At 67.8% G+C, this 56347-nt stretch carries 52 protein-coding genes and 1 pseudogene (2 of these 53 only partly in view); 19 read left to right on the forward strand and 34 right to left on the reverse strand.

Annotated features, from left to right (window positions below; genetic code table 11):
• The 3 genes from B2J89_RS00925 to B2J89_RS00935 all read right to left on the reverse strand — a co-directional run.
• Positions 1 to 763 carry the 5' end (the start) of a long-chain fatty acid--CoA ligase gene (locus tag B2J89_RS00925; RefSeq protein ID WP_169167352.1) on the reverse strand. It extends 923 nt beyond the left edge of the window, so the window shows 763 of its 1686 coding nt (coding positions 1–763); the start codon lies at positions 761 to 763; its stop codon lies off the left edge, out of view.
• Positions 764 to 1048: 285 nt separating this feature from the next.
• Positions 1049 to 1636, reverse strand: coding sequence for a 2'-5' RNA ligase family protein (locus B2J89_RS00930; protein WP_169167353.1), 588 nt, complete (start codon positions 1634 to 1636; stop codon positions 1049 to 1051).
• Between the two features lie 93 nt (positions 1637 to 1729).
• Entirely contained in the window at positions 1730 to 2821 is a 1092-nt protein-coding gene (locus B2J89_RS00935) for a LacI family DNA-binding transcriptional regulator (protein ID WP_371809014.1), read from the reverse strand.
• Positions 2822 to 2922: 101 nt separating this feature from the next.
• On the opposite strand from B2J89_RS00935, the gene B2J89_RS00940 reads away from it, so the two are divergent.
• The 10 genes and pseudogenes from B2J89_RS00940 (at position 2923) to B2J89_RS00985 (ending at position 11841) form a co-directional block, all read left to right on the forward strand.
• Positions 2923 to 3912: a tripartite tricarboxylate transporter substrate binding protein gene (locus tag B2J89_RS00940; RefSeq protein ID WP_169167355.1), complete on the forward strand. Its 990-nt coding sequence runs from the start codon at positions 2923 to 2925 to the stop codon at positions 3910 to 3912.
• Between the two features lie 503 nt (positions 3913 to 4415).
• Entirely contained in the window at positions 4416 to 5804 is a 1389-nt protein-coding gene (locus B2J89_RS00945) for an ATP-binding protein (protein WP_169167356.1), read from the forward strand.
• Position 5805: 1 nt separating this feature from the next.
• Positions 5806 to 6165, forward strand: a complete 360-nt coding sequence (locus tag B2J89_RS00950) for a response regulator (protein WP_169167357.1) — start codon at positions 5806 to 5808, stop codon at positions 6163 to 6165.
• Positions 6166 to 6287: 122 nt separating this feature from the next.
• On the forward strand, positions 6288 to 7619 hold the full coding sequence (locus B2J89_RS00955; protein ID WP_169167358.1) for an ATP-binding protein: 1332 nt from the start codon (positions 6288 to 6290) through the stop codon (positions 7617 to 7619).
• Positions 7616 to 8086, forward strand: coding sequence for an ATP-binding protein (locus tag B2J89_RS00960; protein ID WP_169167359.1), 471 nt, complete (start codon positions 7616 to 7618; stop codon positions 8084 to 8086). Before B2J89_RS00955 ends, B2J89_RS00960 begins: the two co-directional genes overlap by 4 nt.
• Positions 8087 to 8102: 16 nt before the next feature.
• Positions 8103 to 8447 carry an STAS domain-containing protein gene (locus B2J89_RS00965; RefSeq protein ID WP_169167360.1) on the forward strand — a complete coding sequence of 115 codons (345 nt, stop codon included), beginning with the start codon at positions 8103 to 8105 and terminating at the stop codon, positions 8445 to 8447.
• Between the two features lie 58 nt (positions 8448 to 8505).
• Positions 8506 to 9330 (forward strand): annotated as a pseudogene (locus tag B2J89_RS00970) (patatin-like phospholipase family protein); the annotation flags it as partial.
• Positions 9331 to 9361: 31 nt separating this feature from the next.
• Positions 9362 to 10555 (forward strand): PP2C family protein-serine/threonine phosphatase, encoded by a 1194-nt coding sequence (locus B2J89_RS00975; protein ID WP_169167362.1) that lies wholly within the window; start codon positions 9362 to 9364, stop codon positions 10553 to 10555.
• 84 nt (positions 10556 to 10639) lie between these two features.
• Positions 10640 to 11080 carry a GNAT family N-acetyltransferase gene (locus B2J89_RS00980; RefSeq protein ID WP_169167363.1) on the forward strand — a complete coding sequence of 147 codons (441 nt, stop codon included), beginning with the start codon at positions 10640 to 10642 and terminating at the stop codon, positions 11078 to 11080.
• Between the two features lie 551 nt (positions 11081 to 11631).
• On the forward strand, positions 11632 to 11841 hold the full coding sequence (locus B2J89_RS00985; protein ID WP_169167300.1) for a hypothetical protein: 210 nt from the start codon (positions 11632 to 11634) through the stop codon (positions 11839 to 11841).
• Positions 11842 to 12698: 857 nt separating this feature from the next.
• Here the strand turns inward: B2J89_RS00985 and B2J89_RS00990 are convergent.
• From B2J89_RS00990 to guaB, 5 genes are all read right to left on the reverse strand, one after another.
• Positions 12699 to 13592, reverse strand: coding sequence for a DUF72 domain-containing protein (locus tag B2J89_RS00990; RefSeq protein WP_169167364.1), 894 nt, complete (start codon positions 13590 to 13592; stop codon positions 12699 to 12701).
• Between the two features lie 27 nt (positions 13593 to 13619).
• Positions 13620 to 13799, reverse strand: a complete 180-nt coding sequence (locus B2J89_RS00995) for a DUF3606 domain-containing protein (RefSeq protein ID WP_169167365.1) — start codon at positions 13797 to 13799, stop codon at positions 13620 to 13622.
• Between the two features lie 293 nt (positions 13800 to 14092).
• Entirely contained in the window at positions 14093 to 14302 is a 210-nt protein-coding gene (locus B2J89_RS01000; protein ID WP_169167366.1) for a hypothetical protein, read from the reverse strand.
• Positions 14303 to 14615: 313 nt separating this feature from the next.
• Entirely contained in the window at positions 14616 to 16229 is a 1614-nt protein-coding gene (gene guaA, locus B2J89_RS01005) for a glutamine-hydrolyzing GMP synthase (RefSeq protein ID WP_169167367.1), read from the reverse strand.
• Positions 16230 to 16295: 66 nt separating this feature from the next.
• Positions 16296 to 17771, reverse strand: coding sequence for an IMP dehydrogenase (gene guaB / locus B2J89_RS01010; RefSeq protein ID WP_169167368.1), 1476 nt, complete (start codon positions 17769 to 17771; stop codon positions 16296 to 16298).
• 77 nt (positions 17772 to 17848) lie between these two features.
• On the opposite strand from guaB, the gene B2J89_RS01015 reads away from it, so the two are divergent.
• On the forward strand, positions 17849 to 18349 hold the full coding sequence (locus B2J89_RS01015) for a DUF4124 domain-containing protein (protein ID WP_169167369.1): 501 nt from the start codon (positions 17849 to 17851) through the stop codon (positions 18347 to 18349).
• 33 nt (positions 18350 to 18382) lie between these two features.
• On the opposite strand, the gene B2J89_RS01020 is transcribed toward B2J89_RS01015, so the two are convergent.
• Both B2J89_RS01020 and B2J89_RS01025 read right to left on the reverse strand, forming a co-directional pair.
• Entirely contained in the window at positions 18383 to 18745 is a 363-nt protein-coding gene (locus B2J89_RS01020; protein ID WP_169167370.1) for an RnfH family protein, read from the reverse strand.
• Positions 18738 to 19178, reverse strand: coding sequence for a type II toxin-antitoxin system RatA family toxin (locus B2J89_RS01025; RefSeq protein ID WP_169167371.1), 441 nt, complete (start codon positions 19176 to 19178; stop codon positions 18738 to 18740). The genes B2J89_RS01020 and B2J89_RS01025 overlap by 8 nt, the downstream gene beginning before the upstream one ends.
• Before the next feature lie 133 nt (positions 19179 to 19311).
• Here B2J89_RS01025 and smpB point away from each other — a divergent pair, with 133 nt between their 5' ends.
• From smpB to B2J89_RS01045, 4 genes are all read left to right on the forward strand, one after another.
• Positions 19312 to 19785, forward strand: a complete 474-nt coding sequence (gene smpB, locus B2J89_RS01030) for an SsrA-binding protein SmpB (RefSeq protein WP_169167372.1) — start codon at positions 19312 to 19314, stop codon at positions 19783 to 19785.
• Between the two features lie 106 nt (positions 19786 to 19891).
• A complete protein-coding gene (locus tag B2J89_RS01035) occupies positions 19892 to 20251 on the forward strand; it encodes a hypothetical protein (protein ID WP_169167373.1) in 360 nt (119 codons plus the stop codon).
• 11 nt (positions 20252 to 20262) lie between these two features.
• Positions 20263 to 20775, forward strand: coding sequence for a sigma-70 family RNA polymerase sigma factor (locus B2J89_RS01040; protein WP_169167374.1), 513 nt, complete (start codon positions 20263 to 20265; stop codon positions 20773 to 20775).
• Between the two features lie 11 nt (positions 20776 to 20786).
• Complete coding sequence (locus tag B2J89_RS01045) at positions 20787 to 21587, forward strand: anti-sigma factor (RefSeq protein WP_169167375.1); 801 nt, start codon at positions 20787 to 20789, stop codon at positions 21585 to 21587.
• Between the two features lie 40 nt (positions 21588 to 21627).
• Here the strand turns inward: B2J89_RS01045 and B2J89_RS01050 are convergent, their stop codons facing one another.
• From B2J89_RS01050 to B2J89_RS01115, 14 genes are all read right to left on the reverse strand, one after another.
• Positions 21628 to 22719, reverse strand: a complete 1092-nt coding sequence (locus B2J89_RS01050; protein ID WP_169167376.1) for an enoyl-CoA hydratase/isomerase family protein — start codon at positions 22717 to 22719, stop codon at positions 21628 to 21630.
• A 161-nt stretch (positions 22720 to 22880) separates the two neighbouring features.
• A complete protein-coding gene (gene typA, locus B2J89_RS01055) occupies positions 22881 to 24701 on the reverse strand; it encodes a translational GTPase TypA (RefSeq protein ID WP_169167377.1) in 1821 nt (606 codons plus the stop codon).
• Entirely contained in the window at positions 24698 to 25690 is a 993-nt protein-coding gene (gene truB / locus B2J89_RS01060; RefSeq protein ID WP_169167378.1) for a tRNA pseudouridine(55) synthase TruB, read from the reverse strand. The genes typA and truB overlap by 4 nt, the downstream gene beginning before the upstream one ends.
• Positions 25691 to 25693: 3 nt before the next feature.
• Positions 25694 to 26065 (reverse strand): 30S ribosome-binding factor RbfA, encoded by a 372-nt coding sequence (gene rbfA, locus B2J89_RS01065; RefSeq protein WP_169167379.1) that lies wholly within the window; start codon positions 26063 to 26065, stop codon positions 25694 to 25696.
• 3 nt (positions 26066 to 26068) lie between these two features.
• Positions 26069 to 28942: a translation initiation factor IF-2 gene (infB, locus tag B2J89_RS01070; protein WP_169167380.1), complete on the reverse strand. Its 2874-nt coding sequence runs from the start codon at positions 28940 to 28942 to the stop codon at positions 26069 to 26071.
• A 23-nt stretch (positions 28943 to 28965) separates the two neighbouring features.
• Complete coding sequence (nusA, locus tag B2J89_RS01075) at positions 28966 to 30453, reverse strand: transcription termination factor NusA (RefSeq protein ID WP_169167381.1); 1488 nt, start codon at positions 30451 to 30453, stop codon at positions 28966 to 28968.
• 73 nt (positions 30454 to 30526) lie between these two features.
• Positions 30527 to 31117: a ribosome maturation factor RimP gene (gene rimP / locus B2J89_RS01080; protein WP_169167382.1), complete on the reverse strand. Its 591-nt coding sequence runs from the start codon at positions 31115 to 31117 to the stop codon at positions 30527 to 30529.
• 250 nt (positions 31118 to 31367) lie between these two features.
• Positions 31368 to 34808, reverse strand: a complete 3441-nt coding sequence (locus tag B2J89_RS01085; RefSeq protein ID WP_169167383.1) for a DEAD/DEAH box helicase — start codon at positions 34806 to 34808, stop codon at positions 31368 to 31370.
• A 114-nt stretch (positions 34809 to 34922) separates the two neighbouring features.
• Positions 34923 to 35315 carry a thioredoxin family protein gene (locus B2J89_RS01090; RefSeq protein WP_169167384.1) on the reverse strand — a complete coding sequence of 131 codons (393 nt, stop codon included), beginning with the start codon at positions 35313 to 35315 and terminating at the stop codon, positions 34923 to 34925.
• A gap of 14 nt (positions 35316 to 35329) precedes the next feature.
• The gene (locus B2J89_RS01095; RefSeq protein WP_169167385.1) at positions 35330 to 36622 is read right to left on the reverse strand and encodes a cytochrome c; all 1293 of its coding nucleotides are present in this window, start codon (positions 36620 to 36622) and stop codon (positions 35330 to 35332) included.
• Positions 36619 to 37383 (reverse strand): c-type cytochrome, encoded by a 765-nt coding sequence (locus B2J89_RS01100; protein ID WP_169167386.1) that lies wholly within the window; start codon positions 37381 to 37383, stop codon positions 36619 to 36621. The genes B2J89_RS01095 and B2J89_RS01100 overlap by 4 nt, the downstream gene beginning before the upstream one ends.
• A 236-nt stretch (positions 37384 to 37619) precedes the next feature.
• Positions 37620 to 38621, reverse strand: a complete 1002-nt coding sequence (locus tag B2J89_RS01105) for a tripartite tricarboxylate transporter substrate binding protein (protein ID WP_169167387.1) — start codon at positions 38619 to 38621, stop codon at positions 37620 to 37622.
• A gap of 55 nt (positions 38622 to 38676) precedes the next feature.
• On the reverse strand, positions 38677 to 39039 hold the full coding sequence (locus B2J89_RS01110; RefSeq protein WP_169167388.1) for a hypothetical protein: 363 nt from the start codon (positions 39037 to 39039) through the stop codon (positions 38677 to 38679).
• Between the two features lie 16 nt (positions 39040 to 39055).
• Positions 39056 to 40405: an acyclic terpene utilization AtuA family protein gene (locus B2J89_RS01115; RefSeq protein ID WP_169167389.1), complete on the reverse strand. Its 1350-nt coding sequence runs from the start codon at positions 40403 to 40405 to the stop codon at positions 39056 to 39058.
• A gap of 79 nt (positions 40406 to 40484) precedes the next feature.
• Here B2J89_RS01115 and B2J89_RS01120 point away from each other — a divergent pair, with 79 nt between their 5' ends.
• Positions 40485 to 41369 (forward strand): LysR family transcriptional regulator, encoded by an 885-nt coding sequence (locus B2J89_RS01120; protein WP_169167390.1) that lies wholly within the window; start codon positions 40485 to 40487, stop codon positions 41367 to 41369.
• A gap of 10 nt (positions 41370 to 41379) precedes the next feature.
• On the opposite strand, the gene B2J89_RS01125 is transcribed toward B2J89_RS01120, so the two are convergent.
• Positions 41380 to 42384, reverse strand: a complete 1005-nt coding sequence (locus B2J89_RS01125) for a cation diffusion facilitator family transporter (RefSeq protein ID WP_169167391.1) — start codon at positions 42382 to 42384, stop codon at positions 41380 to 41382.
• Between the two features lie 317 nt (positions 42385 to 42701).
• On the opposite strand from B2J89_RS01125, the gene B2J89_RS01130 reads away from it, so the two are divergent.
• The gene (locus B2J89_RS01130) at positions 42702 to 43562 is read left to right on the forward strand and encodes a universal stress protein (RefSeq protein WP_169167392.1); all 861 of its coding nucleotides are present in this window, start codon (positions 42702 to 42704) and stop codon (positions 43560 to 43562) included.
• A gap of 19 nt (positions 43563 to 43581) precedes the next feature.
• Here B2J89_RS01130 and arsH read toward each other — a convergent pair whose 3' ends face one another.
• The 7 genes from arsH to B2J89_RS01165 form a co-directional block, all read right to left on the reverse strand.
• Positions 43582 to 44301 (reverse strand): arsenical resistance protein ArsH, encoded by a 720-nt coding sequence (gene arsH, locus B2J89_RS01135; RefSeq protein WP_169167393.1) that lies wholly within the window; start codon positions 44299 to 44301, stop codon positions 43582 to 43584.
• 35 nt (positions 44302 to 44336) lie between these two features.
• Positions 44337 to 45362 carry an ACR3 family arsenite efflux transporter gene (arsB, locus tag B2J89_RS01140; RefSeq protein ID WP_169167394.1) on the reverse strand — a complete coding sequence of 342 codons (1026 nt, stop codon included), beginning with the start codon at positions 45360 to 45362 and terminating at the stop codon, positions 44337 to 44339.
• Between the two features lie 147 nt (positions 45363 to 45509).
• Entirely contained in the window at positions 45510 to 45989 is a 480-nt protein-coding gene (locus tag B2J89_RS01145) for an arsenate reductase ArsC (protein ID WP_169167395.1), read from the reverse strand.
• Positions 45990 to 46049: 60 nt separating this feature from the next.
• A complete protein-coding gene (locus B2J89_RS01150; RefSeq protein WP_169167396.1) occupies positions 46050 to 46406 on the reverse strand; it encodes a helix-turn-helix transcriptional regulator in 357 nt (118 codons plus the stop codon).
• A 121-nt stretch (positions 46407 to 46527) separates the two neighbouring features.
• Positions 46528 to 47097, reverse strand: a complete 570-nt coding sequence (locus B2J89_RS01155) for a hypothetical protein (RefSeq protein WP_169167397.1) — start codon at positions 47095 to 47097, stop codon at positions 46528 to 46530.
• A complete protein-coding gene (locus tag B2J89_RS01160) occupies positions 47094 to 48575 on the reverse strand; it encodes an RNB domain-containing ribonuclease (RefSeq protein WP_169167398.1) in 1482 nt (493 codons plus the stop codon). The genes B2J89_RS01155 and B2J89_RS01160 overlap by 4 nt, the downstream gene beginning before the upstream one ends.
• A gap of 21 nt (positions 48576 to 48596) precedes the next feature.
• Positions 48597 to 49829, reverse strand: coding sequence for an MFS transporter (locus tag B2J89_RS01165; protein ID WP_169167399.1), 1233 nt, complete (start codon positions 49827 to 49829; stop codon positions 48597 to 48599).
• Positions 49830 to 50043: 214 nt separating this feature from the next.
• Between B2J89_RS01165 and B2J89_RS01170 the strand changes: the two genes are divergently transcribed.
• Positions 50044 to 52692, forward strand: a complete 2649-nt coding sequence (locus B2J89_RS01170; protein ID WP_169167400.1) for a cation-translocating P-type ATPase — start codon at positions 50044 to 50046, stop codon at positions 52690 to 52692.
• Here B2J89_RS01170 and B2J89_RS01175 read toward each other — a convergent pair.
• Positions 52643 to 53968 (reverse strand): MFS family transporter, encoded by a 1326-nt coding sequence (locus B2J89_RS01175; RefSeq protein ID WP_169167401.1) that lies wholly within the window; start codon positions 53966 to 53968, stop codon positions 52643 to 52645. The genes B2J89_RS01170 and B2J89_RS01175 overlap by 50 nt on opposite strands.
• A gap of 253 nt (positions 53969 to 54221) precedes the next feature.
• Between B2J89_RS01175 and B2J89_RS01180 the strand changes: the two genes are divergently transcribed.
• Complete coding sequence (locus tag B2J89_RS01180; protein WP_169167402.1) at positions 54222 to 54800, forward strand: lipocalin family protein; 579 nt, start codon at positions 54222 to 54224, stop codon at positions 54798 to 54800.
• Positions 54801 to 54871: 71 nt separating this feature from the next.
• On the opposite strand, the gene B2J89_RS01185 is transcribed toward B2J89_RS01180, so the two are convergent.
• Positions 54872 to 56347, reverse strand: the 3' portion of a protein-coding gene (locus tag B2J89_RS01185) for an ABC transporter ATP-binding protein (RefSeq protein ID WP_240964672.1). The gene runs 261 nt beyond the window's last position; 1476 of the gene's 1737 nt are visible here — the last part of the coding sequence; the start codon falls outside the window, past its right edge — the gene reads right to left on this strand; it ends in the stop codon at positions 54872 to 54874.

The raw sequence follows: 56347 nt of genomic DNA on the forward strand, positions 1-56347 counted from the left end.
GCGCCACGGTTTCGGGCGAGCCGGTGCCCCACAGGCTGCCGGCCACGGCGTTGTGCATGATGCTGCGGTGCGGATGCATGCAGCCCTTGGGCAGGCCGGTGGTGCCGCTGGTATAGGGCAGCAGCGCCAGGTCTTCGGGCCCCACTTCCAGGGGCGGTGGCGCTTGGCCGCATGCGAGCGCATCGGCCCAGCGGTGCACCTGTCCGCCGTCGAGCGCAGGCAGCGCGTGCACCGTGCACAGCCACTCGTGCCAGGCCGGGGGCGGTGCATCGCCGCCCGCAGCGGCGGCATCGAAGGCGTCGGTGAACTGTGTGACCACCAGGTGCGCCAGGCGCTGCCCCGGCGCCAGCGCATTGCTGGCGCGCGCGAGTTCCGGCGCCAGGTCGGCGGTGGTGATGGCGACCCTGGCATCGGGGTCGGTGATGTAGTGCTTGAGCTCTTCAGCCCGGTTCATGGGGTTGACCGGCACCACCACGGCATTGGCGCGCAGGATGGCGAAATGCGCCAGCACCAGCTGCGGACAGTTCTGCATGCACAGCAGCACGCGGTCGCCGCGCCGCACGCCCAGGGAATGCAGACAGGCCGCCATGCGCTGTGCGCCGTCGGCGAGCACCCGGTAACCCAGGGTCTCGCCGAAGAACGCCAACGCCGGCTTGTCCGGATAGCGCAGCGCGCTGACCGCCAGGTTGTCCCACAGCGAGGTGGCGGGCGGCGTGATGGCCTGGGGCAGGCGGCGGGGCCAGAACTGGTAATGCGGGCGCATGGACGACTCCTTTGCGCCAAAGTCTAGCCCTGCCCTCCCGCGCTGCGGCGCGGGTTTCTCCCATTCCGCTGTCGCGTGAAGCTCAGCGGCGCGGCACGCTTTTCACCCGGGCTGTGCGTGCAGTCTGCCCCCGGTGCGACAGCCGGGCAGCCGCTGCCGCGCGCGGTGCCCTACCCTTCGGCGCATGCGCCCGCCACGCAGCAGAATTAACAGTCAAAACGGCCTCTAGCCCTTATCCATAAAGCGCTATCAGCTATCTTTTTCACGCCTGCTGCCGCAAGCGCATCACCTCTGCAAGGTCCAGCGCCCCAGCACGGTATAGGGCCCGCGCGAGCCGACGAAGTTGTAGAGCAGGACAAACTCGCGCACGGTCCACGCCAGCGGGGCGATGGCCTGCTCGGCCAGCGCCTGCGGCGCGCGCAGCACGGTCATGTGCGGGGTGAACGCCGGTTCCGGCCCCTCGGAGAGATCGTCGTGCAAGGCCGCGAGCAGCGCCTGGTGCAAGGCCACCACGCCGGCAACGCTCGCGTCGCTTCCGAGCAACACCCAAGGCTGCGCCTTGCGCCCGGAAAAACTTTGCGCCCGGTCCAGGCAGACGCGAAAGGCCGGCAGGTGCACACGCTCTGCCACCTCCACGGCACGGTCCGCCGTGCGCGCCGGAAACGCGGCATGGGCGCCCAGCCAGAGCAATGTCAGATGCAGGCGCTCGGCACGCGCCCGCCAGGGGACCTTCAGGCCATGGCTGCGGCACAGCTGCTCGGCCAACTGCGCGGCCTGCGCTGCGGCCCGGGCATCGGGCAATAGCGCAAAAAAGACCCTGTGGCTGCGCAGTGCGTCCGGGGCACTGCCCGGCGGAGAGGGTTCAAAGGGCATGGATCGGCCTCCGGGGCTTGCGGCCTGCCGACTCTACTGCGACCACCACCTTGCGCGCCCGCGGAACGACCGCACCCGAGGCATGCGCGCAAATCAGGCCGAATCGCGCAGGACCAGCTGGAACGGCAATTCAAAGCTGCGGCCCGGCTGGTCTGCGTCGGGGCCGTCCAGCCGCGCGATCAGCAACCCGGCGGCAAAGCGGCCGATCGCCTGTTCGGAACGGCCCACCGTGGTCAACGCAGGGTGCATCACTTGCGCGGCGGGAATGTCGTCGAAGCCGGCCACCGCGACGTCGTCGGGAACGCGCCGCCCCGCCGCGCGCAGCGCTGCGATGGCGCCGATGGCCAAGAGGTCATTGGCCGCGAACACGGCGCTGACATCGAAGCGGCCCGCCAGTTCGGCTGCGAGGGCGCGTTCGCCCGCCGCTTGGGTGAAGTCCTCGGCGGCAACGATGCAGGTCGGCAGCCCCGCCCGCTGCATCGCTGCATGAAAGCCGCGTTGGCGCTCCGCGCCCGGGCCCATCGGGCAGGACAGCATGGCGATGCGCTCGTGCCCTTTGCCGATCAGGGCCTGCGCCATGGCCTGCGCCGCCGCCGCGTTGTCGATGTAGATCTTGTCGATGTCGCGGGACGGCCGGTGCGCCTGGCTTTCCAGCTGAACCACGGCAATGCGTCCGCGCACGGCCTTGAGCAGTTCGGCTTCGCCGATGTGAAAGAACACCGCCATCACGCCGTCCACATGCCCTTGCGACAGCCATTGCAACGCCCGGTGCTCGCGCTCGGGCGCGCCGTCGGTGTCGAAGATCATGGTGTCGTACCCGGCCGCATCGGCGGCGGACTGGAACCCCCGCACCAGCGCCGGATAGGTCGGGTTCGTGATGTCCGGGACGATGCAGGCCAGCGTGCGCGTGCGCGCAGACTGAAGACTCCGGGCCATGCGGTTGGGCACATAACCGAGCCGTTGGGCGGTCTGCAGTATGCGTTCGCGCGCCTCCGCCGCCACCGTCGATGGCTCGACCCGGTTGAGCACCAGGGACACGGCGGTTTGCGACAGGCCCGTGGCAACGGCGATGTCGCGCTGTGTAGGCCGCCGCAAGGCCATCACAGGAGCCTTGGCTTGGCTGGCGAATGCCGCAGAGGGGCGGGTGCCAGCGGGCGCAGGTTCGCGGGGCGTCGCTTTCTTCATGGTGTCCTGATATCCATAATACGCATTATTATTGCGCGCTCCCTGGCTTGGCTCCGGGAGACGTACCGGTCTGGACGATGCCCCGAGCAGAGGATTCCGCCATGAACATCTCGCGCCGCGCACTCTCCCTGTCGGGCCTGGGCGCAGCAGCCCTCGCGGCGGCCCCCGGCCTTCTCGCCCAGACCCGCGCCCGCCAGCTCACCCTTCTTGTGGCGCAACCCGCTGGCGGCGTGACCGATGCATTCGCGCGCGCCGTTGCTCCAGCACTGGGCCGGGGGCTCGGGCGCACCGTGGTGCTGGAGAACGTCACCGGCGCGAGCGGCTCCATCGCCGCCAGCCGCTTGCTGGCAGCCGTGCCCGACGGCTCCACGCTCCTGGTCGGATCTCCCTCCGAGACCGTGCTCGCGCCGCTCACCTTGCGCGCTGTCCGCTACCGGTCCACGGACTTCCAGCTCTTGAGCTTGGTCAACGATTCCCCGCTGGCGCTGTATGCGCGCAGCGACTTGCCCGCGAACAACCTCGACGAACTCGTGGAACTGGCGCGCCAACGTGGCGGCAAGCCCCTGAGCTACGGCAGCACCGGGCAAGGCTCGTTGTTCCACCTCGTGACGGAAACGTTGCTGTCCGCCACCGGCATCCAGGCCACGCACGTCCCCTACCGCGGCGGCGTGCCCCTGTTGACCCACCTTCAGGGCGGCACCATCGACTTCACGATGCTACCCGTGGACGCCTTGCTCGGAAGCATGGTCGCCGGCGGCAGGATGAAGGTGCTCGGTGTCTCGTCCGCACAGCGGCTCGCGCGCTTCCCCGCTGCCGCGACCTTCGACGAAAGCAGATCGGCGCCCGCCGTCGGTCGCCCGAGCATCTGGGTCGGTCTGCTGGCCTCCGCCGCGATGGGCGAAAGCGCCAGTGTGCGGTTGCACCAGGTCGTCACCGAAGCGCTCAGCGATGCGGACGTGCGCAAGGCCATCGATGCCGCCGGGGGTGCCGTTCCGTCTCCGATGTCCCTGGCCGACGCCGCGCGCTTCTATGCCGCTGACGCCGTGAAGCTGCAGGCACTCGCAAAAGCCGCGCGCATCGAGCCCACCTAGTCGGCGAGCCGGCTTCGGCCGGCAGCGCTGCACGTTTTGAAAGAAAAATGCCTGAAACGCTTAAGGGTCAAGCGCATTCAGCTATTGAAAAAGTAGCATGCAATGTCGCCCTGGGGCACGCATGCAGTGGCCGAGCCCTATGCAGCGGCAAGCCAATCCAACGCCCACGGCAGACGGATCCGCGCTGCGCCCTGGACACAACAAACAGAACCACCTGAAGTAATACGTATTACAATGATTTCAACCCTGTCCTGGAATTGCTCTCGCAGGGGAAAGTCCTGCTCGCGTCCCTCCCGAGGAATTTGCGCCATGAACATCCGCCAGCACCGTCTCTGGAGCCCGCCACCGGGGCCTGGGTGGCCAGGGCGGAGACCGTGCGCGGGCGCGGCAAGCGCGGACCGAGTGACCGCAGCGGCCGCGCCCACATCGTCAGAAGACAGGTCCCGGGCGGCAACCTCGGGGTGTGACGTGCGCCACCCCACGGATCTGCACACAGCCCTGCCATGAATACCGCCGTGCAAAGCCTTCCATCCCCCGAGTCGCCGCGCCGTGTCCACCCGACCGTGCGCCTGGACTACGGTCTGCGCGTGTTGGGGCAAGGGTTCTTTGGCGCAGTGGCACTCTCGGTGCTGCAGTTGCGGGCCCTGCACGTGGGCACCGTGGTGCTGATCTGCGGCATTGCCTTGCTGTGGCCGCATCTGGCGTATCTGGTGGCGAACCGTGCACGCGACAGCAAAGCCGCCGAGCAGCGGAACTTGCTGATCGACTCCTTCCTGCTGGGCGCGTTCACGCTGCTGACCGGCCTCGATCTGTGGATCGGCGTGGTGTCCTTCACCGCCATCAACGCCGCCAACCTGAGCATCGGCGGGCGGCGCCAGGGCTGGATCGGCGTCGCGTGCTTCCTGCTCGGGATCCTGGTCACGGGACTCCATGCCGGGTTCGACGTGTTGCCGGTCCCACCGCTGGCACACGCCATGACGGCGCTCGCTGTCATTGCCTACACGACCGGGTTCGGCCTGGCGTCTCACTTCCAGACGCGCCAAGCCATTGGCGCCAAGCGCGAAGTCCACGCGCGCAACCAGGTCATCGAGCAACAGAAGGCGGATCTCGAACAGGCCCGTGTGCTTGCCGAGCGGGCCCGTGAGCTGGCAGAGGCCGCCAACCTCACCAAGAGCGCCTTCCTGGCCAACATGAGCCATGAACTGCGCACGCCGCTCAATGCCGTCATCGGCTATACCGAGATGCTGGAGGAAGACTTCGCGGAGCGCGGCGAACCGGGCACCGCACTCGCCGACCTGGGCCGCATCAAGGGGGCGGCGCGGCATCTGCTGCAAATGATCAACGATGTGCTCGACCTCTCGAAAATTGAAGCGGGCAAGATCGAATTGCATGTCGAGTCTTTTCAACTGGCCGAACTGCTGGACCAGGTGGTCTCGACCACCCAGCCCCTTCTTGCCGTCAACCGCAACCGCCTGCAGGTGCATTGCGCGCAGGGCCTGGACCCGGTGCAGTCCGACTTGACGAAGCTGCGCCAGGTGCTGATCAACCTGGTATCGAACGCGTCGAAGTTCACCAGCGATGGCAGCATTTCGATCGAAACCACTGCCGGAATCGACGCGGGCGGTCGCCCCATGGTGGTGTTCGAGGTCACGGACACCGGTATCGGCATGACCCCCTCCCAGCTGGGCCGGCTTTTCCAACCCTTCGTGCAGGCTGACGCCGAGACCACGCGAAAGTATGGCGGTACGGGCCTGGGATTGGCCATTAGCCGCCGTCTGTGTCGCCTGCTGGGCGGCGACGTGACTGCCATCAGCACGTGGGGCAAGGGCAGCCAGTTTCGCGCGGCGGTGCTCGCGCAGTTGCCCCTCGCCGAACACGCAGCCGTGGACTGACATGCCCAAGATCCTGCTGGTCGAAGACAACGATCTCAACCGGGACATGCTGTCGCGGCGGCTGCGGCGGCGCGGCTACGAGGTGGTGATGGCCTTCGACGGCCCCCAGGCGCTGAGCGCTGCGGCGAGCGCCATCCCCGCGCTGATCCTGATGGACATGAGCCTGCCGTTCATGGACGGCTGGGAGGCCACGCGCCGCCTGAAGGCGAACCCGGACTTGTGCGAAATCCCGGTGATCGCTCTCACCGCGCATGCCATGGAAGGGGACCGCCAGCGCGCCCTGGACGCAGGCTGCGACGACTTCGACACCAAGCCGATCGAATTCGAGCGCTTGCTGGCGAAGATCGAGAGCCTGCTATGACAGCGCTGCCCCGCATGCGTGCGGCGACGGGCGTCGACCCTGTGCCCGGTGCACCGCACACGGCCAACGGAGGCTCGGCCACGCCACGGCGCCTGTACGGCGGGGTGCGCGTGAATTACCCGGTGCGCATTGGCGCCCATGTGGCCGCTGGCCTGCTGCTCGGCTCGGTCTTCACCACGCAGCCGCCACCCGCGCTGTGGTGGGCGGGGTTGGTCATGCTGACGTGGCCGCATGTCGCGTACTGGCTGAGCTGTCGTGCCGTTGACAGCCGGCGCAGCGAGATGCGCGCCTTGCTGATCGACTCTTTCCTGATAGGAATCTACGGCGGGCTCTCGGGCCTCAATCTCTGGATCATCGTCGCGCTGGGGGGCGCCATGCATGCATCGAACCTCGGCTCCGGCGGCGGTCGCCATGCGTTGCGTGGCCTGATCGCCATGGGGATGGGCCTTGCAACGGGTGCCGCCGCGACAGGCTTCGAGGTCCGTCCCGACACCTCGTTGCTGACCATTGCGTTGTCGGCCGTGGCCGCGGCGCTCTACCTGTCGCTCTTCGGCCATGCGATCTACGCCGAATCGCTGCGCACCGCGAGGACGCGTGCGGCCTTGCAGGAGCGCAATCGCGAGATCGAGGCCCAGGCCGTGCACCTCGAACAGGCGCGACAGGAGGCGGAACTGGCCAACAAGGCCAAAAGCGCCTTTCTGGCGAATATGAGCCATGAGCTGCGAACGCCGCTCAATGCCGTGCTCGGCTATGCCGAACTGCTCGAAGAAGAACTGGCAGACTGCGCCTCCCCCGAAGCCCGCACGGACCTGGGCCACATCCAGCATGCGGCAAAGGATTTGCTGTCGATGATCAACGCCGTGCTGGACCTGACCCGGCTGGACGCTCACAAGGTCCAGCTCCACCTCGAGGACTGCGACCTGCGCGGTCTGCTGTCGTCCATCGAAGCCGCCGCGCAGCCGCTGCTGACCGCCAACGGAAATCGCATGCAGGTCGACGTGCAGCCGGGTCTGGCGCTGGTCCATGGGGATGCGCTGCGCCTGCGGCAGGTGCTGATCGCGCTGGTGTCCAACGCGGCCAAGTTCACGGCCCAGGGGAGCGTGCAGCTGCGCGCGTCCATGCGCGAGCGGCAACCCGGCGTGCCGGAGGTGCGTTTCGACGTCGAAGACACCGGCATCGGCCTGAGCCCCGACGAGATCAGCCGGCTGTTTCAGCCCTTTCTGCAGGCCGATGAGGGCACCACCCGGGCCTTTGGCGGCAGCGGCCTGGGATTGGCGATCAGCCGCCGCCTGTGCCGCCTGATGGGCGGAGACATCGGCGTGGCCAGTACACCCGGCGCGGGCTCATGCTTCACCGTCTGGCTGCCCCAGCCGGTCCGTTTGCGGCAGCTCGGTACGTCCCCAGAAGAGGCACTCCGGGCGGCGCCAGGCATACCCCCGGAGCGCAGCGCATGACGGCCCAGCGCTCCCCACCCGCTGGCGCGATCGATCGCATCGCGTGTGGCGCCGATCTCGCCAGCCTGCCGGCGTTGCAGGCCCTGGTGGCCACGATGTGCCGTCGCGAGGGAATCGGCGAGCCGGCGTGCCACGACCTGCAGTTGATCGTCGAAGAGGCCTGCGTCAATGTCATGCACTACGCCTACCCCGCAGGCCAAAGCGGCCCGCTGACGCTGGAGATCAGGATCGTGCACCGGGGCGGTCCACGCCGCATCGTGTTGACGCTGGAGGACCTGGGCCGGCCGTTCGACCCGCTGTCGGTCGAACCGGTGGACGCCAACGCTGCCATCGAGGCGCGTACGCTGGGCGGCTTGGGTGTGCACCTGATCCGCCAACTCTCGAACCGCCAGCACTACCAGCGCCACCCCCTGCGCGGCAACGTTTTCACCATCGAAAAATACCTGGGGCCACCCGCACCCCACTGACCCCTGGAGCAAGACCATGCAGATCACCATCACCCAACACGACACGATTTCCATCCTGGCCATCACAGGCAGCGTGGACAGTCTCAGCGCCGATGAATTGACCCAGCGCTTTGCGGAGTCGATCTCTCAGGGCAATGTCCGTCTGGTGGCCGATTTCTCGCTGGTGAACTACACCAGCAGCGCCGGCCTCCGGTCCCTGCTTGGCACCGTTAAAAACTGCCGGCTCGCCGGCGGCGACCTGCGCATGGCCGCGGTGCAGCCCCAGGTCCAACGGGTGCTCGAGATAGCCGGCTTTATCAGCATCCTCAACATCTTTCCCAACGTGCACCGCGCGGTGGAGAGCTTCACGGAGGCCGCATGAAACGCGCACCGGTTCAGGGTCCTGCGGTCACGCTGGTGATTGGCTCGGCAGCGTCAAATGCGCTGCCGCCATCGGCGTGGTCAAGGCGCTCACCGACGCAGGCATCGGCATCGATCGCGTGGTCGGCTGCAGTGGCGGCGCCCTGTTCGCGGCCGGGGTAGCCCTCGGCTTCGACACCGCCAGGATGACGGACGTCACGCTGCGCACCTGGACCCGCAAGCTGACCGCCAAACGCAGCCGCATGGGCTTTCTGCGCCTGCTCGCACCCCGGCTCTTCGGCTTTCGGTCGGACAGTTTTGGCTTGCGTGACGATGGCCCGATGCTCTCGGCCTTTCGCGACGTCTTCGGGCAGCAGCGCATCGAGGACACGCCAATTCCGCTGCACATCACGGCCACCGACTTCATGAATGGTGAGCTGGTCGACATCGTGCGCGGCGACCTGGTCGATGCGCTCCGCGCCAGCGTGTCGCTGCCCCTGGCGTTTCGGCCCGTGAAGCTGGACGGCCGGGTTCTGATCGATGGCTACATGTCCGACCCGCTGCCGATCAGCGTGGCGATGAAGAACGGCAGCCGCGTGATCGTCGCGGTGGGTTTCGAGAGCCCCTACCAAGAGAGTATCCGCAGTGCGGGACGTTTTGCGGCCCAGCTCAGCGCAATCCTCGCGAACAATTTGCAAAAGTCGCGCTTGGCCTTTCACAGCGCAGCACACCATTCCGAGATGATCCTGATCCTGCCGCAGTTCAAGCAGCGCGTGCGCCTGTTCGACACCGACAAGGTGCCCTACATCATCGAAGAGGGTGAGCAAGCGGCCCTGCAGCAACTGCCCTACCTGCGCGCCCTGCTCGATGCCCACCGCGAACGCCTTGAACCTGCCGCGGCCTGAGGGCACGGCCGACACCCCGCGGGACGCACACATGCTGTCCAAGCTAACGCCCACGCCGACGGAACAGCTGGAGCGCCCGATGCGCATCCTGGTGGTCGACGATCTGGAGCTCAATCGCGACCTCCTGGCGCGCCGCGTCCAACGCCTGGGCCACGAGGCGGGCATCGCCGTCAACGGACGCGATGCACTCGAACAGCTGCAGCAGCAGGCCTGGGACCTGGTGCTGCTGGACATCACCATGCCCGAGATGGACGGCTACGAAACCCTGCGGCGCATCCGCGCCGACCCCGTGTCGGCGCAGCTGCCCGTGGTGATGGTCTCGGCCATCGACGAGAGCGAAAGCGTGGTGCGTTGCCTGGAGCTGGGGGCCGACGACTACCTCCCCAAGCCTTTCAACCCCGTGGTGCTGCAGGCACGCATCGAATCATCGCTGGCCAAGAAACGCCTGCAGGACCACAAGAGCCACTTGCTGCAGGCACTCTCCCGCGAGTTGCAGATCGGCCAGCGGATCCAACAAGGCTTCCTGCCTGCCGAACTGCCGAGCGTGGCAGGATGGTCACTGGGCGCCAGCTGTACGCCGGCCCGACAGGTCGGCGGCGACTTCTACGATGCCTATTCGCTGCCCGCAGGCGCGCTCGCTCTCGTGGTCGCCGATGTGTGCGACAAAGGCGTGGGTGCGGCGCTCTACATGGCGCTGATCCGCACTCTGCTGCGGGCCATGGCCTGTCAGGCGACGCTCGGGGAAACGCTTCCCGGGACGCTCGTGCGCAGCGTGGCTTTTGCCAATGACTACATCGCCACCGTGCACGGGCACGAGAACATGTTCGCCACGGTGTTCTTCGCACTTCTGGAGCCCGCCAGCGGGCGCATGCACTACCTCAATGCCGGCCATGAAGCGCCGTTTGTCCAGCAGGCAGAAGGCGGCACCGCGGCGCGGCTCGAGACCACGGGACCGGCGGTGGGGCTAGTGGCAGGCAAGCGCTGCACAGTGCAGACCATGACACTGCAGCCAGGCGCCAGGCTGCTCCTGTACACCGATGGCGCGACCGAGGCACGCGGCGCATCGGGGCCGTTTGGCGAAGAGGCACTGGGGCATGCGCTTGGCCGCCCCGCTGGCTCCGCCCAGGAAATGATCGACGGCGTGCGCACGCAGCTGGCTGCGCACGTCGGCGCGTTCGAACCACACGATGACGTGACCTTGCTCGGTCTGATGCGTAAGTTGTGAACCCCACCGGAGTGCTTCACCGTGCCACAACCAACGCGACCCGCAGTTTTCGTCCGCCGTGTGCGCACGGAGGATGCCCAGACCATGCAAGGCTTTCTGCTGGGGCTGAGCGTGCCGTCGCGGCGCAACCGCTTCCACGGGGGCATCAACGGCGCCCCGCCCAAGCTGGTGGCCTATCTGGTCAACGCCGACGGCATCCGGCATGCGGCCTGGGTGGCCTGCATCTGGGGCGCCCACGGCGAGGAAATCATCGGTGAGGCGGGCTGGTTCGTCGTAGACCCTGAACGCGGCAGCGCCGAGCTGGCGTTGAGCGTGCTCGACGGATGGCAGGGCTCGGGGGTGGCGAGCCAGCTGATGACCACCCTCATGGACAGCGCACGCGCTGCCGGCTTGCGCCACCTCTACGGCGACGTGCTGGACGTCAACGGGCGCATGCTGGCTTTCATGCGCAAACACGGGCTTGAGGCGGGTTTCGATGAGCCGCCCGATCGGGGCGTGGAACGTGTCAGCTGTGAGCTGGCGTAGCTGGATGCTGATGAGTAGCGTACGGACAAGTGCTTTGCCGACGCTCGGCTGCCCAAGCCGAGCATGCTGAACTGAGCGCCTACAAGGGCTTGGGGCTACTCGCGCGGCCACATGGCGCGAGCCGGCGAGATGCCGACGCCGGCCGCGATGGCCCAGTTGCTCAGCCTGACCAACAGGGTGCGCAGAACCGAAAGCGGAACAGCGGGCCGTGGGCAAAGATCGGGGGTACGCGCATATATGCGCTGCGCTCAAGGCGCCGTGTATGTCATCGCCGGGCCAGTGTTTGCGAAATGACGCGCCAGCAGTCGGCGCGAACCAAGCGCGTGCCATCCACATCTTCCACCTGGTGTACGACGCGGACTCCAGAACGGCTTGGGCGCATCGGCAAGAGAACTCAGCCGATGCACGCGCAGGGCACCCGATCAGCTATGGCGCATTGCCTATGGTGCTTCTACCGGGAGCGAAGGTGCGATGAGTCCATAACGGGGTAAACGCGCAAGGCCGCTGCAAGCCTCGCCGCGCAACATGTCGTCACAATCACTGGAGACCACATGAAAACTGCACTCTTCGCAATCGCACTCGGCATGGCCAGCATGGTGCATGCAGCTCCCCTGCCAGCGAAAGTCGCTGCAGGCATGAGCCTAACCTCTGCCTCCACCCCTGCCTCTTTCGAGGCGGCCAACCGCAAAAGCAGCAAGCGTGTAGGTGGTTCTGGCAAAAGCGGCAAGGGTGGCAAGTACGTTGGCGGGCGCCGCAAATAAATGGGTGGGCGCCCTGCGCGCCCTCATCCCTGTAGCGTTCCTGGCGCTTTCGTGAAGCGCTGCGGCCCAGGTCTACCGCTGCGGCAATACCTACAGCCAGGAAGCTTGCAAAGGCGGTCGCGCGGTAGAAACGTCAGCGCCCGTTCGCGTCGAGGGCGGACAAAATGGCAGCGGCACCAAGACCATTTACCTCTGCCAAAGCCACGGCGGCGGCATGTTTGGTCAAGTGCGCACTGCCATCAACACAATGCCTTTATCGAGCGCACCGAGAGCGTGCCATCGAACATGGGTTGGGACGAGCAAGTGCGGCATGCCCAGTACCAGCGCGACCAGGCCCAAGCCCTCGCCAACCCTCCACCCGCAGCCCCAGCTCCGCAGCGTCAGCACATGCCGAACCGCACGGCCGAATGCTCCGCGCTCGATGAGCGCGTGAAGATGCTCGACAGCATGGGCCGGGCAGGCAGCCGGTACTACGACCTCGACTGGGTCAGACGTGAGCGGAAAGCGCGAGATCAGCAGTTCAGATTGAGGTGCTGATCTTCACGCCTCTGCCGGCCCCGCTTCCCGCACAGGGCCTGCCTTCGCCCGGTGCTGCTTCCACGTTCACAGCGCAGCTCATCCACGGTAGGCCAGACTTTCCGCAATGGTTCTGAACGCCCGAGTGACTGAAGGTGACAGCTGAGGCTTACTCATCTTTGTTCGGTTTCATGCGTCATCGTCTCGATCACGTAGTACGTGGCAGGGCATGTGGGCTTGGCCAGCTTCGTTCTGTCCGCCGTGATTGAACTGCTTGACTCTGCAATCACCGGCAAGCAGGAGAACGACGCGGAACGCTGAATTTCGGCTTTGCGCCCGAATCACAGCAGCGCCATCAGCTCGGCCGCATTGCGCTGGCCCTGGTCTCCGTAGTTGTTGTTGAAGATGATCTGCATCATCTCCACCCGGCGCGCGATGCGCCGGATTTCGAGCAGCAGCTCTTGCAGCTCTTCTGTCGAGTAGTCGTAGTTGAAGCGGTCCGAGGCGGCCGGTCCCTTCACATTCCACTTTTCGCGGTTGCGCCCGTGCAGGCGCAGGATCGCCAGGCGCGTGCTCGTGATGTCCCAGACGGCCGGCACCCGGTTGGCCGTGTCGACCTCGGGCGAATCGACGATCACATGGGCCACGCCCAGCTCGCGCTCGAGTTCAAGCGTGCCTGCGCGGTGCCGCTCGTCGAGCCAGGTCTTGTTGCGAAACTCCACGGCCATTTGCCGCTCGCCCATGCGGGCTGCGCACTCGCGCAGGTGGGCCTCGCCATCGCGGTTGTTGATGAGCCAGGGCGCGAACTGGAACAGCACAGCGCCGAGCTTGCCGCTGTGCTCGAGCGGGGCCAGGGCCTCGAGGAAGCGGCGCCAGATTTCGTCGAGCACCGGCTCGGGCACGTCGCGGTAGTAGAGCGTCTTCTTGTCGCTCAGCGCTGTCGGCAGCGCCTCGCGCAGATCCTTGTGCAGCGCCGAGGGCGGCGTCTGGTGCCCTGTCAGCAGCCGAAACGCCTTGACGTTGAACAGGAAGTGGTCGGGCGTGCGCTCGGCCCACAGCTGGGCGTTGGCGCCATTGGGGATCGCGTAGTAGCTGCTGTCGACCTCGACCACCGGGAACTGGGAGGCGTAGTAGCGCAGCCGGGACTCGGCCGATTTGGCCTCGGGCGGGTAGAACTTGCCCGAGTCCAGCAGCGTCTTGTCGGTCCACGACGCAGTGCCGACGAGGATGTTCATGGGGCGCCGCAGGGCTGCTGCAGACCGTTATGTGCGCGACTGCAGGTACTGCCGCACCGCGTCGGCAGAATGCCCCAACGCCTGGACCGCGGCGCGCAGCTCCTGCTCGGTCACGCCCAGCGACTCGGTCCAGTCGCGGACCTCGTAGGGCTGCTCCAGGCTGATCCGTTTGCGGTCGTTGCCGGTCTTGGTTAGGTCGTCGCTCATCGCAGCCTCCGCAGTGGAATAGCCAAAAGGTAGGGCAAAGCCCGGCGCTGGGCTGTAGGACGCCACCCAGCAAGGGTACCTGCGCGTCACCCCCTGTCCACTGAGATGCCTGCCACCCACTCACCCACTGCCCACAACTCACGCCCACAGGCGTGGGACAGGCTTTTCTTACGGACCCACGGGCAAGCCACAGAACCATTTAGCCTCCAAACCCGAACTGCTGCCCTGCCTCAGCTGCAGCGCCAGCATCAAAAGCGGCTCGATGGCTCTCTGGCGTGCGGGTAATAAACCACTCAATCCTTCAGATCCACCCCTAGCTGGGCGAGCTTTGCCGCATACGCATCCCTGCGCTTTGCCGCCTTGGCTGCCGTATCGACCGCCGCTTGAATTGCCTTCGGCCCCTTGGCTGCAACTGTTTTGATGAGGCCTTGTTTATGAGCAGCCTCTACCTTCGCCCTCTTGAAAGTGGCAAGCAATTCGGTATGGGCAACAGGTTGATTCACAGGGAAACTCATTTTCTAAACCGCCATTTTCGCGCCTGCCTGCCTCCATCGGAATGAGTTATGGAGCGATAGCAGCCAACCACTACACAACCTGCCACCCTCATCCGACGCAAGACCCTGCTGGCTTGGGCGTCCTAAGCCAGTATTGATGGCATCTCGCTTCTCCGCACCAAAAATAAAACCATGCAAGATACGCTTATTGATGGTGCGCCCTGTTCCTTATATTTCCACGTAAAAATGAAAAAAGCCCGCATTGGCGCGGGCTTGTGCGGGTTTTTATTCCCGTAATTTCCAGTGAATTCCTATTGCAGGATCACTCCCACTCGATCGTCGCTGGCGGCTTGCTGCTGACGTCGTAGGTCACGCGGTTGATGCCGCGCACTTCGTTGATGATGCGGCCCGACACCTTCTTGAGCAGCGCATACGGCAGTTCGGCCCAGTCGGCCGTCATGAAGTCGCTGGTCTGCACGGCGCGCAGCGCGACCACGTAGTCGTAGGTACGGCCATCGCCCATCACGCCCACGCTCTTGACCGGCAGGAACACCGTGAACGCCTGGCTGGTCAGCTCGTACCAGCTCTTGCCCGTGGCTTCGTCCTTGAAGTTGCGCAGTTCCTCGATGAAAATCGCGTCCGCGCGGCGCAGCAGGTCGGCATATTCCTTCTTGACTTCGCCCAGAATGCGCACGCCCAGGCCGGGGCCTGGGAACGGGTGGCGGTAGACCATTGCGGGCGGCAGGCCCAGCGCCACGCCCAGCTCGCGCACTTCGTCCTTGAACAGGTCGCGCAGCGGTTCGAGCAGCTTCAGGCCCAGCTGCTCGGGCAGGCCGCCGACGTTGTGGTGGCTCTTGATGGTGACGGCCTTCTTGGCGCCCGAGCCGCCGGACTCGATCACGTCCGGGTAGATGGTGCCTTGCGCCAGCCACTTGGCGCCTTTGGCACCGGCACTGGTGAGCTTGGCAGCTTCCTGCTTGAACACGGTGATGAACTCGCCGCCGATGATCTTGCGCTTGGCCTCGGGGTCGGACACGCCGGCCAGCTTGCCCAGGAACAGCTCGCTCGCATCGACGCGGATCACCTTGGCGTGCAGCTTGCCGACGAACATGTCCATCACCATGTTGCCCTCGTTCAGGCGCAGCAGGCCGTGGTCGACAAACACACAGGTCAGCTGGTCGCCGATGGCACGGTGGATCAGGGCTGCCGCCACCGACGAATCCACGCCGCCGGACAGACCCAGGATGACTTCCTCGTCGCCCACCTGCTTGCGGATCAGTTCCACCGCTTCGGCAATGTGGTCGCGCATCACCCAGTCCGGGGTCGCGCCGCAGATGCCCAGCACAAAGCGCTCCAGCAGGGCCTGGCCTCGTTGCGTGTGCGTGACCTCGGGGTGGAACTGCACGCCATAGAAATGGCGCGCTTCGTCGGCCATGCCGGCGATCGGGCAGCTTTCCGTGCTGGCCATGAGCTTGAAGCCCGGGGGCAGCGCGGTCACCTTGTCGCCATGGCTCATCCACACGTTGAGCATGCCATGGCCTTCGGCCGTGGTGAAGTCGGCGATGTCCTGGAGCAAGGCCGTGTGGCCGTGCGCGCGCACGGCCGCAAAACCGAATTCACGCTGGTGGCCGCCTTCGACCTTGCCGCCGAGCTGGTGCGCCATGGTCTGCATGCCATAGCAGATGCCCAGCACCGGCACGCCCAGCTCGAACACCGCCTGCGGCGCCTTGTCCGTGGAGTCCTCGTACACGCTGGCGTGGCTGCCCGACAGGATCACGCCCTTGAGCGTGCCGTCGGCGGCGTAATCACGCACCCACGCATCGGTCACGTCGCAGGGGTGGACTTCGCAGTACACATGGGCCTCGCGCACGCGCCGTGCGATGAGTTGCGTGACCTGGGAGCCGAAGTCGAGGATGAGGATTTTGGAGTGTTGCATGGCGGTGAGAAAGGCGAAGGCCCGAACACCGCGTTGCGTGGGTTCGGGCCTGGGGTGGCACAGAGGTCAGTCGGCGCGGTAGTTGGGCGCTTCTTTGGTGATCTGCACGTCGTGCACGTGGCTCTCGCGGATGCCGGCCGTGGTGATTTCGACGAACTCGGCCCGGTCGTTCATCTCCGGGATCGATGCGCAACCGCAGTAGCCCATGGCAGCGCGCACGCCACCCGCCATCTGGAAAACGATCGACACCATCGAGCCCTTGTAGGGCACGCGGCCTTCGATGCCCTCGGGCACCAGCTTGTCCGCGTTCGGGTTGCCGGTGGTGGCTTCCTGGAAGTAGCGGTCGGCCGAGCCCTGCTGCATGGCACCGATCGATCCCATTCCGCGGTAGCTCTTGTAGCTGCGGCCCTGGTACAGGATGACCTCGCCCGGGGCCTCTTCGGTGCCGGCAAACATGCCACCCATCATGATGGTCGAGGCGCCGGCGGCCAGTGCCTTGGCGATGTCGCCCGAGAAGCGGATGCCGCCGTCGGCAATCAGCGGCACGCCCGTGCCCTTGAGCGCGGTGGCCACGTTGTCGATGGCCATGATCTGCGGTACGCCGACGCCGGCCACGATGCGCGTGGTGCAAATGGAGCCCGGGCCAATGCCCACTTTGACGGCATCGGCACCGGCCTCGACCAGCGCCAGCGCTGCGGCGCCCGTAGCAATGTTGCCACCCACCACATCGACCTGCGGGTAGTTGTGCTTGACCCAGCGCACGCGCTCGATCACGCCGTGGCTGTGGCCATGGGCGGTGTCCACCACGATGGCATCGACTCCGGCCTTGACCAGCAGCTCCACGCGCTCTTCCGTGCCGGCGCCCACGCCCACCGCGGCGCCCACGCGCAGGCGGCCAGAGGCGTCGCGCGCGGCGTTGGGGAAGGTGGTTTGCTTGTTGATGTCCTTGACGGTGATCAGGCCCTTGAGTTCAAAGGCGTCGTTCACGACCAGGATGCGTTCGAGCTTGTGCTTGTTGAGCAACGCCTTGGCCTCGGCTGGCGTGGTGCCGTCCTTTTCGTTGACGGTGATGAGCTTTTCGCGCGGCGTCATGATGCGGCTGACCTTGACGTCGTAGCGCGTCTCGAACCGCAGGTCGCGGCTGGTCACGATGCCGACCACCTTGCCGCCATCGCAGACCGGAAAGCCCGAGATGCCGAGGTTTTCGGACAGCTCCAGCACCTGCAGCACGGTGTGCTCGGGGGTGATGACCACGGGGTCGTTCACCACACCCGACTCGTGGCGCTTGACCTTGGCCACCTCGGCGGCCTGCTCTTGCGCGGTGAGGTTCTTGTGGATGATGCCGATGCCGCCCTCTTGCGCAATAGCGATCGCCAGGCGCGCTTCGGTGACGGTGTCCATGGCAGCGGACACCAAAGGCAAATTCAGGGTGATGTTGCGGGAAAACCGTGTCGCAAGAGAAGTGTCCTTGGGCAGGACCTGGGAGTACGCTGGCACCAACAACACATCGTCGAAGGTCAGCGCTTTTCCAAGAAGGCGCATGAGAAAGCTCCAAAAAAAGGATTGTACCCGCCGCAACACTTCCTGCTGGTGCCGCGGGCAAAGCTACACTCGCGCCCATGAAAATGCCCAAACTTTTTCTGCTTGCACTGGCCTGCACCTGGTCGGTGGGCGCCGTGGCGCAGTGGCAGTGGATCGACAAGGACGGCCGCAAGGTCTTCAGCGACCGCGCACCCCCGCCCGACATCCCGGCCAAAAGCGTTCTGAAGCAGCCTGCGGGCACACCTGCGCCGGCACTTGCCGCAGCCGAGCCGGCGGCGGCTTCTGCACTCGCTCCCCGCGATGCGGCACGCGCCCCAGGCAAGGACAAGGAACTCGAAGAGAAGAAAATCCAGGCCGAGGCAGCCGAAGCCGCCAAAAAGAAGGCAGAGGAAGACAAGCTTGCGGCCCTGCGCGCCGACAACTGCAGCCGCGCAAAACAGGCCAAGGCCACTTTTGACTCCGGCAAGCTTCTGCGCCAGACCAATGCCCAGGGCGAGCTGGTGTTTCTGGACGAGGCAGGGCGGGCCGCAGAAACCCGGCGCATCGAGGGCATCATCGCGTCGGACTGCAAGCGCTAGGCGCCATCGCGGCAGCGGGCGTGCCCCCCGTCCTCAGTAGCCCGACTTTCCGCCCGGCCTCTGGCGCGCAAAAAGGCCTGTGGTGCGGGCACCCTGGCGTGCGAAGCGCTCACGCCGTGCCACCTTGGGGTCGACCGTCAGCGGGCGGTACAGCTCCACACGGTCCTGGTCGCGCAGCACCTGCGCCGGGTCCACCACCCGTCCCCAGACCCCGCACAGGGGCACGGGCACAAACAGCTCAGGCGCGGTGTCGGCCAAACCGCTGGCCGCCAGGGCGTCGGCCACCGTAGCGCCTTGCGGCAAGAACCCCGTCCACTCGACGGCAGATCCCGGTCTCACCGAAGCCACCACGGTGACGCACATCTGTCCGGCGGGTGCCGAAGCAGGCTCAGCCATAAACTTTTTCGGCGCGCTTGACGAAGGCGTCGACCATGGTGCCGGCGATGCGGTCAAACACCGGCCCGACCAGCCTGGCCAGCGTCGCATTGTCAAAACCGTAGTTGAGCTGCAGTTCGACCCGGCAGGCCCGTTGGCTGCCATCGCCCACGCCATGGAAGTGCCAGTCGCCATCGAGCCGCGAAAACGGACCCTTCACCAGGTGCATCTGCACACGCCGTCCCGGCTCGTGCGTATTGCGCGTCACGAAGGTCTGGCGGATGCCGCTGATGGCGATGCCGACCTCGGCCAGCATGCCGCCCGCGTCCTCTTCCAACACCCGTGCATGGTCGCACCAGGGCAGAAACTGCGGGTACTGCTCGACCCCCGTCACCAGGGAAAACATCTCTTCGGGGCTGTACCAGATCAATACGGACTTGCTTACGGTTTTCATGTCAATGCGCAGAGCGAGAGGCCAGGGCATGCAAAGCGGCTGCGCTGGCCAGAGAAACTAGAATCGCGGATGCGCGACGCCTGCAATTGTAGGGAGGCCTTTTACCTCCCGGCTGGCACCGCACTTATTCCTGATGGCCAAGAAACCCCAAACCTCCTCCCGCATTGCCGACAACAAGAAAGCGGCCTACAACTACTTCTTCGAAGAACGCCACGAAGCTGGCATGGTGCTGGAGGGGTGGGAAGTCAAGGCGCTGCGTGAAGGCAAGGTGCAGCTGACCGATGGCTATGTGGTGATACGCAATGGCGAGCTGTTTCTGATCGGCTGCCAGATCAACCCGCTCAAGACCGCTTCCACCCACGTCAACCCCGACGCGGTGCGCACCAAGAAACTCTTGCTGCACAAGGAGCAGATCAAGCACCTGATCATCAAGGTGGAGCAAAAGGGCTACACCCTGGTGCCCCTGAACCTGCACTGGAAGGATGGCCGCGTGAAATGCGAAATCGCGCTGGCCAAGGGCAAGGCCGAGCACGACAAGCGCGACACCATCAAGGATCGCGAAGGCAAGCGCGAAGTGGAGCGCGCCATGAAAAGCCGCCACCGCTAATTTGGGGCGCTCGGGCGGCGTGCCATGGAATAAAGCGCTTTGCAAAGGTGTTTGTCCAGATGCATGGGGGCTTTTCCCCATGCCTGCACTTTTGTTGGAGTGATCCATGAAAAAACTCTCATCCCTGCTCGTCTTCGCGGCACTGGCCACGGGTTATTCCGCGGCCCAGGCCCAGCTCCAGACCATGAACGGTGTGCTGGTCGGCCCCAACGGCATGACCCTTTACACCCTGGACCGCGACACGGCCGGCAAATCGACCTGCAATGGCCCTTGCGCGACCAACTGGCCGCCGCTCACGTCACTGCCCACGCCCGGTGGCGCCGACTACGGCATGATCCAGCGCGATGACGGAACGCCACAGGTGACCTACAAGGGCAAGCCGCTCTATTACTGGTCCAAGGATGGCAAGGCCGGCGACATGACGGGCGACGGCATGAACCAAGTCTGGCACGCTGCCAAACCCTGACGCGGACCGGCATGAACCGTGCCCAGGTTGCCGAGCACCTGCCGGGGCTGCGCCGCTATGCGCGCGTGCTCACGGGAGACGCCTGGGCCGCCGACGACCTGGTGCAGGACACGCTCGAGCGCGCCTGCCGCAAGTGGCTGCTGTGGCGCACCGGCAGTGACCTGCGTGCCTGGCTGTTCACGCTGATGCACCACCTCTACCTCAACCAGCGGCGCGCCCAGGCGCCCCACATCGCCGTGGCACTGGAAGACGTGCAGGACAGCCTGCAGGCCCCCGCCGAGGGGCGCGACGAGGCCATCGACCTGGAGCGCTGCCTGCAGCGCCTGCCGCCCGAGCAGCGCGCCGTGCTGTTGCTGGTCACGCTGGAAGACATGGCCTACGAAGACGCTGCCCGGGTGCTGGCGATCCCGGTGGGCACCGTGATGTCGCGGCTGTCGCGCGCCCGGGCGCGGCTGCGCGAACTCATGGCAACGCAGGCCAGTGAACCGCCGCACGCAGCGCCTTTTCTGCACCGCCTCAAGTAAACACCGCAACCATGCAAGTCCCCCGCCCTACCTCCTCTTTCGACGAGCAAGATCTGCACGCCTATGCGGACGGACGAATGGCCCCCGCCGAGGCCGCGGCACTGAGCGCCCGGCTGGCGCAGGCCCCGCAGGCCCACGCCCAGGCCGGCGACTGGCAGCGCCAGCGCCAGCAGCTGCGCGCCCTGCGCCTTGAGCTGTTGGGTGCACCCGTGCCCGGCGCGCTACAGGCCCTCGCAGCCCAGGTCGATCACGCCGCAGCGCGGCAAAGCCAATGGTGGCGCTGGGGTGGCATGGCGGCCTCGGTCTTGCTTGCGTTTGCGCTGGGCTGGCTCGGCCGCAGCGCCTGGCCGCCGGGCGCCCAAGGCACGCTGGCCAGCGCACCGGCACCGATCCAGGGCTTCGCGCACCAGGCCGCGCTGGCCTACGCCGTGTACCAGCCCGAACAACGCCACCCCGTCGAAGTGGCCGCAGACCAGCAAGCGCATCTGGTGCAATGGCTATCCAAACGGCTGGAGCGCCCGCTCAAGCTGCCGGTGCTGAGCGCCGAGGGCTATGAGCTGGTCGGCGGGCGCCTGCTGCCCGGTGACGCGGGGGCCCGTGCGCAGTTCATGTACCAGGACCGCACGGGCCAGCGCATCACCCTCTACCTGGGCGCCGTGCCGGGAACGGCACCGACAGCCTTTCGCTTCACGGACGAAGGGCCCGTTCCGGGCTTTTACTGGACCGAGCAGGGCTTTGGCTACGCGCTGAGCGGGCCGCTGCCACGCGCCGCGCTACTGCAGTTGGCGAGGGCCGTGCACCGGCAACTGTGATGGACCGCGGCGCAGGCGGGCGCCGTTGCGCTATGGCCGGTCAGCGCAGCGCCGCCAGCGGGTGCGCATGGGCAGGCCAGGGGCTGTCGAAAAACGATGCCACCAGCGCAGGCTGCACCTCTTCGATGCGCGCCGGATTCCACCGCGGCGCGTGGTCCTTGTCCACCGCCAAAGCGCGGATGCCTTCCACCGTTTCACTCGCGCCAGGGCGCAGGTAGAAGCAGTGGCGCACCATGTCGCGCTCCATGCGCAGGTCATCGGCCAGGCCCATGCCACGGGCGCGGCGCACCTGCTCGAGCACCACGTGCAACATCAGCGGCGAGCGCTTGCGCAGCGTGGCCGCCGTGGCGCGCGCCCAATCGCTGTCCGCGGCTTCGAGCGCGGCCACGATGGCGGCCACGCTGTCCAGAGAAAAATATTGATCAATTTGACCTCTAACGCTTGCTGTGTCTGCGCTGACAGCTACCAATTGAGAAGCAGCAAAGGCCTTCACTGCCGCGCCATCGGCAAACGCCTGCGTGCCCAGCGCATCCCACAGCGGCGCCTGCTGGTCGACGGCCAGGCAGCCATCGGCCAGGCCGAAGGCGATGGCATCGCCGGCGCCAATGGCGTCGCCGGTGAGCGCCAGCCACTCGCCGACGTGCCCCGGGCAGCGCGAGAGGAAATAGCCGCCGCCGACATCGGGAAACAGGCCAATCGCCGTCTCGGGCATGGCCATCTTGGTGCGCTCGGTGACGATGCGCAGCGCAGCGCCCTGGCTGATGCCCATGCCGCCACCCATGACGATGCCGTCCATGAACGCGATGTAGGGCTTCCGGTAGTTGTGGATCAGGTGGTTGAGCGCGTACTCCTCGCTGAAGAAGTCCTCGATCTGCGGGTTGCCCTGGCTGCCCGCCTGGTGCAGGAAGCGGATGTCCCCGCCGGCGCAGAAAGCACCGAACGGGCCCTCCTTGTTGCTGCCGCGGATCGCCACCGCCTGCACGGACGCGTCGTCCTGCCAGGCCAGCAGCGCCGCCATCAGGTCACGCACCATGCCCAGCGACAGCGCATTGAGCGCGCGCGGGCGGTTGAGCGTGATGAAACCCACCTGGCCGCGCACCTCGGTCACGACTTCAGCCACCATCTGCGTCATTGATCATTCCTTTGTCAAAAATTCATCGGGTAACCCGGCATTGTCGCGCGCGGGCGGCACGCAGTGCGATACCGCACGCGACAGCGGCGCGCGCAGGCAAAAAAAAGCCACCGCAGTGCGGTGGCTAGGGGGCCAGACCTTGGCGGTCCGGGCCGGCGCTATCAGCGGCCAGCGCGCTTGCGCTCGCCTTCCGTGAGGAAGCGCTTGCGCAGGCGGATCGACTTGGGCGTGATTTCGACCAGCTCGTCGTCTTCCACGAACTCGACGCCATATTCCAGCGTCAGGTCGATCGGTGGCGTGATCTTGATGGCGTCTTCCTTGCCCGAGACACGGAAGTTCGTCAGCTGCTTGGTGCGCGTGGCGTTGACGATCAGGTCGTTGTCGCGGCTGTGGATGCCGACGATCATGCCTTCGTAGACTGGGTCGTTGGCGCGCACGAACATGCGGCCGCGGTCGTCGAGCTTGCCCAGGGCATAGGTGAAGATTTCACCGTCGTCCATGGAAATCAGCACGCCGTTCTTCCGGCCCGCGATTTCGCCCTTGTACGGCTCGTAGCTGTCGAAGATGTTCGAGATCAGGCCGGAACCACGCGTCAGGTTCAGGAACTCGTTGGTGAAGCCGATCAGGCCACGCGCCGGAATGCGGTACTCCAGGCGCACACGGCCGCGGCCATCGGGCTCCATGTTCACCAGTTCGCCCTTGCGCTCGCCCAGGGCCTGCATCACGCCGCCTTGGTGCTGCTCTTCGATGTCGGCGGTCACCAGTTCGATGGGCTCGCATTTTTCCCCGTCGATCTCGCGGAACACCACGCGCGGCTTGGACACCGCCAGTTCGTAGCCTTCGCGGCGCATTTCTTCGAGCAAGATGGTCAGGTGCAGTTCGCCCCGGCCCATGACTTCAAAGATACCGTCTTCGTCGGTTTCCTTGACACGCAGCGCTACGTTGCTGCGCAGTTCGCGCTGCAGGCGATCCCAGATCTGGCGGCTGGTGACGAACTTGCCTTCGCGACCGGCCAGGGGGCTGGTGTTCACGCAGAAGTTCATGGTCAGGGTCGGCTCGTCGATCTTGAGCATGGGCAGCGGAGCCGGGTTTTGCGGATCGGTCACGGTCACGCCCATGCCCAGTTCGGCAATGCCGTTGATCAGCACGATGTCGCTCGGGCCGGCTTCCTGCACTTGCACGCGGTCAATGCCCTGGAACTGCAGCACCTGGTTGATGCGGCCTTTGAACGACTTGCCGTCCGGGCCTTCCATGACCAGCACGTCCATGTTGGGCTTGATGGTGCCCGCCGTGATGCGGCCCACGCCAATGCGGCCGACAAAAGTCGAATAGTCCAGCGCCGAAATCTGCAGTTGCAGCGGTGCATTGGGATCGCCCTTGACCACAGGCACGTGGCTCAGGATGGTGTTGAACAGCGCCGACATGTCAGAGCCCCACTGTTCGCCGGGCGCACCTTCGGTGAGCGAGCTCCAGCCATTGATGCCCGAGGCATACACGACGGGGAAGTCCAGTTGTTCATCGGTCGCGCCCAGCTTGTCAAACAAGTCAAACGCGGCATTGACCACGTAATCAGGACGCGCACCGGGCTTGTCCACCTTGTTCACCACCAAAATCGGCTTCAGACCCAGGGCCAGCGCCTTCTTGGTCACGAAACGCGTTTGCGGCATAGGGCCTTCTTGCGCGTCGATCAGCAGCACCACGCCATCGACCATGGACAGCGCGCGCTCCACTTCACCGCCAAAGTCGGCGTGGCCGGGGGTGTCGAGAATGTTGATGTGCGTGCCTTCCCAGCTCACGGCGCAGTTCTTGGCCAGGATGGTGATGCCGCGCTCGCGTTCGATGGCGTTGTTGTCCATCACGGTGTCGACCACTTTTTCGTGGGTGGCAAAGGTGCCAGACTGGCGCAGCAGCTGGTCGACCATCGTGGTCTTGCCATGGTCAACGTGGGCGATGATGGCGATATTGCGGATTTGTTTGCTCATGGTGTTTCCAAAATGCCGGCGGCAACGGTGGCCGGCGTACTTTCCAGGATTTGTTGAATTTCGATCGGGCTCAGCAGACGGTCCGGAATCAGTTCGCCGGCCGCCGTGTGGGCCACGCCCAGCAAGGCGCGCGGCGCATCGCCGAACACGGCCACCGCCGGGGCGTCAGGCCAGCTGCCGCGCCGGCGCAGACCCGACAGGAAGCGGCCTGCATCTTCGCCCCCCAGCGTGACATGGCGATGGCCGGCCAGCAGCGCCTCGGGGGGCAGCAGGCAGGCCAGGCGCTCGGCCTCGTCCATGGCCTCGAAGTCGGCGAGCTTGACGCAGCGCTCGATGCCGAGGCCCCCGGTGTCAATGCGGCGCAAAAAGGTCAGGTGGGCGCCACAGCCGAGTGCCGCTCCGATGTCTTCGCCGAGCGTGCGGATATAGGTACCTTTGCTGCATGTAACTATTATTTTGATAGCTGGCTGCGCTTGCCCATCAAGCGCTAGAGCCACATTCAATGCATGAATCTCGACGTCGCGCGCGGCGCGCTCGACCTCGACGCCTGCACGCGCGTATTCGTACAAGGCCTTGCCGTCTTTCTTGAGCGCGCTGTACATCGGCGGAACCTGCCGGATCGGGCCGGTGAACTGGCGCTGCACCTGTGCCAGGCGCTCGGGCGCCAGCATGGCCGCATCGACCGCGCACTCGCGCAGCACCTCGCCCTCGGCGTCGCCCGTCGTCGTCGTCACGCCCAGGCGCGCGATGGCTTCATAGGTCTTGGGGGCATCGAGCTGCAGCTGGCTGAACTTGGTCGCGGCGCCAAAGCACAGCGGCAAGACGCCGGTGGCCAGCGGGTCGAGCGTGCCGGTGTGCCCGGCCTTTTCGGCGCGCAGCAGCCACTTGGCCTTTTGCAAGGCATCGTTGCTGGAAAATCCGAGCGGTTTGTCGAGCAGCAACACCCCATGCACAGGGCGCCGCTGCACCCGGGTGCGGGGCGCGTTCATGGACTACTCTTCCTTGGAACGCGACGCCACGGCCTGCGCGATGAGCGCATTCATGTCGGCCGCACGCTCGGTGGTGCGGTCGAACACGAAGTGCAGCGTTGGCACTGTGTGGATGTGCAGGCGCTTGAACAGGCCGTTGCGCAGGAAGCCTGCCGCCTGGTTCAAGGCGTCCTGCGTCTGCTGCGGGTCCCCCGTGAGCAGGCTGAAGAACACCTTGGCATGGGCATAGTCGGGTGTGACCTCGACGGCCTGCAGCGTCACCATGCCCACGCGCGGGTCTTTCAACTCGCGCGCGATCAGTTCCGTCAGATCGCGCTGGATCTGGTCGGCCACCTTGAAGGCGCGGTTGGGCGTGGAAGACTTTTTGGCTGCCATGGCTTAGAGGGTCCGCGCGATTTCCTTGATCTCGAAGAACTCCAACTGGTCATTTTCCTTGATGTCGTTGTAGTTCTTGAGCTTGATACCGCACTCGAAGCCTTCCTTGACCTCGCGCACGTCGTCCTTGAGGCGCTTGAGCGAGTCGATCTCTCCGGTGTAGACGACCACGTTGTCGCGCAGCAAGCGGAACTTGGCATTGCGCGTGACATGGCCCGAGGTGATGTAGCTGCCGGCAATGGTGCCGATCTTGGTCGCCACGAACACGGTGCGGATCTCGGCCGTGCCGATGACTTCCTCGCGCTGCTCGGGAGCGAGCATGCCGGACATCGCCACCTTCAGCTCGTCCACGGCGTCGTAGATGATGCTGTAGTAGTGCAGGTCGACATCGTTGTTCTCGGCCAGCTTGCGCGCACCGGCATCGGCGCGCACGTTGAAGCCGATGACGATGGCCTTGGAGGCGATCGCCAGGTTGATGTCGGACTCGCTGATGCCGCCCACGCCGGCGTACACCAGCTGCACCTTGACCTCGTCGGTCGAGAGCTTGAGCAGCGACTGCGACAGCGCTTCCTGTGAGCCCTGCACGTCGGCCTTGACGATGATGGGCAAGTGCTTGACCTCGCCCGCCGTCATGTCGGCAAACATGTTCTCGAGCTTGGCCGCCTGCTGGCGTGCCAGCTTGGTGTTGCGGAACTTGCCGGCACGGTAGGTCGCGATTTCGCGCGCACGGCGCTCGTCGGACAGCACCATGAACTCGTCGCCGGCCTGCGGCACTTCGGTGAGGCCCTGGATTTCCACCGGGATCGATGGACCGGCCGTCTTGGTGACCTTGCCGTTTTCATCCAGCATGGCGCGCACGCGGCCAAAGGTCTGGCCGGCCAGCACCACGTCGCCCACCTTGAGCGTGCCGGACTGCACCAGCACCGTGGCGACCGGGCCGCGGCCCTTGTCGAGCTGGGCTTCGATGACCAGGCCCTTGGCCATGGAGTCGACCGGCGCCTTGAGTTCCAGCACTTCAGCCTGCAGCAGCACCTGCTCGAGCAGGGTGTCGATGCCAGCGCCCGTCTTGGACGACACCGGAACGAAGGGCGAGTCGCCGCCGTATTCCTCGGGCACCACCTCTTCGACCACCAGCTCCTGCTTGACGCGGTCGGGGTTGGCCTCGGGCTTGTCGGACTTGGTGATGGCGACCACGATGGGCACACCCGCCGCCTTGGCGTGCTTGATGGCTTCCTTGGTCTGCGGCATCACGCCGTCGTCGGCCGCCACCACCAGGATGACGATGTCGGTGGCCTGCGCGCCCCGGGCACGCATGGCCGTGAAGGCTTCGTGGCCGGGGGTGTCGAGGAACGACACCATGCCGCGCGGCGTTTTGACGTGGTAGGCGCCAATGTGCTGCGTGATGCCGCCGGCTTCGCCCGGCGCCACCTTGGCGCGGCGGATGTAGTCCAGCAGCGAGGTCTTGCCGTGGTCGACGTGGCCCATGACGGTGACGACAGGAGCGCGCGGCAGAAACTCGACGTCTTGCTGCGCGGTTTCGTGCTGGGCAAAGGCCTCAGGATCGTCCAGCGCAGCGACCAGCGCCTTGTGGCCCATTTCTTCCACGACGATCATCGCGGTGTCCTGGTCCAACGGCTGGTTGATGGTGACCATCTGGCCCATCTTCATGAGCGCCTTGATGACTTCGGATGCCTTGATCGACATCTTGTGTGCGAGCTCAGACACCGTGATGGTTTCGGGCACGTGCACTTCGATGATGCGCGCCTCCACCGGAGCCTGGTGCATGGAGAGCGAGCCGCCCCGATCGCGGTCGTTGCCACGGCGGCCACCGCCACCGCGGGGTCCGCCGCGCCAGGCGCTGCTGCGGTTGGCACCACCACCGGTGTCGCCACGGGTTGGAATGCCCTTTTTCTTGGCCGGATCGCCCGCCCAGCTCGACGAGAGCTTGGCCGACTTGACTTCCTTGCCTGCGCCAGCGGCGGGCGCCGCAGCGGTGCCGGTGCGCGCGCCCGGGGTCACGGCAGGCTTGTGCAGCGTACCCTTCTTGGCGTCGCCGGTGACCGCGCGCGGCACGGGTTTGGGCTCTTCGGGCTTCTTGGCAACCATGACCTTCTTGGGCGTCGCCATCATGGTGCGGATGGCAGCCGCCTCGGCCAGGGCCTTGCGGCGGCGCTCTTCGAGGTCGGACGCACGTGCGGCCTCTTCCTGCGCACGGGCGCGGGATTCGGCTTCGGCCTTCTCGCGGGCCTCGGCCTGCGCGGCGGCGCGGGCGGCGGCTTCCGCAGCCTGCTCGCGGCTGGCTTCCTGCTTGACCGCAGAAGCCTGGGCCTTTTTCTCGGCTTCCTGGGCAGCGTAGGCAGCAGCGCGCTCAGCGGCTTCGCGTTCGCGGCGTTCGCGGTCTTCGCGCTCGCTGCGCTGCTCGGCCAGTTCAGTTTCCTGGCGGCTGATCAGCTCGGCCTGGCGGCGCGCTTCTTCCTCGCGGCGGGCCAGCTCCTTGTTCTCCGCCGCATGCGCCGCTTCCTGTGCCTGCACGGAATCGGCAGCGTCGTCGTCCCCCACGGGAGCGTCAGCGCCGTCGTCACGTTTGACGAAGGTGCGCTTTTTGCGCACTTCCACCTGGATAGTGCGCGCCTTGCCCGAGGCATCGGCCTGCTTGATCTCGCTGGTGGACTTCTTCACCAGCGTGATTTTCTTGCGATCCCCGGACCCGCCGCCATGGCTGGCCTGCAGGTGCGCAAGCAGTTTTTGCTTGTCAGACTCGGTCAACGGATCGGACGAGGCAGCCTTGACCACTCCGGCAGACTTGAGCTGTTCGAGCAGGATTTCGGGGGTTTTTTTGAGTTCACTAGCGAACTCGGCGACAGTAATACTGGACATATGTGGTTCGTACCTCCCTGACCTTACTCTTGCCCTGCTGCGAACCAATGTTCGCGCGCCTTCAAAATCAAGGCGGTGGCATCTTCTGCGGACTGGCCGGTCAGGTCGGTCAGCTCATCAATGGCCAAATCGGCCAGATCATCACGCGTGTGCACGCCACCTTCGGCGAGCTTGGCAATCAGTTCGGGCGTGACGCCCTCGAGATCGCGCAGGTCCTGCGAAACGCTTTCGACGCTGTCTTCGCGGGCGATTTCCATGGTCAGCAGTACGTCCTTGGCACGGGCGCGCAACTCGTTCACGGTGTCCTCGTCGAAGCTCTCGATGTCCAGCATTTCCTGCAACGGCACGTAGGCCACCTCTTCGAGGCTTTCGAAGCCCTCGGCAATCAGGATGTCGGCAATTTCCTGGTCCACGTCGAGCTTTTCCATGAACAGGCGGCGTGCCGTATCGGTCTCGTCGGCCTGCTTCTGGGCCGACTCGGCGGCATCCATGATGTTGATTTTCCACCCCGTAAGGTCGGAAGCCAGGCGCACGTTCTGCCCGCCACGGCCAATGGCGATGGCCAGGTTCTCTTCGTCCACGACCACGTCCATGGCGTGCTTTTCTTCATCCACGACGATGGAGGACACATTCGCCGGCGCCAGCGCACCGATCACGAACTGCGCCGGGTCCTCGGACCACAGCACGATGTCCACGCGCTCGCCGGCCAGCTCGGTGGTGACGGCGTTGACACGCGTGCCGCGCACACCCACGCAGGTGCCGATGGGGTCGACGCGGCGGTCGTGCGAAAGCACGGCAATCTTGGCGCGGCTGCCCGGGTCGCGAGCGCAGCTCTTGATCTCGAGCAGGCCCTGTTCGATCTCGGGCACCTCGTGGCGGAACAGCTCGACCATGAACTCGGGCGCTGAGCGCGACAGGATGATGGGCGCGCCGCGCAGCGTCAGGTCCACGTCCATGATCATGGCGCGAACCCGGTCGCCGTTGCGCAGGTTTTCCTTGGGAATCATCTCGCTGCGGCGCAGGCGGCCTTCGACGCGGCCCGACTCGACGATCAGGTCGCCCTTGTCCATGCGCTTGACGGTGCCGGTGAAGATCCTTTCGCCGCGCGACATGAAGTCGTTGAGCAGCATCTCGCGCTCGGCATCGCGGATTTTCTGCAGGATGACCTGCTTGGCCGCCATGGCGCCGATGCGGCCGATCGGCACGGACTCGATGGCTTCTTCGATGTATTCGCCGACTTCGATGTCGGCAATGCGCTCGCGCGCATCCATCAGCAGCTCTTCGGCTTCGGGGTTCTGCAGGCCGGCATCGTCCGGCACCACCAGCCAGCGGCGGAAGGTTTCGTAATTTCCACTGTCACGGTCGACGGACACGCGAATGTCGACCTCGCCCTGGTACAGCTTCTTGGTGGCTTGCGCCAAAGCCAGCTCCACAGCGCCCAGCACCACATCGCGCTCAACGTTCTTTTCGCGTGAAATGGCATCTACCAACATCAACAATTCGCGATTCATGCGACGACTCTCCTGTTTCTATCATCCGGCGGCCGCGGCCCTGCGGCCCCAGCCCACCACAACATCCAGCAGCTCAATCCGGCAACGGCTCGGACTTTGCCCCCCGCCCCTTGAAATCAACGATTGGCGCCAGCCGCGCCTCCCGCAGCTCGCCGAGCACGAAGCCCAGCACCTGCAGGGGGGCTGGCACCCGCTTCTTGCTCACTCTTTGACCAGGTTTGGGCGCTGGCTCGTCGCTCCAGACGATTTGCCAACCACCGGCTTCGGCACGCTCGAGCGTGCCTCGAAATTTCTTGCGGTTCGCGCTGACCTGACCGGCAGCGGCAACCCCCATGGGCGCCTTGAGCGCGAGATCGATCACCGAGCCCTCAAAACGCACAAAATCCTGCTCGTGGCGCAAAGGCCGATCAATCCCGGGCGAAGACACCTCCAGCCGCTTGTAGTCGACGCCGTCGACTTCGAGCGCAAACTGCAGCTGGCGCGTGACTTTCTCGCAGTCTTCCACGGTCACGTACTGCTCGGGCACTGCGCCCGCGCCCTCGGCAGGCGCCTGCCACGGCCAATCGATGGTGATGCGCAGCAGGCCACCGGCGGAGCGCTCAATCTCCACCAGGTCATAACCCAGTCCTGTCACGGTTTGCTCAACGATTTGCTGCAGTGCCACGTGTATCTATTCAATCCCGGAAATACAAAAAACCCGATAACCCCTGAGGCTTCGAGCTCCAAAAGCAAACGACCAAAAAAAACGGGCGGTGGGTACCCGCCCGTTTGGTCGTGAGGACGGTATTGTAGCCTGCAACGCGTTGATTTGCAAAGATCCTGCCTTGTTTCGCAGCATGGGGCACAGGCGCGAACCCGCAAGCCAGATTTCATGCCAAAAAGCCGTCCGGCCCTTTCTTCACCTGGGAAGACAACTATGAACTCGATAGCGGCTTGAGCAGCTCGACGAGGTCGCCCTCGCTAAAAAGCGGTTCTTGGCGCCCTTCGTGCCCGCCGTAGAGGCTGCCCGCCAGCTGCGCCTTGCGCTCCTGCAGCGCCAGAATGCGCTCCTCGAGCGTGTCCTGCGCCACCAGCTTGAGCACCCACACGCTCTGCGCCTGGCCGATGCGGTGGGCCCGGTCGGTGGCCTGCTGCTCGGCGGCGGGGTTCCACCACGGGTCGTAGTGGATCACGGTGTCGGCCTGCGGCAGGTTCAGGCCCACGCCCCCGGCCTTGAGACTGATGAGGAACAGCGGCACCTCGCCGCGGGTGAAACGCTCGATGGTCTGGTCGCGGCGCTGGCTCTGCCCGGTGAGTTTGGCCCAGGGCAGCTGGCGCTTTCTGAGCTCGGCCTCGATCAGCGCGAGCATGCTGGTGAACTGCGAGAACAGCAGAATGCGCCGCCCCTCGGCCAGCATGCCGGGCAGCAGCTCCATCAACTGCTCCAGCTTGGCCGAGGCCTTCACCTTTTTTGCGGCCTCCAGCGGCACCAGTTGCGGGTCGCAGCACACCTGGCGCAGTCTGAGCAAGGCGTCCAGGATGGTGATCTGCGACTTCGCCAGGCCTTCCCTCGCCAGCGCCTCGCGCACGGTTTTTTCGGTCCCCAGGCGAATCGTTTCGTAGAGGTCGGCCTGCGCGCCCGACAGCGCCACGCGCACCACGGTTTCAACCTTGGGCGGCAGCTCGCTCGCCACCAGTGCTTTGCTGCGGCGCAGCATGAACGGCGCGGTGCGGGCGCGCAGCTGCGCCAGGCGCCCGGTGTCGCCCTGCTTTTCGATCGGCGTGCGAAACCATTCGCCAAAGCGCTTCTGGCTGCCGAGAAAGCCCGGCATCAGGAAATGGAACAGGCTCCAGACCTCGCCCAGATGGTTTTCCATGGGCGTACCCGACAGGCACAGGCGGTGCTGTGCCTGCAGCTGGCCCGCCACCTGTGCGGCGTGCGTGCTGGCGTTCTTGATGTGCTGCGCCTCGTCGAGCACCACGAGGTGCCACCGCGCGGCCAGCCAGCGCGCGCGGTCGCGCTGTAGCAGCGAATACGGCGCGATCACGATGTCGTGCGCCGCCATCGACTCGGCCACGGCGTGGCGCTCCTTGCCATGCAGCACCAGGCAGCGCAGCTGCGGGCAAAAGCGCGCGGCCTCGCGCTGCCAGTTGCCCAGCAGGCTGACGGGCGCGATGACCAGCGCCGGGTGCGTGAGGCGACCTGCGTCCTTCTCGACCTGGATGTGCGCCAGCGTCTGCAGCGTCTTGCCCAGGCCCATGTCGTCGGCCAGGATGCCGGCGAGGCCGTGGGCGCGCAGGAACTGGAGCCAGTTCAGGCCCTGGCGCTGGTATGGGCGCAGTTCGGCCTGCACGCTGGCGGGCACCGGCACCTCGGGCAATGTGCCCTGCCCCTTGAGCTGCTGGACCAGGGCGCGCAACCCTGCCGCGCCCTGCCACACGGCGCCCTCGCCCAACGCAGCGCTCACGCGCAATGCGTCCAGGCGCGAGAGCCGGAGGCTGTCTCCGGCGAAGTCGTGCGCCCTCTCGCCCACCAGGTCGAGCAGCGCGGCCATCCAGGGCTGCAAGGCGTCGGTGGCCAGGCGCACAAAGCCCCCGCGACCGGGCGTGCGCAGATAGACGAAGGGCGGCAGCGTCGGCAAGCCGGTGACCGGATCGGGCGGCTGCGCAGCGGCCGCCGAAATCAGCTCGGGCAGCGACGGCAGGATGTTGTGGCGCTGGCCGCCGACCTCCATGCCGAGCGACAGATCGAACCAGGGCGAGAGCCCTGCCCCCGCGGCCGCGCCGCCGGCCGGTTGCAGCTGCACGTCCGGCCCCTGGGCATGCGCGATCCAGCCGTCGAGATCGGCGTCCAGCGTGAGCGCAAACCCGGCGGCGCGCAGCGCCTCGAAGCCGTGGTCGGCCCAGTGCATCCAGGCATGCTGGGGCTGGGCCCCGGGGATGCCGAAGCCGCCCCCTTCGCTGCCCTGCAGCCCCAGGCCCTGCAGTCGGTCGATGGCGCCCTGTTCGGCCGGACCATCGCGCTGCAGCAGCACGGGCCCGGTGGGGCCGTCCACCAGCAGCGAAAGCGGCTGGTCCGACCACCAGCCGACGCAGCCGTGGTAGTCAAAGCGCAGCTGCGCCGTGATGAGGCCTTTGGCGGGCACCTCGCCGGCCGGCGTGGGCGACAGGTGCAGGCGCGCCACGGGCGCAATGCCGGTGAGCCGCGCGGCGCCGTGCAGCGCCGGCGGCAGCGGCACGGGGCCCAGGCGCTGCAGCAGGCCGGCCTGGTGCTTGTGCAGCGCCGACGCGGTGAACGACGGCGCCTGGAGCAGCACTTCCAGCTGCGCGGGCGCCAGGCCATCACCCTGCACCGGGCCGCACCGGCCGCGCGCCGCATCCAGGTACAACGGCGGGCTGTGGTGGCAGAGCGTCGCTGTGGCACTGGCCAGGTTGGCGCGCAGCGTCCACGCGCTCTCGCGGCCGGGGGCGCTGGCGGGCTCTTCGTGCCAATGCCAGGCCGGCGCCAGCGCCTGCCCCCACTGCAGTGGCGCACCGAGGGCGGCCCCTTGCACGTCGGCAAACAGGCGCCCGGTGCCGGCGGCCTGCTGCAGCGCCTGCACGCCCACCGCGCCATCGACCACGGCGCAGGGTGCAGCGTGGTGGGCGGAGTAATAAGCGCCCTGCGCCAGGCTCAGTGCGCGCAACAGCTGCAGCACCTGGCGGTCGGCCTCGCTGGCGCGGTCGTAAGCGGCCTGGCCCTTGCCGGGCGGGGTGCGGATGCGCTGGGGCTTGGACCATCCGCCCGTGGCCTGGGGACGCGAGAGCACGGCTTCGAGCTGCAGCTGCGGCGCGCTGCGCGGCGCACCGATGGCCGTCAGCAGGTACAGGTACTGCTCGGGCGGCCGCTCGCCGGGGCCACCGCGGCGCGCGGTGCCCGGCCGCGGCGCGCCGCTCTGCCCGCAGACCTGGTCCAGGGCGTCGAACCAGCGCAGCAGGCACGCTTCGGCTTCCCCTCGCTCGGCCTCGGCGCTGCGCGCCTGCAGCGTCTGGCGCAGCGCGGCGGCGGGCAGGTGCTCGAAGCCCTGCCACCGCCCCTCTGCCGCCTCTGCGAGCACGGCCACGGTGTGCTTGCACTGGCGCGCCACCGGACAGCAGCAGTCGCCGTCGAAAGAGTCCACCGTGCCGTCGTCCCGCAGAGACAGCTCGATCGACACGCTGTGGGGCTGGCGCCGTGTGTCCTGCACCTGGCCTTGCAGCAGCCACCGGTCGCGCAGCGGCGCCACATCCACACCCAGCACCTGGCCGCCGCGCTGCAGCGCCAGGCCGCGCTGCCAGGCGCCGCTGTCGCACTGCGGCTGCAGCGAAGGCAGGTCGAACCAGGGCGTGTCTTGCATGGAATTCAGTGAAATACGCCTCTAACCCTTATCGGGTAAGCGCAAGAGGCTATCAAAAAAGGAGTGGATGGCCGGGCCAGCCAGCGGCCCGCGCACGCTGCGCGGGACCCCGGCTCACTGCGCGTGGGCGGCGCGCACGCGCTCGAACACGGCCTGGGCCTGTGCCGACACGGCCGACGGGGGCGGCGGCGCGTCCTGCAGGCTGGCCAGCAGGCGGGCCAGCACCGGGGCCTGGGGCAGCAGCGGCCCGAGGAACCGCGCCTGCTGGCCGTCGGCGATCAGCAGCGTGGGAAAGGTTTCCACGTCCAGGTCCCCCGCCAGGTCTTCCTCGTCTTCCACGTCGACCCAGACAAAGCGCGCCCCGGGGTGGGCCTGCGCGAGGGCGTCGAACAGCGCGCGGTAGTCGCGGCACACGCCGCACCAGTTGGCGCACAGGCACACCACCCACCAGGCGGCGGGCGGGGTTGCGGAGGACTCGGTAGCGGGCGCCGGCGAGGGGTGGTTCATGGCAGGTAAGGGACTCAGGGACCGCGCCGCTCTCGGACGCGATAAGCGTCGATGGTAGCGACCCCGGAGGCCTGGTTGCCCCAGGACTGGCGCACGAACGAGGTGACGGCCGCCACATCGTCGTCGCGCAGCACCTGCATGAACGGCGGCATGCCGTGCGGTCGCGGGTTGCCCGCCGTGGCCGGCAGGTAGCCGCCCTGCAGCACCACGCGCAGCACATTGGTCGGATCGGCCAGCGCCACCGCGCGGTTGCCGGCCAGCGCCGGGAAGGCGCCGGGCTTGCCCTGGCCGCGGTCGCCGTGGCACTGGGCGCACTGCTGCTCGTAGACCTTGGCGCCGCGCTCGAGCGTGGCGGCCGGCGCTGCCGGCGCGGCCACGGCCACGCTCTCTTGCTGCGGCAGCGCCTGCAGGTACACCGCCATGGCGCGTGCGTCGGCGTCGGTCAGATACTGCGTGCTGTTGAAGACCACCTCGGCCATGGGCCCGAGGGCCGAGCCGTGCGGCGCCACGCCGGTTTTCAGCAGCGCCACCACGTGTTCCAGCGGCCACTGCGCCACGCCGGCCTCGGCGGCGGCGTTGAGCGCGGGCGCATACCAGTTCTGCACCGGGATCAGGCCGCCGCCAAAGGCGCGCGCCTCGCTGCTGGCGCCTAGGGCGTTGCGCGGCGTGTGGCAGGCGGCGCAGTGTCCCAGGCCGTTGACCAGGTAGGCGCCGCGGTTCCAGTCGAGCGACTGGGCCGGATCGGACGCGGGCTCCTGCACGGCCGTGCCCGGCGTGAAGAACAGCGCCCGCCAGCCCGCCAGCGCCGCCTGCGTGTTGTACGGAAAGCGCAGCGCGTGCGGCCGGTTCGCCTGCGCCACGGCCGGCAGGCTGCGCAGGTAGGCATACATGGCGTCAGAATCCGGCCGCGTGACCTGCGTGTAGTTGGGGTACGGGAACGCGGGGTACAGCAGGCGCCCGTCCTTGGAGCGGCCGTTGTGCAGGGCGCGCCAGAACTCGGCCGCCGACCAGTTGCCGATGCCGGTGGCGGCGTCGGGCGTGAGGTTGGAGGTGTGGACCACGCCGAACGGCGTATCGATGCCGCGCCCGCCCGCATAGGGTGCGCCGCCCTGCGGGGTGTGGCAGCCCATGCAGTTGCCGGCCCGTGCCAGATAGGCGCCGCGCGCTACCAATTCAGGGGTCGATGTGAACGCCTGCGGCGTCGCCGGCAAGGCGTCTTCGCCGCTCAGGTTCAGCGACACCACGGCAGCCGCCGCCACCACCAGCACGGCCGCGAGCGCGGCCAGGGTCCAGAGCGCGCGCTTCATTGTGCCGCTCCCAGCACGGCGCCATCGACGCCGCCGCAGCGCATCGGCAGCGGCGCCGGCAAGGCAGCAGCGGGCCTGCCAGCGCCCGGCACGGGCTGGGCGGACAGCCAGGCCGAGACGGCACTGACGTCGTCGGGCGTGAGCTGGCGCGCGATCTGCGCCATGCAGTCGGGGGCCTGGGCGTGGCGCTGGCCGGTTTTCCAGGCGCCCAGCTGGCTGTTGAGGTAGTCGCGCGGCAGGCCCAGCAGGCCCGGGATGAACGGGTTCACGCCGGTCATGGCCTGGCCGTGGCACTGCACGCAGGCCGGAATCTGGCGCGCCTCGTCGCCCTGCTGCACCAGCAGGCGGCCGCGCTCGAGCGCGGCCGGCGGCGCCTGGGGCGCGGGCGGCGGGGCATAGGGCACCTCGAGCGCGGCGAAGTGGTCCGCCATCTCCTGCAGGTAGGCGTCCGTCAGGTGCTCGATCAGGTAGGCCATTGGCGGGTAGCTGCGTCGCCCGTCGCGAAAATTGAGCAGCTGGTGGTAGAGGTAACCCGCCGGCTTGCCCGCGATGCGCGGGAAGTAGCCCTCGGGCGTGGCCCGGCCCTCTTTGCCGTGGCAGGCGGTGCAGGCCAGCACGCGCGTGGACATCGCATCGGCCCGTTCGGCGGTGGCCGGCGCGGAAGGCGCAGCCGCAGGGGCGGCCAACGCGCCCCCGCACAAGGCAGAACCCAGCAGCAGCGGCAGAAAACGGCGCAGCGTGGTGCGCAAGAAAGCAATCATGGGTGGTTCATTAGGGGGCGTGGGGAACACGCAGACTCTACGCGCACCACCAAAACAGTACAGATCCAGATTTTGGTAAAAAATACGGATCAGATTGTCGCAGCCCCCACGCCCGACCACGCTCGGGCGCCGCGCGATGCTTCACTATCGATAGCTTGCAACGCTTGCTGCGCGAGCGCCGAAGGCCTTTTTGGCTCCAGAGCCAGGCCCTGTTCGCCCGAGCCTGCCACGGACCGTCACTCGGCCACGATGCCCGCCGCCTGGATGACCTTGCCCCACTTCTGGGTCTCGGCCGCCTGGAACTTGGCGAGCTCCTCGGGCGTGGTGGTCCAGGCTTCGGACCCGGCCATGTCGAAGAACGACTTGGCGGCGGCGCTCTGCGTGGCACGGGCCATGAGCTCGTTCAGCCGCGCCACCACGGGCGCGGGTGTGCCGGCCGGCGCGTAGGCCGCGAACCAGTAGCCCATGTCGTAGCCCTTCACGCCCGCTTCGTCGATGGTCGGCACATCGGGCAACTGCGCGCTGCGCTTGTGCGTGGAATAGCCGAGCGCGCGCAGCTTGCCGGCCTTGATCTGCGGCACGCCGGTCGAGGTGTCGGTGATCATCAGGTCGATCTGGCCGCCCAGCAGGTCGGTGATCGCGAGCGGATTGCTCTTGTAGGGCACATGCAGGATGTCCACGCCCGCGAGCTGCTTGAGCATTTCGCCCGCCACGCGGCTCGACGAGCTGCCGCTGCCGAAGCTGAGCTTGCCGGGGTTCTTCTTGGCGGCGGCCACCAGCTCGCCCACGCTTTTGTAGGGCGCGGCGGCGTTCACCACCAGCACCTGGCCGCCCTTGCCCAGGCCCGAGATCGGCGCGAAATCCTTGACCGGGTCGTAGGACAGCTTCTTGTACAGGTGCTCGTTGGCCGCGTGCGTGGTGTTGGTGGTGATGAGCAGCGTGTAGCCGTCGGCCGGGGCCTTGGCCACGGCCTGCGCGGCGATCATGCCGCTGGCGCCGGCCTTGTTGTCGATCACCACGGGCTGTTTGGTTTCGGCGCTGACGGCCTGGCCGATGGCGCGCGCCAGCTGGTCGGTGGCGCTGCCGGCGGCAAACGGCACGACGAAGGTGATGGCCTTGGCCGGATAGGCCGGCGCCTGCGCGGCGGCCATGCCGGGCAGCGCCAGGCCCAGGGCGGTGGCTGTGAGAGAGGTGGCGAGGGCCAGCGCGCGGCGGCGGGATGGGAAATGAGGGCTCAATGTTGTCTCCTGTATTTCTAGGGTGGTGGTGGTGGTGGGAAAAAGAGGCCAGGGTTCAGGGCGGGCCGGCCAGGTGCTGCGCCAGCGCGGCCGGCACCTCGACACGCAGGTCCAGCAGCAGGAACGAGAGCGCCTTGCCGTGGCTGTCGAGGTTGAGCGCGTCGTTGACGCCGCCATCAAGCACGTCGTCGAGCACGAAGTTCATCGCCTGCAGGTTCGGCAGCAGGTAGCGCGCCACGCGGCTCGGCTGGCGCAGCGCGAACTGGCGCGCCACGGCGGCTTCGGTGACTTGCGCGACCAGCACGTCCCACAGCGCGGGGTGCCAGGCGATCACGCTGATGTTGGAGCGGTTGCCCTTGTCGCCGGTGCGGCTGTGCGCCAGGCGGTACAGAGGCACGGTCAGGGTGGCTGTGTTCATGGTCTCTTTCTCGCGCTCAGTCCAGCATCTGGTAGCCGGTGGCGACGGCCGCGCGCGGCACCAGGCACGACACCGTGCCCAGGCGCGGGCGCATGGCGGTGCGCACGCCGCCGCCGCCGGCAGGGCCGCAGCAGTACAGTGCCGTGGTTTCGCGCACCAGGCGCTGGGCGCTGGCGTGGTCGCGGTGCTGCAGCGCCACGCGCAGGCGCACGTCGCGGGCATCGCCCGCCGGCGCAGCGAGCCAGCGCCCGGCGTCGTCGCCGAACACGCTGGTCACGCCGATCAGATCGATGCGCAGCGGGCCCAGGCCCTGCAGGCGCTCGCGCAGCACTTCGCCGGCAAGCCGGGCGCGGGCTTCGGCGCGCGCGCCGGCGTAGGAAATCTCGCCCTCGGCAAACCAGCCGGTTTCAGAGCACACATTCACCTTCAGCGTGGCCGGGCGCGCGTGGCCGCGCACGCCTTCGAGGCGCACCTGGGTGTCGCCCACGCGCAGCACGCGCGCCCGCGTGATGTCGGCCACCACGTCGGGCGTGAGGTAGGCGGCCGGGTCGTGCAGCTCGTACAGCAACTGCTCTTTGACCGTGCGCTCGTCGATGCGCCCGCCGGTGCCCGGTGGCTTGCTGACGGTGCAGTCGCCGTTTTCATCGATCTCGGCCAGCGGGTAGCCCAGCCGGGCGAGGCCCGGCACGTCCTTGTAGCCGGGGTCGGCAAAGTAGCCGCCCGTGACCTGGGCGCCGCATTCGAGCAGGTGGCCTGCCATGGTGGCGCGCGCCAGCCGGTCGCAGTCGTCCAGCGGCCAGTTGAAGTGCGCGAGCGCCGGGCCCAGCACCAGCGCCGGGTCGGCCACGCGGCCGCAGACGACGATGTCGGCGCCGGCGCGCAGCGCATCGGCAATGGCCTCGGCGCCGATGTAGGCGTTGGCGCTCACGATGGGGTCGGTGGGCATGGCACTGCCCAGGGCCTCCTGCAGCAGCGCGCGGTGCTGCGGCCCGCTCAGGTCGTCGCCGTGGACCACGGCGATGCGCGGGCGGCGCGTGCCCAGCTCGCGCGCCAGTTGCAGGATGCGCCGCGCCGCGCCCAGCGGGTGGGCCGCGCCAAAGTTGCTGACGATGCGCACGCCGTGCTGCAGGCACTGCGCCAGCACCGGGCGCAGCAGGTCTGCCAGCAGCGGCTCGTAGCCGGCGTCGGGGTCGGCGCGGCGCGCCAGCTGGGCCAGCGCCAGCGTGCGCTCGGCCAGCGTCTCAAAGATCAGCACGGCCGGCTGGCCGCTGTCGATCAACGCCTGCACCACCGGTGCGGCGGCGTCGGTGCGGTCGCCGGAAAATCCGGCCGCGCAGCCGATCAGCAAGTTGTGGGGGTTCGCCATAAGGTCTCCTGCCACCAATGTAGGTGCACCGGGTTATTCTGTGAAATTGATTGTTGCGATCAATCCATCTGGAATTCAAATGAATATTTCTTCCCGGCAGGTCGACGCGTTTCTCGCGCTGGCCGAACAGCGCAGCTTCACCCGTGCGGCCGTGCAGTGCCACCTGTCGCAGCCGGCCTTCAGCGCCCTCATCCGCGCGCTCGAAGACGGCCTGGGCCTGCGCCTGTTCGACCGCAGTACGCGCCATGTGGCACTGACGGGCGAAGGAGAGAACTTTCTGGAGGCGGCGCGCCGCATCCGCGCCGAGATCGACAGCGCGCTGGCCCGCATGCGCGACGCCGCCACGCTCCAGCGCGGGCGCGTGGCGATCGCGTTGCTGCCCTCGCTCGCTGCGGGCTGGCTGCCCGGCGTGCTGGCCGGCTACCACGCGGCGCACCCGGGCGTCGAACTGGAGATTGCCGATGTGCTGTCCGAGCGCTGCATCGAGCAGGTGGCCACCGGCAAGGCCGACTTTGCGCTCGCCGCGATCCGCGCGGACACGCCCGAACTGCAGGCCGAGCCGTTCTGCGCCGACGACTTTCACCTGGTCTGCCGCAGCGGCCACCCGCTGCTGCGGCAACGCACGCTGGCCCCTGCCGACCTGGCCGCATGGCCGTTCATCCACCTGGCGCGCACCAGCAGCGTGCGCCAGTACCTGGAGGCCGCGTTCCACCCGCAGGCCATGCACACGCTGATGGAGGTGGAGCAGCTCGCCACCGTGATGGGCATGGTGCGCGCGGGCCTGGGCATCAGCGTGGTGCCGGCGCTCACGCTGTTCCACTTCGGGAAGCCCGGCCTCGTGACGCGGCCGCTGGCGCTGCCCGGGCTCACGCGGCAGATTTACCTGGTGCGCCGGCGCGACCGCAGCCTGTCGGTGGCGGCGCAGGCGCTGGTCGCGCGGATGGTGGAACTGCGGCCCGCCTGACCGGCCGACTTCAGCGGCGCGCGGCGGGCGCGGGGTGCGGGGGCTGCGCCAGTGGCACCGGCTGCGGCGGCAGCGGCTGCGGCGCGTGGTCCAGGTCGGGCCGGCGCCACGGGTCCACATGGGTCATGACATCGAGCACGCGGTGGCGCTGCAGGACGCGCGCGCGGGCATCCACGGCAATCGCGTGGCCGGCCTCCACGCTCAGCGTGGCGTCGACTTCAAGGTGCACGTCGACCACCACCATGTCGCCCATCTTGCGCGTGCGCACGTCGTGCACGCCGCGCACGCCGGGCGTCTCGCGCAGCGTCTGGCCGATGGCCTGCACTTCGCTCGCGTCCACGGCGCTGTCCATCAGGTCGTGCAGCGCGCTCCAGCCGAACTGCCAGCCGGTGCGCGCCACCATCAGCCCCACGATCAGCGCCGCGATGGTGTCCAGGATGGTGTAGCCCGCGAGGTTGCCCGCAATGCCGATGGCCACCACGAGCGACGAGGCGGCGTCGGCGCGCGCATGCCATGCGTTGGCCACCAGCATGCTCGACTTGACGCGCTTGGCGACCCGCAGCATGTAGCGGAACAGCAGCTCCTTGAGCACCAGCGTGGCCAGGGCCACCCACAGCGCCGCCACATGCACCTGCTGCAATGCGGCCGGGTTCTGCACCTTCAGCACCGCCGACCAGACCATGCCCACGCCCACGCCCAGCAGCACCAGCCCGAGCATCAGCGACGCGGCGGTCTCAAAGCGCTGGTGGCCGTAGGGGTGGCCTTCGTCGGGGTCCTTGTGCGCGTGGTGGTTGGCAAACAGCACGACAAAATCGGCCACCAGGTCGGAGAACGAATGCAGGCCGTCGGCGATCAGCGCCTGCGATTTGGCCAGCACCCCCACGGCAATCTGCAGCGCAGACAGCACCAGGTTGACGCCCACACTGACCCAGGTGCTGCGCGCGGCGGCGGCCGCACGGGCTTCGGGTGTGTGCCGGGTGTCCGGGGATTTTTCGGTAAACGGCGGGGGCGTCATGGCAAACAGGCGGTTCGGGGCTGGCGGCCAGGGAGCGGGCCGCCCGCGGAGAGCTTACCCCGTGTCCTGCCAGGGCCGGCAGCGGCGCAGCCTTGCACGCTGGCAGGGCAAGGCATGGCGCGCTCGAATGCCGCATTATTGATAGCGCATGGCGCTGGATGGGTAAGCGCTGAAGGCCTATTGGGCCAAAACCTTTCGCACCGGTGGCCACTGCCGCCAATGGCGTCCGGCCCGCCACCGCAGCGCGCGGCGCGCCCGCCGGCCGCACAGGGCGCAGCCGGCGTACAGTGCTGCCATCGCTGCCAAGGAGAGAGACCATGAACCACCAGATCTGTGCCTGCATCGATGCCCTGCCCGCCGCCGCTGCGGTGGTCGATTGGGCCGCATGGGCGGCGCTGCGGCTGAATGCGCCGCTGCAGCTGCTGCATGTGCTCGACGAGCCCGCGGCCATGCCGCCCGTGGGCGATTACAGCGGCGCGCTGGGCTTTGGCGCGCAGGAGCTGCTCCAGCAGCAGCTCAGCGCACTGGACGAGCAGCGCGGCGCGATCGAGCGCGAGGCCGGCCGCCATCTGCTGCAGAGCGCGTGCGAGCGCGCCAGCGCCGCCGGCGTGCCGCACGTCGCCGAAGGCATGCACTACGGCGACCTGGTCGAGACCCTGCTGGGCCTGGAGGCCAGCACGCGGCTCGTGGTGCTGGGCGAGCACTACCGCGCCAGCACGCCGCGCAGGATCTACCTCAGCCACCACGTCGAACGCGTGGTGCGCAGCATCAAACGCCCGGTGCTCGTCGCCACCGTGTCGCCGTTTGCCGCGCCCGAGCGCTTCGTGCTGGCCTTCGACGGCAGCGCCACTGCGCGCAAGATGATCACCATGGTCGCGGCCAGCCCGCTGCTGCAGGGCCTGCCGGCGCTGGTGGCCATGGTGGCGCCCGACACGCCCGAGGCGCACCGGCAGCTGCACGAGGCGCAGTCGGTGCTGCAAGCGGCCGGCTTTGCCGTGCAGACCGCGCTGCGGCAGGGCGATCCCGAACAAGCGCTGCCCGAGCTGCTGGCGACCCAGGGCAATGCCGTGCTGGTGATGGGAGCCTATGGCCACGCGCGCATCCGCCAGCTCATCGTGGGCAGCACCACGACGGCGCTGCTGCGCCTGAGCCGGGTGCCGGTGCTGGTGCTGCGCTAGGCAACCCTGCCCCGGCCGCTCACAGGCTTGGCAGCGCAACGCGGCGCGACAGCTGCGCCGCAGCCTCCTTGCGTTCGCTGTAGCGGTCCACGAGGTAGGGCGCCACGTCGCGCGTCAGCAGCGTGAACTTGACCAGTTCCTCCACCACATCGACCACCCGGTCGTAGTAGGGCGAGGGCTTCATGCGGTCGTCCTCGCCAAACTCCTGGTAGGCCTTGGCCACGGAGGACTGGTTGGGAATGGTGAGCATGCGCATCCAGCGCCCCAGCACGCGCATCTGGTTGACGGCATTGAACGACTGCGATCCGCCGCACACCTGCATCAGCGCCAGCGTCTTGCCCTGCGTGGGCCGCACGGCGCCCTGGGCCAGCGGGATCCAGTCGATCTGCGCTTTCAGGAGGCCGGTCATGGCACCGTGGCGCTCGGGCGAACACCACAGCATGCCTTCGGCCCACTGGGCCAGGGCGCGCAGCTCGACCACCTTGGCATGGGTGTCGGGCGCATCGTCGGGCAGCGGCAGGCCACCGGGGTGGAACATCCGCACATCGCCGCCCAGGGCCGTGAGCAGGCGCGCCGCCTCCTCTGCCAACAAGCGGCTGAAGGAGCGCGGCCGCAGCGAGCCATACAACAGCAAAAAGCGCGGCGCGTGCGCAGCAGGTGCCGCCGCGCGCAGCTGGGCCCCGTCGGGCACCTGCACCAGATCGGGCTGGACATGGGGCAGGTCGGAAAAATCGCTCATGAAGGTTCTGTGAAATGGTCAAAAGGAGGCCGGCTTCAGGGCCGGCCCTGCTCGTACCACGGCTTGGTGCGGTTGACCACGCGGACCACCAGCAGCATCACCGGCACCTCGATCAGCACGCCCACCACCGTGGCCAGCGCCGCGCCGGAATGGAACCCGAACAGGCTGATGGCGGCCGCCACGGCCAGCTCGAAGAAGTTGGAGGCCCCGATCAGCGCCGACGGGCAGGCAATGCTGTGCTTCTCGCCCAGCGCGCGGTTGAGCCCGTAGGCCAGCGCCGAGTTGAAGAACACCTGGATCAGGATGGGCACCGCCAGCAGCGCGATCACCAGCGGCTGCGCCAGGATGGCCTCGCCCTGGAAAGCGAACAGCAGCACCAGCGTGGCCAGCAAGGCGGTGATGGACCACGGCCCGATGCGCGCCATGGCAGCGTCGAACGCGCCCTGCCCCCGTGCCAGCAGCGCGCGCCGCCAGAGCTGCGCCAGGATGACCGGAACCACGATGTACAGCCCCACCGACACCAGCAACGTGTCCCACGGCACGGTGATGGCCGAGATGCCCAGCAGGAACGCCACCAGCGGCGCAAAGGCCACCACCATGATGCTGTCGTTGAGCGCCACCTGCGACAGCGTGAACAGCGGGTCCCCGCCGGTGAGGCGGCTCCACACGAACACCATGGCCGTGCACGGGGCAGCGGCGAGCAGGATCAGACCGGCGATGTAGCTGTCGAGCTGATCGGCGGGCAGCAGCGGCGCAAACAGGTGGCGAATGAACAGCCAGCCCAGAAACGCCATGGTGAACGGCTTGACCATCCAGTTGACGAACAGCGTCACGCCAATGCCGCGCACATGCTGGCGCACCTGGCCCAGCGCCGCAAAGTCCACCTTGACCAGCATCGGGATGACCATCACCCAGATCAGCAGGCCCACGGGCAGGTTGACCTGCGCCACCTCCATGCGCCCGATGGCCTGGAACAGCCCCGGCAGCCCCTGCCCGAGCGCAATGCCAACGACGATGCAGGCAAAAACCCAGAGCGTGAGGTAGCGCTCAAACACGCCCATGGGGGCCGGGGCCGCCGGCCGGGCAACCCCTTCACAGGCCGTGCGCCTGGCGGGGTTTGCCGCGGGGATGGCATTCGCACGGTTCGATCGAGCGGGAGCGTCTGGAGGCGTTGTCATGAAAAGCTTCTTCAGGAAGGGGCGTCGCGGTCAGGGCAGCAGCGTGCCGATGCGGTCCAGCGCGGCCTGGAGGCGGGCCGGCTCTTGCCGCAAACCCGCCAGCGGCAACGCCAGAAAGGCCTCGATCCGAACGCGCAGCGTGCGGTAGGCGGCCAGAAAGGCGGCATCGATCTGCGCCTCCGTGCCCGTCGCGTGTGCCGGGTCGGCCACGCCCCAGTGCGTGCGCAGCACCGGCCCCAGGTAGGCCGGGCAGGTTTCGCCGGCGGCGTTCGCGCACACCGTCACCACCACGTCGGGCACCACCGGCAGGTCGTTCCACGGCTTGCTGTGGCAGCCCTCGGCGGAAATGCCTTCGCGCGCCAGCAGCGCCAGCGCGCGCGGGTGCACCTGGCCCGTGGGCTGGCTGCCGGCGCTCGTGGCGTGCCAGCCCGCAGGCGCGAGGTGGTTGAAGGTGGCCTCGGCCAGGATGGAGCGGCAGGAGTTGCCGGTGCAAAGGAACAGGACGTTCATGGTGGAGTGGGGAAACAAGGAAATCGAGCGGGCCTGCGCCGCTGGGCAGACCGTGGGGTGTCAGGCAGCGTGGGTGGGTCCGCTGCCGCAGGACAGGCACTCCGGCACGGCCAGCCCTTCGCACAGGGCCGGCTGGCCGGCGCAGCATTCGTCGCCGAGGTACGCGATCAGGTCCACCATCAGGGCGATGTGGGCGCGGTAGCGCTGGTAGCGCCCCTCCTGCACCACCGTCAGCAGGCCCGCCTGCGTGAGCGCTTTCAAGTGGAAGGACAGATTGGTGGCTGGCAGCGCCAGCGCGGTGGCGATTTCCCCTGCCACCAGGCCTGCGGGCCCCTGCTTGACCAGCAGGCGAAAGACGTCGAGCCGCACGCCCGAGGCCAGCGATTCGAACACGGTGGTGGCAGTGGCTTTGTCCATAGGGCAATTATTCAACAATAATTGAATAGTTGCATCAATGGGCGAAAAAATTGCAGCCCCATGGCCGTGCTGGACACCGGCCGCCCCCGGCGATGTCCGCAGGGGCATCGCTGCCGGACGGTTATGCCGCGGTGTCCGCCAGCACGGTGATGGACGCAAAGCGCAGGTGGTGCATGAACTCGCGCAGGATCAGCAAGGTGGCGGCAAATTCGGGGTTGCCCGGCAGGCCTTCGAGCGCGGCGGGCCGGCCCTCGGCCACCGCGGCAAAGCGCTCGAACACCCGCTCCATGGCCTCCAGCGAAAGGGCCATGCGCGGGCCGGGCTGCACGCCGGCCCGCACGGCCACCTCGCGCACCAGGGTGTCGCCACACCACAGCGTGCAACCTGCCGGCAGCACCGCCAGCGCACGCACCACCTCGTCTTCGACGGTGGCGATGGCGTTCTCCAGCTCCAGCGGCGTGGGCGGGTTGCGCCGGAAGAAATCCTGCGCGGTTTTCTGCGCGCCCACTGCCAGGGCCAGGGTCGCTGCGGGCTCGGCGCCCGTGCCGGCCACGACCACGCTGCCCTGCGCGCCGATGTGCAGCACCGCCGCGGGCGCCCCTGCCACCATGCCGCCGCGGACGGCGCGGTAGCACGCCCGGGCCCGGTCTTCGCGGTCGGACGGCGCCGAAGGCGCGGGGGACGGGCTCATGGCGCGCGCACCTGTTCGAAATCGATGAAGCCGCGCTCGACATTCGTGCCCACCAGCTTCACGCGGATCCTTTGCCCGACATCGAGCAAAGGCTCGCCCGCCACCAGCAGGCCTTCGGCCGGTGGCGCCAAGGTGCGCACCCAGGTGGCGCTGTCGGTGCGGCCGGTGACGATGGCGTCGAACTGCTGGCCCATCAAGGGCTGCAGGTACAGTGCTGCCTCGGACTTGCGCACACTGCGCTCGACCTTTTGCGCCGCGTCTTCCTGGCGCGTGCAGTGCACGGCCAGCGCCTCCAGCTCGGCCACGCTATAGGGCGGCCGCTCCCCCGAGAGCATGGCCTTGACCATGCGCAGGCTGATGAGGTCGGGGTAGCGGCGGTTCGGCGCGGTGGAATGCGCGTAGTCGCGCACCGCCAGGCCGAAGTGGCCGATGGGCGCGCCGTGCGGCTGCTCGACCACGTATTCGCCCGAGCCCATGAGCTTGATGATGACCAGCGACAGGTCGGGAAAGCGCAGCGGATCGGCCTTGCGCTGGCGCGCCAGAAAGGCCTCGAGCGCCTGCGAGTCGGGCGTCTGGGGCAAGGTCTCCCCGTACCTGCGCGCCACCTCGACGATGCGCAGCCAGCGCTCGGGCGAGCGCACGACGCGGCGCAGGGCGGCGGCGCCGTGGTGCGCCAGGAACTGCGCCGTGCAGGTGTTGGTGGCGATCATGAACTCCTCGATGAGCTGGCGCGCGCGGTTGTGCACGGGCTGGCGCAGGTCCACCACGCGATCGCCCTCGAACACCGCGCGCGGCTGGAAGGTTTCGAGCTCCAGCGAGCCTTGCGCGCGCCGGCGTGCCCGCATGGCCTGGGCCACCGCATCCTGCGTGCGCAGCTGCGCGTCCATGCCGGGCACGGCGCGCGCGGCCTCGGGCAGCTCGCCCGCGCCCTCGACCCAGGCGGCCACGGCCTCGTAGGCCAATTGGGCCTGGTTGCGCACCAGGGCGCGGTACACCGCCGAATGGGCCACCGCGCCTTCACCGTCCACCTCCATTTCGGTCACGATGGCCAGCCGGTCCTGGTGCGGGTTGAGCGAGGTCAGGTCGGTCGACAGGCGCTCGGGCAGCATCGGAAACACCCGCGCCGAGGTGTAGACCGACGTGGTGTTGGTGTGTGCGTGCGCGTCGAGTGGCGAGCCTTTGCGGACCAGCGCATCCACGTCGGCCACCGCGACCAGAACCTTCACGGCCCCGCCCGGCAGGGGCGCGCACGCGGTGAGCTGGTCGAGGTCGCGCGAGTCGTCGTTGTCGATCGAACACCAGGGCAGCGCCGTGAGGTCGCGGATCTGGGGGTCAGCATCACGGCCCGGCCCGTGCAGGGCCTGCAGCTGTTGCAGCGCGCCTGGCGGAAATTCGGGCTCCAGGCCGCGTTCCTTCATGGCCAGGGTGGCAATGCGCACCAGATCGCTGCGGTGGTAGGTGGTAGTGGTGGTGTCCATGGCGCGATGGTAGTGGCGCCCTCAGCGTCGGCGCAAGCGCGCTGGCGCGGCGGCGGGGCGCAGGGCAGCAAAAACGGCGATGGCCGCCAGCGACAGCGCCACCGCCAGCCCGAAGGCCCAGCCCGGCGCCAGCGCCCACAGCGCCCCGGCCAGCAGCGATGCCGGCAGGTACAGGACGCCGGTGAGCGTGTTGTAGACGCCCACCGCCGTGGCGCGCCGTTCGGGCTCCAGATCGGCGATGAAGGCCTTGCTTTGCGACTCGTCAATCGCATAGAACACCCCGTAGGTGGCCAGCAAGGCCACCATCTCCCAACGGCTGCTGGCCAGCACCAGCCCCAGGTTGATGGCGGCGTAGAGCGCATAGCCGAGCACGATGACGCGGCTGCGTCCCACCCGGTCGCCCAGCCGGCCCACCCAGGGCGCGGCCACCACGCAGGTGGTGTTGAACAGCGCGTAGAGCAGCACCACGTCGGTGATGCGAAAACCCAAGTCATGGGCTTTGAGCAAGATGAAGCCCAGGCTGAAGTACGCCAGCGCAAACACCCCCGCGGGCACCAGGAAGCGCTTGAATCCAGGGCTGAGCTGCTGCCAGTTCTGCCGCACACTCTCGCGCGCATGCGGCAAGCCGGGCTGGTCCGGAGCCCATGCGAGCACCAGCACGCCGAGCACCGCCGGCACGAAGGCCACCAGGAACAGCGTGCGGTAGCTGCCGGGCGACTCGCCCAGCCACGACAGCAGCCCATAGGCCACCAGCGGCCCAAGCACGGCGCCAGACTTGTCGAGCGCTTTGTGCACGCCAAACGCATAGTCGCGCGACGCCTGGCCCGCCACGGCCGACAGCCAGGCATCGCGCGGCGGCCCGCGAAAGCCCTTGCCCAGGCGCTCCACGACACGAAAAATGGACAAGCCCAGCACCGAGGAAGACAACAGCAGGATCAGCTTAGCCAGGGTCGAAAACCCATAGCCCGCCGTGGCCAGCCATTTGCGCCGCCCGCTGCGGTCCGACAGCCAGCCGGCCAGGTAGTTGAGCGACGAGGCCGAAAAGTCCGCCAGCCCCTCGATCAGCCCGAGCAGCGCGCTCGACGCGCCCGCCACGGTGGTAAAGAACACCGCGAACACCGCAAAAATCATCTCCGAGCTCAGGTCGGTGAGAAAACTCACCAGCCCCAAGCGCAGCACGTCGGGGTGCAGGGCCGTGCGCTGTGCGGGCGTGACGGCCTCGGGCGCTGGGGGATCGCGGACTGGCTGGCTCATGGCGTACGTCCAGGGCGGGGTGGAATCAGCATTGTGCCCATCCCGGGTGCGGGCAGACTTCACTACAGAATTCATAGCAACTTGCGCTTTCTGGGCAAGCGATAGAGGCCTTTTTCACCAAAAGCTGAAGCAACGCAAGCCGTGCGCAAGAGGCCCTCCCTACACTGGAGAAACTCCGCCGCACCGTCCAACCCGACCCGCAAGGACCACCGCCATGCCCAGCTCCAAGACGTCCCCGGCCCGCCCCACCCTGCCCACACCGGACGGGCAAGGCCTGGACAGCGCCGAGGCCGCACGCCGCCTGGCGGCCGATGGCCCCAATGTGCTGCCGGGCAGCGCGCCCAAGTCCACCTGGACCATCGTGCAGGGCGTGCTCACCGAGCCCATGTTCCTGATGCTGCTGGCCGCCGGCGGCATCTACCTGGCGCTGGGCGACCGCGCCGAGGCGCTGTTCCTGCTCGGCTTCGTCTTCGTCGTGATCGGCATCACGCTGGTGCAGGAGCGCAAGACGCAGCGCGCGCTCGAATCGCTGCGCGACCTGTCGGCCCCGCGCGCGCTGGTGCTGCGCGACGGACGCGAGCAGCGCATTGCCGGGCGTGACGTGGTGCGCGGCGACCTGCTGGTGCTGCACGAGGGCGACCGCATCGCCGCCGACGCGCAGCTGCTGGACGGCCAGCTGGAGGTGGACGAATCGCTGCTCACCGGCGAAGCGGTGCCGGTGGCCAAGCTGCCGCTGGCGCCCGCATCCGGCACCGCGAACGCCGCCCCCGCATCCGTGCCCGCAGGCCCGGCTGACGGCCACGCGGTGGCGGCGCTGTTCGCCAGCACCGTGGTCACGCGCGGCGTCGGCCTGGCCCAGGTGCGCGCCACCGCTGCCCACACCGCCGTGGGCCGCATCGGCGCCGACCTGGCCGCCACCACCGAGCCGCCTTCGGCATTGCAGCAGGCCTCGCGCACGCTGGTGCGCCGGCTCGGCGCCGGCGCGCTGGTGCTGGCCAGTGCCCAGGTGCTGCTGGGCTGGTGGTGGAACGGCAGGCCGCTGCTCGAAAGCCTGCTTTCGGGCATAGCGCTCGCCATGGCCATCTTGCCCGAGGAGATCCCCGTCATCCTGACCGTGTTCCTGGCACTGGGCGCCTGGCGCATCTCGCGGCAAAAAGTGCTGACGCGGCGCATCACGGCCGTCGAGGCGCTGGGCGCGATCACCGTGCTCGCGGTCGACAAGACCGGCACGCTCACCGTCAACCGCATGGCGGTAGCGGGCCTGGCCACGGCCCAGGCGCAGTTCACGCCCGAAGGCGCGCGCGAGCTGCCCGAGGAATTCCACCGGCTGACCGAGTTCGCCATGCTGGCCACGCCGGGCGACCCGTTCGACCCGATGGAAAAGGCCATCCAGCACTTTGGCCACCAGTGGCTGGCAGGCACCGAGCATGTGCACGACGGGCGCGAACCGGAGTTCGAGTACGCGCTCTCGGGCGAGATCCTGGCGATGACGCGCGTGTTTGCGAGCGGCGGCGACGGCGAGCACCTGCTGGCCACCAAGGGCGCGCCCGAGGCCGTGGCCGACCTGTGCCACCTCGGCGCTGCGCAGCGCGATGCCATCCGCCAGCAGGTCGAGGACATGGCCGAACGCGGCCTGCGCGTGCTTGGCGTGGCGCGCGGGCGCTGGAGCGGCGCGCCCGCCGCGCCCGGCTTTGATCCGCCTTGGCCGCAAAGCCAGCACGACTTCGACTTCGAATTCCTCGGCCTGGTGGCACTGGCCGACCCACCGCGCGCCGAGGTGCCCGCCGCCCTGGCCGAATGCCGGCGCGCCGGTGTGCGCGTGGTCATGATGACGGGCGACCACCCCGCCACGGCGCGTGCCATCGCGCAGCAGGTGGGTCTGTCCGAGCGACCCGACATCATCACCGGCGCCGAGCTGGAGGCGCTGGACGACGCCGCCTTGGCAGCACGGCTGCGGCATGTGGACCTGTGCGCGCGCCTGCAGCCCCAGCACAAGCTTCGCCTGGTGCAGCGGCTGCGCGCGTCCGGCGAGGTGGTGGCCATGACCGGCGACGGCGTCAACGACGCGCCCGCGCTCAAGGCCGCCGACGTGGGCATCGCCATGGGCGAGCGCGGCACCGACGTGGCGCGCGAGGCGGCCGCTCTGGTGCTGCTCGACGACAGCTTTTCGCGCATCGTGGCCGCCATCCGCCAGGGCCGGCGCATCGACGACAACATCCGCAAAGCCGTGCGCTTCACCTTTGCCGTGCACGTTCCCATCATCGCGCTGGCGCTGGTGCCCACGCTGCTGCACTGGCCGGTGCTGCTGCTGCCGGTGCACATCGTGCTGCTGGAGCTGCTGATCGACCCGGCCTGCTCCATCGTCTTCGAGGCCGAGCCCGAAGACCCCGGCCTGATGGAACGTGCACCCCGGCCGGTGGCCGACTCGCCCTTTGCCGCTGCGCCGCTGGTGTTTTCGGTGCTGCAGGGCCTGGGCCTGGCCGCGCTGCTACTGGCCGGCCAGGCCTGGATGGTGGCGCAAGGCTGGAGCACCGAACAGGGCCGCGCCACGGTGTTCAGCACCCTGGTGCTGGGAGTGATGCTGCTGATCCTGGCCAACCGCGACCTCTCGCGCCCCGCCTGGCATGGCGTGACCGACCGCAACCCCTGGTTGTGGCGCATGGCCGCTGCCATGGCGCTGCTGCTCGTGGCGGTGCTGGGCCTGCCCTGGCTGCGCACGCTGATGGGCCTGGCCCTACCCGGCCCCGGGGGCTTGGCGGTGGGCGGTGCGCTGCTGGCCCTGTCTCTGGCGTGGCTGGAGCTGGTTCGGGCGCTTACGGGTCGGTCCGCAGGTAGCTGGCGTGGCGCGGCAGGCGCAGGCTGACCAGGAAGGCGATCACCATCATGGCCGTGACATACCAGTAAAAGCTCGATTCGTGGCCCAGCGACTTGAGCCCCAGCGCCACATATTCGGCCGATCCGCCGAAGATCGCATTGGCGATCGCGTACGCCAGCCCCACCCCCAGCGCGCGCACCTCGGGCGGAAACATCTCGGCCTTCACGATGCCGCTGATGGAGGTGTAGAAGCTCACGATGGCCAGCGCCAGCAGGATCAGCACAAACGCGGCGTACGGGTTGGTGACATGCTGCAGCGCGGTCAGGATGGGCACGGTGGCCAGCGCGCCCAGGCTGCCGAACAGCATCATGCTGGTGCGCCGGCCAATGCGATCGGACAGCGCACCGAACAGCGGCTGCATGCACATGTAGAGGAACAGGCAGGCCGTCATCACGTAGCTGGCGGTCTTGATCGACATGCCGGCCGAGTTGACCAGGTACTTCTGCATGTAGGTCGTGAAGGTATAGAAGATCAGCGAGCCGCCGGCCGTGTAGCCCAGCACCGTGAGAAAGGCCGCGCGGTGGTTGCGCAGCAGCCCGCGCACGCTGCCCGCCTCCGCGCTGGCGCGCGCCTGGGCGGTCGAAGTCTCCTTGAGCGTGCGCCGCAAAAACAGCGCCACCACGGCGGTGAGGGCGCCGATGACGAACGGAATGCGCCAGCCCCAGGCCTTCATTTCGGCCTCGCTGAGCCACTGCTGCAGCAGCACGACCGTCAGCACCGCGAGCAGTTGCCCGCCGATCAGCGTGACGTACTGGAACGACGAGAAAAAGCCGCGCTGGCCGCTCAGCGCCACCTCGCTCATGTAGGTGGCGGTGGTGCCGTATTCACCCCCGACCGACAGCCCTTGCACCAGCCGCGCGAGCAGCAGCAAGGCCGGTGCCCAGGCACCGATGCTGGCGTAGGTGGGCAAGGCAGCGATCAACAGCGAGCCGCCGCACATCATCAGTACCGACAGCACCATCGAGGTCTTGCGCCCGCGCCGGTCCGCGATGCGGCCAAAGACCCAGCCCCCGATGGGTCGCATCAGAAAGCCCGCGGCGAACACGCCCGCCGTGTTCAGCAGCTGCGCCGTGGGGTCGGACTTGGGAAAGAACGAGGGCGCGAAATAGATCGCGCAGAAGGCGTAGACATAAAAGTCGAACCACTCGACCAAGTTGCCCGACGAGGCCGCCACGATGGCAAAGACGCGCTTGCGCTTTTCCTCGTGGGTATAGCTGGGCAGGGGAGCCAATGTGGGTACGGGGGTGGCGGGAACCGTTTTCATGGCGTTTTCCGGCGAAGCGACGGTGCCAAAACCTTAGCACTTCCGGGCTGTTTCAGCGCACCAGGCCACAAACCCCTGCTTGGGGCGTGGCGCCTGCGCCGTGGCGGCTTTTGTGCTCCCCCGCCTGACACGCGCTGCCAGCGGCGGCCTACAGCAGGGACGCCGCGGGCGCCCCTACAGTGCAAGTCACACGGCCAGCGTCCCGGCACCGGCCCTGGTGCGATGGCTGTTCATTTATCCGAGGAATCTCCCGATGCGCATCCGCCCCTCCGTCCACCGCAGCCCGTGGCTGCCTGCCGCTCTCGGTTTCGCTGCGTTGCTGTCGGTGCTGGCGCTGAGCGCGTGCGCCACGTCCACGCCCGCTGGCGTGCACGCGGTCCATTTCGATGTGGACCGCTATGCCGGCCACTGGTACGAGCTGGCGCGCATCGACCACCGCTTTGAAAAAGGGTTGATCCGCACCAGCGCGCACTACAGCCGCAACGCCGACGGCACGATCGAGGTGCTCAACCGCGGCTTCGACCCGGTGCACCAGCGCTGGAAGGAGTCGGTGGGCAAGGCCCGCTTCCTGGGCGACCCGACGCAGGCCGCGCTGAAGGTGTCGTTCTTCGGCCCGTTCTATGGCGGCTACCACGTGGTGGCGCTCGACCCCGAGTACCAATGGGCCATGGTGGTGGGCTCCAGCCTCGACTATTTCTGGATCCTTTCGCGCACCCCGACGCTGCCCGAAGGCATCAAAAACCAGCTCCTGGCCAGAACACGCGCGCTGGGCGTGGACGAAAACCAGGTGCGGTGGGTGCAGCAAGACGGCGTGAACCCCACAGGGCTCTAGGCTCTGCGCACGACGTTCAGCTCTGTTTTGATAGCTTCCAGCGCTTACCCCTTCAGCGCTGGAGCCCCTTTTCACTCTAAATCAGCAGCGGCCTCTGGCACCGTGGCCGCGGCCACCAGCCGCTGCGTATACGGGTGCTGCGGCGCATCGAGCACCTGCGCAACCGGCCCGCTTTCCACCACCTCGCCCTCCTTCATCACGATGACCGCGTGCGCCATGGCGCGGATCACGTCGACGTCGTGGGTGATGAGCAGGTAGCTCAGGCCCTTCTCGCGCTGCAGCCGCTGCAGCAGGGCCAGCACCTGCTGCTGGATGGTCACGTCAAGCGCGCTGGTCGGTTCGTCGAGCACCAGCACGCGCGGCTGCACGATGAGCGCGCGCGCAATCGCCAGGCGCTGGCGCTGGCCGCCCGAGAATTCGTGCGGATAGCGCGCCAGCAGTCCCGGGTACTGGGCTTCGCTCAGGCCCACTTCCAGCAGCGCCGCCTCCACGCGCGTGCGCCGCTCGGCGCTGCCGAGGGCGCCGTCGTGCACGCGCAGGCCCTCGCCCACGATCTCTTCGACCGTGAGGCGCGGCGACAGCGACGAGAACGGGTCCTGGAACACCACCTGCACCTGCCGGCGCAGGGCCTGGTTGGCCGGGGTGTTGCGCATGGCGGGCTGCTGCCACGCCTGCCCCACCACCGTGAGTTCGCCGCCGTGCGGCAGCAGGCCCAAGATGGCCTGCGCCAGCGTCGACTTGCCCGAACCCGACTCGCCCACCACGCCCAGCGTCTGGCCCGGCAGGACCTGCAGTGCGGCGCCCTGCACGGCCACGAACTCGCCCTTGCGGAACCAGCCGCGCACGCCGGGCAGCGGCGTGGCATAGGCCACGCGCAAATCCTGGGCCCACAGCACCGGCGGCGTACCGGGCGGTGGCGCGGCCTCCACGACGTCCCGGCGCGGCTGGCTGGCGATCAGGCGGCGCGTGTAGGCGTGCTGTGGCGCGCGGAACACCTCGGCCACGCGGCCCTGCTCGACCAGCATGCCCTGCTCCATGACGGCCACGCGGTCGGCAAAGCGGCGCACCAGGTTCAGGTCGTGCGTGATGAGCAGCACGGCCATGCCGGTCTGGCGCTGCAGGTCGGACAGCAGGTCCAGAATCTGACCGCGCAGCGTCACATCGAGCGCCGTCGTCGGCTCGTCGGCCAGCAGCAGCGCGGGCTCGCTGGCCAGAGCCATGGCGATCATGGCGCGCTGGCGCTGGCCGCCGCTGAGCTGGTGCGGGAAGGCGTTGGCGCGGCGCGCAGGCTCGGGGATGCCGGTCTGCGCCAGCAGTGCGATCGCCGCCTGCGCGCACTGCTCGCCCGTCAGCGCCTTCTTCAGCTGCAACACCTCGGCGATCTGCTGCCCGATGGTCATGAGCGGGTTGAGCGCCGTCATCGGCTCCTGGAACACCATGGCGATGTCTCCGCCGCGCACGCCGCGCATCTCACGCTCTGACAAAGAGAGCAGATCGCGACCGCGCAGCATGGCTTTGCCGGTGATTCTGGCATCGCCCGCCAAACG

The organism is Acidovorax sp. SRB_24, assembly GCF_012931925.1.

Coding starts and splice junctions, on each gene's coding strand:
- B2J89_RS01095 (WP_169167385.1), bottom strand. CDS start 36,622: ATGAAGCGCGCGCTCTGGACCCTGGCCGCGCTCGCGGCCGTGCTGGTG.
- B2J89_RS01175 (WP_169167401.1), bottom strand. CDS start 53,968: ATGAAAACGGTTCCCGCCACCCCCGTACCCACATTGGCTCCCCTGCCC.
- B2J89_RS00930 (WP_169167353.1), bottom strand. CDS start 1,636: ATGCCCTTTGAACCCTCTCCGCCGGGCAGTGCCCCGGACGCACTGCGC.
- B2J89_RS00945 (WP_169167356.1), top strand. CDS start 4,416: ATGAATACCGCCGTGCAAAGCCTTCCATCCCCCGAGTCGCCGCGCCGT.
- B2J89_RS01180 (WP_169167402.1), top strand. CDS start 54,222: ATGCGCATCCGCCCCTCCGTCCACCGCAGCCCGTGGCTGCCTGCCGCT.
- B2J89_RS01035 (WP_169167373.1), top strand. CDS start 19,892: ATGAAAAAACTCTCATCCCTGCTCGTCTTCGCGGCACTGGCCACGGGT.
- typA (WP_169167377.1), bottom strand. CDS start 24,701: ATGAGCAAACAAATCCGCAATATCGCCATCATCGCCCACGTTGACCAT.
- B2J89_RS00985 (WP_169167300.1), top strand. CDS start 11,632: ATGAAAACTGCACTCTTCGCAATCGCACTCGGCATGGCCAGCATGGTG.
- rbfA (WP_169167379.1), bottom strand. CDS start 26,065: ATGGCAGCCAAAAAGTCTTCCACGCCCAACCGCGCCTTCAAGGTGGCC.
- truB (WP_169167378.1), bottom strand. CDS start 25,690: ATGAACGCGCCCCGCACCCGGGTGCAGCGGCGCCCTGTGCATGGGGTG.
- B2J89_RS00950 (WP_169167357.1), top strand. CDS start 5,806: ATGCCCAAGATCCTGCTGGTCGAAGACAACGATCTCAACCGGGACATG.
- B2J89_RS01090 (WP_169167384.1), bottom strand. CDS start 35,315: ATGAACCACCCCTCGCCGGCGCCCGCTACCGAGTCCTCCGCAACCCCG.
- B2J89_RS01050 (WP_169167376.1), bottom strand. CDS start 22,719: ATGACGCAGATGGTGGCTGAAGTCGTGACCGAGGTGCGCGGCCAGGTG.
- B2J89_RS01040 (WP_169167374.1), top strand. CDS start 20,263: ATGAACCGTGCCCAGGTTGCCGAGCACCTGCCGGGGCTGCGCCGCTAT.
- B2J89_RS01085 (WP_169167383.1), bottom strand. CDS start 34,808: ATGCAAGACACGCCCTGGTTCGACCTGCCTTCGCTGCAGCCGCAGTGC.
- B2J89_RS01115 (WP_169167389.1), bottom strand. CDS start 40,405: ATGGCGAACCCCCACAACTTGCTGATCGGCTGCGCGGCCGGATTTTCC.
- B2J89_RS00980 (WP_169167363.1), top strand. CDS start 10,640: ATGCAAGGCTTTCTGCTGGGGCTGAGCGTGCCGTCGCGGCGCAACCGC.
- B2J89_RS01020 (WP_169167370.1), bottom strand. CDS start 18,745: ATGGCTGAGCCTGCTTCGGCACCCGCCGGACAGATGTGCGTCACCGTG.
- B2J89_RS01165 (WP_169167399.1), bottom strand. CDS start 49,829: ATGAGCCAGCCAGTCCGCGATCCCCCAGCGCCCGAGGCCGTCACGCCC.
- infB (WP_169167380.1), bottom strand. CDS start 28,942: ATGTCCAGTATTACTGTCGCCGAGTTCGCTAGTGAACTCAAAAAAACC.
- B2J89_RS01145 (WP_169167395.1), bottom strand. CDS start 45,989: ATGAACGTCCTGTTCCTTTGCACCGGCAACTCCTGCCGCTCCATCCTG.
- B2J89_RS01130 (WP_169167392.1), top strand. CDS start 42,702: ATGAACCACCAGATCTGTGCCTGCATCGATGCCCTGCCCGCCGCCGCT.
- B2J89_RS00965 (WP_169167360.1), top strand. CDS start 8,103: ATGCAGATCACCATCACCCAACACGACACGATTTCCATCCTGGCCATC.
- B2J89_RS01170 (WP_169167400.1), top strand. CDS start 50,044: ATGCCCAGCTCCAAGACGTCCCCGGCCCGCCCCACCCTGCCCACACCG.
- B2J89_RS00960 (WP_169167359.1), top strand. CDS start 7,616: ATGACGGCCCAGCGCTCCCCACCCGCTGGCGCGATCGATCGCATCGCG.
- guaB (WP_169167368.1), bottom strand. CDS start 17,771: ATGCGCCTTCTTGGAAAAGCGCTGACCTTCGACGATGTGTTGTTGGTG.
- B2J89_RS01155 (WP_169167397.1), bottom strand. CDS start 47,097: ATGAGCCCGTCCCCCGCGCCTTCGGCGCCGTCCGACCGCGAAGACCGG.
- B2J89_RS01045 (WP_169167375.1), top strand. CDS start 20,787: ATGCAAGTCCCCCGCCCTACCTCCTCTTTCGACGAGCAAGATCTGCAC.
- B2J89_RS00975 (WP_169167362.1), top strand. CDS start 9,362: ATGCTGTCCAAGCTAACGCCCACGCCGACGGAACAGCTGGAGCGCCCG.
- smpB (WP_169167372.1), top strand. CDS start 19,312: ATGGCCAAGAAACCCCAAACCTCCTCCCGCATTGCCGACAACAAGAAA.
- arsB (WP_169167394.1), bottom strand. CDS start 45,362: ATGGGCGTGTTTGAGCGCTACCTCACGCTCTGGGTTTTTGCCTGCATC.
- nusA (WP_169167381.1), bottom strand. CDS start 30,453: ATGAATCGCGAATTGTTGATGTTGGTAGATGCCATTTCACGCGAAAAG.
- B2J89_RS00990 (WP_169167364.1), bottom strand. CDS start 13,592: ATGAACATCCTCGTCGGCACTGCGTCGTGGACCGACAAGACGCTGCTG.
- B2J89_RS00935 (WP_371809014.1), bottom strand. CDS start 2,821: ATGAAGAAAGCGACGCCCCGCGAACCTGCGCCCGCTGGCACCCGCCCC.
- B2J89_RS01110 (WP_169167388.1), bottom strand. CDS start 39,039: ATGAACACAGCCACCCTGACCGTGCCTCTGTACCGCCTGGCGCACAGC.
- B2J89_RS01125 (WP_169167391.1), bottom strand. CDS start 42,384: ATGACGCCCCCGCCGTTTACCGAAAAATCCCCGGACACCCGGCACACA.
- B2J89_RS00940 (WP_169167355.1), top strand. CDS start 2,923: ATGAACATCTCGCGCCGCGCACTCTCCCTGTCGGGCCTGGGCGCAGCA.
- guaA (WP_169167367.1), bottom strand. CDS start 16,229: ATGCAACACTCCAAAATCCTCATCCTCGACTTCGGCTCCCAGGTCACG.
- arsH (WP_169167393.1), bottom strand. CDS start 44,301: ATGAGCGATTTTTCCGACCTGCCCCATGTCCAGCCCGATCTGGTGCAG.
- B2J89_RS01015 (WP_169167369.1), top strand. CDS start 17,849: ATGAAAATGCCCAAACTTTTTCTGCTTGCACTGGCCTGCACCTGGTCG.
- B2J89_RS00995 (WP_169167365.1), bottom strand. CDS start 13,799: ATGAGCGACGACCTAACCAAGACCGGCAACGACCGCAAACGGATCAGC.
- B2J89_RS01025 (WP_169167371.1), bottom strand. CDS start 19,178: ATGAAAACCGTAAGCAAGTCCGTATTGATCTGGTACAGCCCCGAAGAG.
- B2J89_RS01160 (WP_169167398.1), bottom strand. CDS start 48,575: ATGGACACCACCACTACCACCTACCACCGCAGCGATCTGGTGCGCATT.
- B2J89_RS01120 (WP_169167390.1), top strand. CDS start 40,485: ATGAATATTTCTTCCCGGCAGGTCGACGCGTTTCTCGCGCTGGCCGAA.
- B2J89_RS01150 (WP_169167396.1), bottom strand. CDS start 46,406: ATGGACAAAGCCACTGCCACCACCGTGTTCGAATCGCTGGCCTCGGGC.
- B2J89_RS01100 (WP_169167386.1), bottom strand. CDS start 37,383: ATGATTGCTTTCTTGCGCACCACGCTGCGCCGTTTTCTGCCGCTGCTG.